This window comes from Burkholderia singularis (genome assembly GCF_900176645.1).
Lineage (GTDB): Bacteria > Pseudomonadota > Gammaproteobacteria > Burkholderiales > Burkholderiaceae > Burkholderia > Burkholderia singularis.
The window spans coordinates 1-40,389 of the sequence record NZ_FXAN01000074.1 but is presented as its reverse complement, the minus strand read 5'-3'; the positions used below and the strand labels follow the sequence as shown (position 1 = coordinate 40,389).

General features: G+C 67.2%; 37 protein-coding genes. 17 read left to right on the top strand and 20 right to left on the bottom strand.

Going from position 1 to position 40,389, the window contains the following annotated elements; genetic code table 11:
- Positions 1-68: 68 nt before the first annotated feature.
- Genes fliH through fliF form a run of 3 tightly spaced genes read right to left on the bottom strand, consistent with a single transcriptional unit; the run spans position 69 to position 3,517 of the window.
- Positions 69-752, bottom strand: a complete 684-nt coding sequence (fliH, locus tag BSIN_RS16815) for a flagellar assembly protein FliH (RefSeq protein WP_089341345.1) — start codon at positions 750-752, stop codon at positions 69-71.
- On the bottom strand, positions 745-1,740 hold the full coding sequence (gene fliG / locus BSIN_RS16810; RefSeq protein WP_059517304.1) for a flagellar motor switch protein FliG: 996 nt from the start codon (positions 1,738-1,740) through the stop codon (positions 745-747). Before fliG ends, fliH begins: the two co-directional genes overlap by 8 nt.
- Positions 1,730-3,517 (bottom strand): flagellar basal-body MS-ring/collar protein FliF, encoded by a 1,788-nt coding sequence (gene fliF / locus BSIN_RS16805; RefSeq protein WP_059517306.1) that lies wholly within the window; start codon positions 3,515-3,517, stop codon positions 1,730-1,732. Before fliF ends, fliG begins: the two co-directional genes overlap by 11 nt.
- Positions 3,518-3,781: 264 nt before the next feature.
- Here fliF and fliE point away from each other — a divergent pair, with 264 nt between their 5' ends.
- The 6 genes from fliE (at position 3,782) to BSIN_RS16775 (ending at position 8,256) form a co-directional block, all read left to right on the top strand.
- On the top strand, positions 3,782-4,114 hold the full coding sequence (gene fliE / locus BSIN_RS16800) for a flagellar hook-basal body complex protein FliE (RefSeq protein ID WP_089341344.1): 333 nt from the start codon (positions 3,782-3,784) through the stop codon (positions 4,112-4,114).
- 186 nt (positions 4,115-4,300) lie between these two features.
- Positions 4,301-4,735 carry a flagellar export chaperone FliS gene (fliS, locus tag BSIN_RS16795; protein ID WP_069233491.1) on the top strand — a complete coding sequence of 145 codons (435 nt, stop codon included), beginning with the start codon at positions 4,301-4,303 and terminating at the stop codon, positions 4,733-4,735.
- The gene (locus tag BSIN_RS16790) at positions 4,732-5,058 is read left to right on the top strand and encodes a flagellar protein FliT (RefSeq protein WP_059517312.1); all 327 of its coding nucleotides are present in this window, start codon (positions 4,732-4,734) and stop codon (positions 5,056-5,058) included. The genes fliS and BSIN_RS16790 overlap by 4 nt, the downstream gene beginning before the upstream one ends.
- A gap of 330 nt (positions 5,059-5,388) precedes the next feature.
- Complete coding sequence (gene fliK / locus BSIN_RS16785; protein ID WP_089341343.1) at positions 5,389-6,978, top strand: flagellar hook-length control protein FliK; 1,590 nt, start codon at positions 5,389-5,391, stop codon at positions 6,976-6,978.
- Complete coding sequence (locus tag BSIN_RS16780) at positions 6,975-7,307, top strand: EscU/YscU/HrcU family type III secretion system export apparatus switch protein (RefSeq protein ID WP_089341342.1); 333 nt, start codon at positions 6,975-6,977, stop codon at positions 7,305-7,307. The genes fliK and BSIN_RS16780 overlap by 4 nt, the downstream gene beginning before the upstream one ends.
- Before the next feature lie 229 nt (positions 7,308-7,536).
- A complete protein-coding gene (locus tag BSIN_RS16775) occupies positions 7,537-8,256 on the top strand; it encodes a PepSY-associated TM helix domain-containing protein (RefSeq protein WP_173678704.1) in 720 nt (239 codons plus the stop codon).
- 57 nt (positions 8,257-8,313) lie between these two features.
- On the opposite strand, the gene BSIN_RS16770 is transcribed toward BSIN_RS16775, so the two are convergent.
- The 5 genes from BSIN_RS16770 to BSIN_RS16750 all read right to left on the bottom strand — a co-directional run bounded on the left by BSIN_RS16770 (position 8,314) and on the right by BSIN_RS16750 (position 14,686).
- Positions 8,314-9,165, bottom strand: a complete 852-nt coding sequence (locus BSIN_RS16770) for a carbohydrate ABC transporter permease (protein ID WP_089341340.1) — start codon at positions 9,163-9,165, stop codon at positions 8,314-8,316.
- Between the two features lie 9 nt (positions 9,166-9,174).
- Positions 9,175-10,050 (bottom strand): carbohydrate ABC transporter permease, encoded by an 876-nt coding sequence (locus tag BSIN_RS16765; protein ID WP_256583838.1) that lies wholly within the window; start codon positions 10,048-10,050, stop codon positions 9,175-9,177.
- 160 nt (positions 10,051-10,210) lie between these two features.
- Entirely contained in the window at positions 10,211-11,470 is a 1,260-nt protein-coding gene (locus tag BSIN_RS16760) for an ABC transporter substrate-binding protein (protein WP_089341339.1), read from the bottom strand.
- Positions 11,471-11,560: 90 nt separating this feature from the next.
- A complete protein-coding gene (locus BSIN_RS16755; RefSeq protein WP_089341338.1) occupies positions 11,561-13,543 on the bottom strand; it encodes a beta-galactosidase in 1,983 nt (660 codons plus the stop codon).
- Between the two features lie 9 nt (positions 13,544-13,552).
- Positions 13,553-14,686 carry an ABC transporter ATP-binding protein gene (locus tag BSIN_RS16750; protein ID WP_089341337.1) on the bottom strand — a complete coding sequence of 378 codons (1,134 nt, stop codon included), beginning with the start codon at positions 14,684-14,686 and terminating at the stop codon, positions 13,553-13,555.
- A gap of 185 nt (positions 14,687-14,871) precedes the next feature.
- Between BSIN_RS16750 and BSIN_RS16745 the strand changes: the two genes are divergently transcribed.
- The gene (locus tag BSIN_RS16745; RefSeq protein ID WP_089341336.1) at positions 14,872-15,915 is read left to right on the top strand and encodes a LacI family DNA-binding transcriptional regulator; all 1,044 of its coding nucleotides are present in this window, start codon (positions 14,872-14,874) and stop codon (positions 15,913-15,915) included.
- 224 nt (positions 15,916-16,139) lie between these two features.
- Here the strand turns inward: BSIN_RS16745 and BSIN_RS16740 are convergent, their stop codons facing one another.
- The 7 genes from BSIN_RS16740 to BSIN_RS16705 all read right to left on the bottom strand — a co-directional run bounded on the left by BSIN_RS16740 (position 16,140) and on the right by BSIN_RS16705 (position 23,367).
- Positions 16,140-17,165 (bottom strand): XdhC family protein, encoded by a 1,026-nt coding sequence (locus BSIN_RS16740; RefSeq protein ID WP_089341335.1) that lies wholly within the window; start codon positions 17,163-17,165, stop codon positions 16,140-16,142.
- Between the two features lie 206 nt (positions 17,166-17,371).
- Positions 17,372-18,775: a branched-chain amino acid transporter BcaP gene (gene bcaP, locus BSIN_RS16730; protein ID WP_089341333.1), complete on the bottom strand. Its 1,404-nt coding sequence runs from the start codon at positions 18,773-18,775 to the stop codon at positions 17,372-17,374.
- A 188-nt stretch (positions 18,776-18,963) separates the two neighbouring features.
- Positions 18,964-19,620, bottom strand: coding sequence for a response regulator transcription factor RqpR (rqpR, locus tag BSIN_RS16725; protein WP_059517334.1), 657 nt, complete (start codon positions 19,618-19,620; stop codon positions 18,964-18,966).
- Positions 19,617-20,459 (bottom strand): sensor histidine kinase, encoded by an 843-nt coding sequence (locus BSIN_RS16720; RefSeq protein WP_089341332.1) that lies wholly within the window; start codon positions 20,457-20,459, stop codon positions 19,617-19,619. Before BSIN_RS16720 ends, rqpR begins: the two co-directional genes overlap by 4 nt.
- Before the next feature lie 412 nt (positions 20,460-20,871).
- Positions 20,872-21,642, bottom strand: a complete 771-nt coding sequence (locus BSIN_RS16715) for a ferredoxin--NADP reductase (protein WP_059517954.1) — start codon at positions 21,640-21,642, stop codon at positions 20,872-20,874.
- Positions 21,643-21,856: 214 nt separating this feature from the next.
- Positions 21,857-22,666, bottom strand: coding sequence for an endonuclease/exonuclease/phosphatase family protein (locus tag BSIN_RS16710; protein WP_059517338.1), 810 nt, complete (start codon positions 22,664-22,666; stop codon positions 21,857-21,859).
- Between the two features lie 5 nt (positions 22,667-22,671).
- On the bottom strand, positions 22,672-23,367 hold the full coding sequence (locus BSIN_RS16705; protein WP_256583837.1) for a hypothetical protein: 696 nt from the start codon (positions 23,365-23,367) through the stop codon (positions 22,672-22,674).
- Positions 23,368-23,709: 342 nt separating this feature from the next.
- On the opposite strand from BSIN_RS16705, the gene BSIN_RS16700 reads away from it, so the two are divergent.
- From BSIN_RS16700 to BSIN_RS16655, 10 genes are all read left to right on the top strand, one after another.
- A complete protein-coding gene (locus BSIN_RS16700) occupies positions 23,710-24,690 on the top strand; it encodes an AAA family ATPase (RefSeq protein WP_059517344.1) in 981 nt (326 codons plus the stop codon).
- Between the two features lie 120 nt (positions 24,691-24,810).
- Positions 24,811-25,923, top strand: coding sequence for an NAD(P)/FAD-dependent oxidoreductase (locus tag BSIN_RS16695; RefSeq protein WP_089341331.1), 1,113 nt, complete (start codon positions 24,811-24,813; stop codon positions 25,921-25,923).
- Between the two features lie 293 nt (positions 25,924-26,216).
- On the top strand, positions 26,217-26,531 hold the full coding sequence (locus BSIN_RS16690; protein ID WP_059517348.1) for a high-potential iron-sulfur protein: 315 nt from the start codon (positions 26,217-26,219) through the stop codon (positions 26,529-26,531).
- 187 nt (positions 26,532-26,718) lie between these two features.
- A complete protein-coding gene (locus BSIN_RS16685; RefSeq protein ID WP_089341330.1) occupies positions 26,719-28,014 on the top strand; it encodes an MFS transporter in 1,296 nt (431 codons plus the stop codon).
- A 160-nt stretch (positions 28,015-28,174) separates the two neighbouring features.
- Positions 28,175-29,803, top strand: a complete 1,629-nt coding sequence (locus BSIN_RS16680; protein WP_089341329.1) for an ABC transporter substrate-binding protein — start codon at positions 28,175-28,177, stop codon at positions 29,801-29,803.
- Between the two features lie 112 nt (positions 29,804-29,915).
- Positions 29,916-30,926, top strand: coding sequence for an ABC transporter permease subunit (locus tag BSIN_RS16675; RefSeq protein ID WP_089341328.1), 1,011 nt, complete (start codon positions 29,916-29,918; stop codon positions 30,924-30,926).
- A gap of 97 nt (positions 30,927-31,023) precedes the next feature.
- Positions 31,024-31,941 carry an ABC transporter permease subunit gene (locus tag BSIN_RS16670; RefSeq protein WP_089341327.1) on the top strand — a complete coding sequence of 306 codons (918 nt, stop codon included), beginning with the start codon at positions 31,024-31,026 and terminating at the stop codon, positions 31,939-31,941.
- 82 nt (positions 31,942-32,023) lie between these two features.
- A complete protein-coding gene (locus BSIN_RS16665; RefSeq protein ID WP_089341326.1) occupies positions 32,024-33,016 on the top strand; it encodes an ABC transporter ATP-binding protein in 993 nt (330 codons plus the stop codon).
- A complete protein-coding gene (locus BSIN_RS16660) occupies positions 33,013-34,029 on the top strand; it encodes a peptide ABC transporter ATP-binding protein (RefSeq protein ID WP_089341325.1) in 1,017 nt (338 codons plus the stop codon). The genes BSIN_RS16665 and BSIN_RS16660 overlap by 4 nt, the downstream gene beginning before the upstream one ends.
- Positions 34,030-34,069: 40 nt before the next feature.
- Complete coding sequence (locus BSIN_RS16655) at positions 34,070-35,170, top strand: TraB/GumN family protein (RefSeq protein WP_369828192.1); 1,101 nt, start codon at positions 34,070-34,072, stop codon at positions 35,168-35,170.
- Positions 35,171-35,371: 201 nt separating this feature from the next.
- On the opposite strand, the gene BSIN_RS16650 is transcribed toward BSIN_RS16655, so the two are convergent.
- The 5 genes from BSIN_RS16650 to pxpB form a co-directional block, all read right to left on the bottom strand.
- Positions 35,372-36,328: a DUF979 domain-containing protein gene (locus BSIN_RS16650; protein ID WP_089341323.1), complete on the bottom strand. Its 957-nt coding sequence runs from the start codon at positions 36,326-36,328 to the stop codon at positions 35,372-35,374.
- A complete protein-coding gene (locus BSIN_RS16645) occupies positions 36,325-37,137 on the bottom strand; it encodes a DUF969 domain-containing protein (RefSeq protein WP_256583836.1) in 813 nt (270 codons plus the stop codon). Before BSIN_RS16645 ends, BSIN_RS16650 begins: the two co-directional genes overlap by 4 nt.
- 303 nt (positions 37,138-37,440) lie before the next feature.
- On the bottom strand, positions 37,441-38,187 hold the full coding sequence (gene pxpA / locus BSIN_RS16640; RefSeq protein ID WP_089341346.1) for a 5-oxoprolinase subunit PxpA: 747 nt from the start codon (positions 38,185-38,187) through the stop codon (positions 37,441-37,443).
- 56 nt (positions 38,188-38,243) lie between these two features.
- The gene (locus tag BSIN_RS16635) at positions 38,244-39,320 is read right to left on the bottom strand and encodes a 5-oxoprolinase subunit C family protein (protein ID WP_089341322.1); all 1,077 of its coding nucleotides are present in this window, start codon (positions 39,318-39,320) and stop codon (positions 38,244-38,246) included.
- Positions 39,317-39,973 carry a 5-oxoprolinase subunit PxpB gene (pxpB, locus tag BSIN_RS16630; protein WP_089341321.1) on the bottom strand — a complete coding sequence of 219 codons (657 nt, stop codon included), beginning with the start codon at positions 39,971-39,973 and terminating at the stop codon, positions 39,317-39,319. Before pxpB ends, BSIN_RS16635 begins: the two co-directional genes overlap by 4 nt.
- Positions 39,974-40,389 lie beyond the last annotated feature (416 nt).

The window sequence follows — 40,389 nt, the reverse complement described above, 5'->3', positions numbered from 1 at the left end:
CGCATGCGGGCGCGCGGGCGGATCAACGTGCCCGCATGCGGACACGGTCGAGCCGGCCGCAGCCGCGCTCACCATAGCCCCGCCTTGCCGAGCGCGGCCGCGACGCGTTCCCAGCGGGTCGGCAGCGTCGCGTCGATTTCGCCCGTCGCTGCATGCGCGCGGCAGCCGCCGCGCGCGATCGCCGGATCGGTGCGGACCTGGTAGCCGAGCGCGTCCAGCTCGTCGCGCAAGTAAGCGTCGACGACCGGCAGATCGGCCGGATTGACGATGAGATGCGGCGCGCCGGCGAGCGCGGGTTCGGCCGCGAGCACTTCGCGCGTGGCCGCGATCAAGGCGGCGGGGTCGTGCTGCACGTGCTGGCGCACCACCTGCTGGGCGATTTCGAGCGCAAGCGTGGCGATATCGTCGGCGAGGTCGCGCCCGATGCCGTCGAGCGCTTCGCGAAACGAAGCGGCGAGCGCGGCGAGCTGCGCGCATTGCTCGCGCGCTTGGACTTGACCTGCTTCGAAACCCTTCGCATGACCCTGCTCGTAGCCGGCGCGATAGCCGAGCGCCTGCCCCTCGACGTGGCCGGCCGCGAGCCCCTCGTCGCGCGCGGCGTCTCGCACGCGCTGCAACTCGGCGGCGAGCGCGGCGGCCGCCGCGGCGCCGCCATCGCCGTCGGGCTCGGGCGGCGGCGGATCGAACGACGCCATCTCCCACCGCTGATACGCGGTGACGGGCGGCGCCGGCGCGTGCGCGGAATCAGACATAGGCGTCTTCCGCCTTGCCGCCGATCACGATCTGACCGCTCTCGGCGAGATTGCGCACGATCTGCAGAATCTTGCGCTGCTGCGTCTCGACCTCGGACACGCGCACTGGCCCGCGCGCGTCCAGATCCTCGGCGAGCAGCTCGGCCGCGCGCTGCGACATGTTCGACAGAAACTTCTGCCGCAGCGCGGGCGGCGCGCCCTTGAGCGCAACGATCAGCGCGTCCGATTCCACTTCCTTCAGCAAAAGCTGGATCGCGCGATCCTCGAGGTCGAGCAGGTTCTCGAACACGAACATCTGGTCGATGATCTTCTGCGCGAGATCGGGATCGTATTGCTTGACGTTTTCGAGCACCGCTTCTTCGTGCGTGCTCGTCATGAAGTTCAGAATTTCGGCTGCCGTGCGGATGCCGCCCATCGGCGAGCGCTTCAGATTGTCGCTGCCGGACAGCAGGCCCGTGAGCACGTCGTCCAGCTCGCGCAGCGCGGCGGGTTGAATGCCGTCGAGCGTCGCGATGCGCAACAGCACGTCGTTGCGCAGCCGCTCGGCGAAGCACGACGCGATCTCGGAGGCCTGGTCGCGGTCCAGATGCACGAGGATCGTCGCGATGATCTGCGGATGCTCGTTCTTGATCAGCTCGGCGACGGCCGCCGAATCCATCCACTTGAGCCCTTCGATGCCGCTCGTGTCGCTGCCTTGAAGAATCCGGTCGATCAGCACGCCGGCCTTATCCTCGCCGAGCGCCTTCGTGAGCACCGAGCGGATGTACTCGCTCGAATCGAGCGACAGCGCGGTGTGCTTCTCCGCCTCCTGCACGAAATCGGCGAGCACGTCCTCGACCTGCTCGCGCGTGACGTTCTTCAGCGCGGCCATCGCCGCGCCGATCTTCTGCACTTCGCGCGGCGCGAGAAACCGGAAAACCTGCGCGGCCTCCTCCTCGCCGATCGACATCAGCAGCAGCGCGCTCTTGTTCAAGCCTTCAGCGTTCATCGGACACCCAATTCTTGACGACGGTGGCGACGATCTTCGGATCCTGCCGCGCGATCGTGCGCGCATAGTCGAGATTGCGTTCGTAGCGGTTCTTCTCGCTTTCGAACGCGAGCAGCGCGGCGTGCTCGTCGTCGGCGGCGAGTTGCGGCGTGTCGGGCGCGGGCAGTCCGTCCAGCACGAGCGCGTCGCCCGGGCCGTCGAGCGCGGGCACGGGGGCGGCGTTTGGCGGCGGCGGTGACGCGCGGCGCAGCGCCGGGCGCACGAACATCAAATACAGCGCAGCGGCGGCCGCCGCGATGCCGAGCCATTTCGCGATTTCCTTGCCCAGCTCGATCATGTCCGGCTGCCGCCACCACGGCAGGTCGGCGAACGGATCGGCGGCTGCCGAGAACGCGCTGTTGACGACGTTGACCGAATCGCCGCGCTTCGCGTCGTAGCCCATCGCGTCCTTCACCAATTGCTCGATCTGCGCGAGTTTGTCGGCTGCGAGCGGCTGCATCGTCACATGGCCTTTCGCATCGGCCTTCGGCTGATAGTTGACGACCACCGCGACCGACAGGCGCTTGATCTTGCCGAGCGACTCCTCGACGTGGCGCACGGTCTTGTCCAGCTCGTAGTTCGTCGTCGCGTCCTTGCGGTCGCTGACAGGCGTGGCCGCGGGGGCGGCGTTCTGGCCGCCGGCGGCGACGATCGGCGCGGAGGCCGGCTGCGGCGGCGTGTTCGACAGCGCGCCCGGCACGCCCGACGCGCCGCCTTGCGCAAGCTCGGTCGAGGTGCTGGTCTGCTGGCTGCGGATCGCGGCCTGCTGCGGCGAGCCGTTCGGGCCGTAGCTTTCCGAGGTTTGCTCGATCCGCGAGAAATCGACGTCGGCGCTCACCTGCGAGCGTGCGTTGCCGGCGCCGAACAGCGGCGTGAGGATCGCGTCGATCCGCTTTTGCGTGTTGCGCTCGATTTGCTGCACGTATTTGAGCTGGCTCGCATCGAGGCCGGACGCCGACGCGGCTTGCGTGAGCAGGTTGCCGTCCTGATCGACGATCGTCACGTTTTGCGCGGGCATATCAGGCACGCTCGACGACACCATACGCGTGATCGCGAGCACCTGGCCTTCATCGAGCACGCGGCCCGGATACAGATCGACGAGCACCGATGCCGACGGCGCCTCGCGCTCGCGCACGAATACCGAAGGCTTCGGAATCGCCAGATGCACGCGCGCCGCGCGCACGGCGTTGACCGCTTCGATCGTGCGCTGCAATTCGCCTTCGAGCGCGCGCTGGTAATTCACCTGCTCGGCGAACTGGCTGATGCCGAATTTCTGGTTGTCCATCAGCTCGAAGCCGACCGAGCCGCCTTTGGGCAAGCCGAGCGCGGCAAGCTTCAGGCGCGTTTCATGAACCTGGCTCGCGGGCACGAGGATCGCGCCGCCGGCTTCGGCGAACTTGTACGGCACGTTCGCCTGCTGGAGCGCGGCGATGATCGCGCCGCCGTCGCGGTCGGACAGATTGCTGTACAGCACCCGGTAGTCGGGCGCGCGGCTCCACAGCACGAGCGCGACGATGGCGGCCACGGCCAGTGCCGCGGCAACCAGCAGCGGCACGCGCGGGTTCGTCCTGATCCGCGCGAAGCCCGGAATGCGCTCGGCGAAGCCGGCCAGGCCGAAGTCCGCGCCGCCCGCCGCCGCGCCCGGCAGCGCGCCCGCGACGCCCGCCGCTTGCGGCGCCGCGCCGCTCACGCTGGTACGGGCGTCGGGATTGATCAGCGAGTTGGCCTGCGAATCCATGCGTCGGGTATCTCCACAGCGGGCTTGGCGCCCGCTCGGCGGAGCAGGCGGACATTGACACGATCCGATTATCCCGAGCGCGCGCGGACGCGATCGGGCGAATAGAGACGGGTTTCGCCCGCACTTTCGCGGCTTTGCCGATGCGTGCGCTGCTATGCTCGTCGACATCCGGCTCGCGCCCGCGCGCTACGCGTCGTTTGCGTGCACGGGCTGGACTTCCCCTGACGCCGGGCCTGCATGGCCCGGCCCTTTCGCGGAGATTCCATGGTTGCCCCCGTCAACGGCATCGCTTCGGCGCTGCAGCAGATGCAGGCGATGGCCACGCAGGCGGCGAGCCCGGCGGCGGCGCTCGCCGGCGCCGGCGTGGCCGGCGCCGGCTCGTTCGCGAGCGCGATGAAGGCGTCGCTCGACAAGATCAGCGGCGATCAAACGCGCGCGCTCGGCGAGGCGCAGGCGTTCGAGCTTGGCGCACGGAACGTGTCGCTCAACGACGTGATGGTCGATATGCAGAAGGCCAATATCGGCTTCCAATTCGGCCTGCAGGTGCGCAACAAACTGGTGAGCGCTTACAACGAAGTCATGCAGATGTCGGTGTGAGCGAAGCGCGCCCGCGCTGTTCGACCCTTCCTGCTGCCGGCGACGCGCGTTCGCCGGCTCGCGATCAGCATGAACAAGCGTTAGGCCGGTTGGCTAAAGCTGGCGCGTCTTTGCGCCGATAACTCGGGAACAGAGCCGCGCGCGGCGCGGCGGTATTGAATCGAACGCACCAAATAGGAGAGCGCCATGTTGACCCCAGGCCACGCTGGAGCCAGTGCTTATGCGCGCGTCGGCGTCGAGACGGGGGTGATGGGCGCGTCCCCTCACCGGCTCATCGCGATGCTGTATCAGGGCGCGCGCCAGGCGATCGCGCACGCGCGAATGCACGTGCAGCAGCACAACGTCGCCGCGCGCGGCGACGCGATAGGCAAGGCCATCCGTATCGTCGAGAGCGGCCTGCAGCAGTCGCTGAATCTCGAAGCCGGCGGCGAGATTGCGGCGCGCCTCGATGCGCTCTATGCGTACATCTGCCGGCGTTTGCTGCAGGCGAACATCGATGCAAGCGAGGCGATGCTCATCGAGGTCGACGGCCTGCTCGCGACGCTCGAGCAAGCATGGACGGGGATCGGCCCCGAAGTCGCGAGAATGACCGAGCAGGCGAGAACGGAACAGCCCAGATGAGCCGGAAGGACGAGTATTTTGCCCGCTATGAGGCGATCGTCGACGTGTCCGGGCGGATGCTCGTTGCGGCACGCGACGCGGCGTGGCATTCGCTGTCCGGATTGCAGGCGGAGTATCTGCGGCTTGTCGACGGGCTTCGGCAGGCGGAGGAGGGCGTGCTGCTCGACGACGCGGAGCGCCGCCGCAAGTTCGAGCTGATCCGGCGCATCCTGGCCGACGACGCGGCGATTCGCGATCTCGCGGCGCCCGAGGTCGCGCGGCTCGCGATGCTGATTCATGCGAGCCGTTCGACGTTGAACGATTTGTATCGAGCACGGGGCTGACGGGCGAGGCGAGCGGAGTGTGCCGCGTGGCCCGTCAGCGCGATTGCCCGGTTGCGTGGCCCGCGGTGCCGGTTCGCGCGAAGCGCTCGTTGTCGAGCGGTTCGTATTGTTTGTATCGGGCGTTGGGCCGATAGCACGCGTATCGCATGCCGGTATCCGATGCGCTTTGCCGGACCGCCGGTTGACGGTTGCGGCCGTTTCTAGTCACGGCCGGCGCGAAGCGTCGGCCACCGGCGCCCTTTCGTTCGATGTGCCCGACGCGTTCGATCGGATTGCGCGGAGCGCCGCGATCGCTCCGGTCGCGGCTCGGCGCGCCATCCAGGATTCACGATGACCGGTATCGATACCGTTGCCGCCGCCATACTGGCGAGTCGCATCGACAGTCTGCTCGACGCCGTCCAGCCTTCGTCGGGCAGTGCGGTCGCGCCGCAGGCCGGTGCGTCCGGTGCGGCGGCGGCAGCCGCATGGCCGGGCGGCGCAACGGGCGGCGGCGCGACCGCCGCGTCCGCGCAGGCCGTGCTATCCGAGCTTGGGCGCGTGCTCGATGCGATTTCCCGCCTGGGCGGCGATGCGACACCGGCCGTCATCGGCACTGCGCCATTGTTGAGTGCCGCGCAAATGGCCGGGCTTGCCGGGCCGGCGCGCGCCGTGCCGGACTCCGGGGCCGGCACGGCGGCGGGACAGATCAGTGCGGGTTCGCCGCAAACTTTGCAAGCTGCACCGGCCGCACCTGCTTCATCGGCCGCTCAGACGTCTCAAGCAGCTCAGACATCCCAAGCGGCGCAGGCGGCATCCCCGGTGGCGGCGTTGAGCGCCGCGCTTGCGCGGGCGGTCGACGAAAGCGGCCTTTTTTACGAATCTCATCTTGTGCAGTGGCTGGCCGGCCAGCGCACGGCGGCCGAACTGGCGCGCGAGCCGCAGGCCCGGCTGGTGAGCGGCTGGCGCCGGGCGGCCGAACTCAATCCGGCGGCCGATGCGCTCGACGATGCGCTCGTCGATTGGTTTGCCGCGCGAATGCCGTTGCCTTCCGGTGCGCGCGGCGGCAACGCACCGCCGGCGGCAGGCGATATGGCCGGCCGCGCCGCCGCACCGGGTAGCGGCGCGCCGAATCCGGCGCCGCCGCCGCGTGCCGTCGACGCTTATGCAACGCTCGCTGGTGCGAACGCGTCACTCGCGCCGCAATCCGCGCCTGCCGCCGGCGTGCGGTTCGCACCGGCATCGCCGCCTGCTTCGCCGTTCGCGTCGCCGCCGGGCGACGCCGATGCACAAGCGGCGGTTGCCGCGGTATTGAATCCGGCTGCGTTGCCGCTCGTGCGTCAGCAGCTCGATCTGCTCGCGACCGGCCAATTCCGTTGGATCGGGGATGCGTGGCCCGGCACGCGGCTCGACTGGACCATCGAGCCCGACGGCGAGCAGCGCGGCCGCGATCGCGCTGCGCTTGGCATCGAGGCGGCGGAGGCGGGCGGGTGGCGCACGCGGCTGACGCTTGCGTTGCCGTCGCTCGGCACGGTTGCCGCGGAACTGGTGCTCAGCGGCGAGCGGCTCACAGCGCGGTTGAGCGCGAGCGGCGCGAGCGCTGCGCGGCTCGCATCGCATGGCGATGCGTTGCGCGCGCGCCTGGAGACGCTTGGCTTGCGGGTGAGCGACATGTCGATTCGTGCCACCGACGGCTCGCTCGCGGATCGCGACGCGACAGCGGCGCGAGCGACGGCGTATGCCATGGCGGCCGCTGACGCGTGCCGCAACGACGACGGCAGCCTGCCGGCGAGCCGCGTTGAGCAACCGGCTGCCGATCCGCTTGCGCCGCGCCTGCCGTGCGCAGCGGCTGGATCGGTTGCAACGGTTGGATCGGCTCCACCGGTTACACCGCCCACCCCGCTTTTACCGAACATCGCCGGCGGCCGGGAGCCGTTGCGATGAGCGGCCTGTCGTCCAAGCGCGCCGCGGTACTCGCCTATGACGCGAAGGGCGGCGATGCCGCGCCGCGCGTCGTCGCAAAGGGCTACGGGCTTGTTGCCGAGCGCATCATCGAACGTGCGCGCGATGCCGGGCTGTATGTGCACACTGCGCCGGAGATGGTGTCGCTGCTGATGCAGGTGGATCTCGACGCGCGCATTCCGCCGCCGCTTTATCGGGCGGTCGCCGAGTTGCTCGCATGGCTGTACGCGCTGGACAGCACGGACAACAGTGCCGGCGATGCGCAAGGAGCCGACGATACCGCGCTTTTCTCCAGGCTGCCGAAGCGTTGAGCGAATTGCCGCACGGCGCCCGTTCAGGCGACGCGCCGCACCAGCCGCACCGGGAAACCTGACGCGCGCCGATACGCGCCAGCCGCCGTGCGTCACCGGCACATCCGCGTTTTCCGGATTGAACCTCGCGTCATTTTATGTAATGATATCCATTCTCATTTAATTCAAACGGGCGGCACGCGATTCGATTGCGCGCCGCCCGCTGTTTTGTGCGAATGGAATCCGAAGCGTGAACGCGCCTGACTCGATCGAAAAAAACGCCCGCGTCGTCGTGCCGTATCCGGGGGCGGCGCGCCGTCTGGACGCCGATGCGCTGGCCGAGCGCCGGCGCCGTTCGCGTCGCGCGACGTTCATCAAATGGTTGCGCAAGGTACACGGCTGGATTGGCCTCTGGGGCGCGGCGCTGGGCCTGCTGTTCGGCATAACGGGCGTGCTGCTCAATCATCGCGCGCCGCCGATGAAAATTTCGACCGGCGAGCCGCAGGTCACGCAATTGCAGCTCGCGCTGCCGTCGCCCGCGCCCGCGACGCCCGCCGCGCTGGCCGATTGGGTGCGGCGCGAACTCAAGGCCGATGGTCAGCTCGGCCGGGTCCGCAAGGAGCCGGCGCAGCCGGTGGCATGGGGCGAGCGGCGCGTCACGCAGCCCGAGCGCTGGCAGTTCGGCTTTTTCGGCCCAAGCGGCAACGTGCAAGCCGAATATTGGGTGGGCAACGGCTACGTGTCGGTGAAGCGCACCGAGAACGGCTTTCTCGCGACGATGAACAACCTGCACCGCGGCACCGGAATGAATCTGTTCTGGATTCTGCTGACGGACACGATCGCCGGATCGATCGTGCTGCTGTCGCTGACGGGCGTGCTGCTGTGGACCGAACTCAATAAGCGCCGCACGATCGGTGTCGTGCTGGTGGCGGGCTCGATCGCGGCGGCGTTGGCGGCGGGGTTCGCGTAAGCGCCGCCGGTTGGGCGGGCACGATGCGCATCGCCCGATGCGGCGCATCCAATCCGCTTATCCTTTCGTTGCGCCGAACGTGATGCCCGCGACGAAATTCTTCTGCATCGCAAAGAACATCGCCACCGACGGCAGCGCGGCGAGAATCGAGCCCGCCGACACCAGGTTCCACGACGTCGTCCATTGCCCCTTGAGCGCCGCGACGCCCGCCGTGATAGGCGCCGCGTCGTCACCCTGCGTCAAGCACAGCGCCCAGAAATAGTCGTTCCAGACGAACGTGAACACCAGGATCGCGAGCGCCGCGAGCGCGGGCCGGATCAGCGGCAGCACGATCCGGTAAAACACGGTCCATTCGCCCGCGCCTTCGACGCGCGCCGCCTCGATCAGCTCGAACGGCAGTTGCTTGATGAAGTTGCGCAGGAACAGCGTGCAAAAGCCGGTCTGGAACGCCACGTGAAACAGAATCAGCGCTTCCACGGTGTTGAAGAGCCCAAGCCTGAGCGACAGATCGCGCACCGGAATCATCAGCACCTGCACCGGCACGAAATTGCCCGCGACGAACGTGCCGAACAGCACCGTGTTGCCGCGAAAACGGTAGGTCGCGAGCGCGTAGCCGGCCATGGCCGCGAGCGCGATCGAGCCGAGCACCGACGGCACGGTGATTTGCACGCTGTTCCAGAAGTAATGCAGCATCGGCGAGGTCGTCAGCGCGTCGCGATAGTTTTCGATCATCGACAAATGTTGCGGCCAGCCCCAGTAATGGCCTTGCACGAGTTCCTCGGTCGAGCGTACCGACGTGACGAACACCGCGAGCATCGGCAGCAGCCACAAGACGAGCGCCACGGGCAGCGACAGCTTGTACAGGCCGCGCGACACGGGCTTCCATTGTTGAACCGGCAGCGGAAACATCGCGGCACCTCACTGTTCGTTGCGCAGCATGCGGCGCAGTTGGAAGACGATATAGACGAGCATGATCGCGAACAGCACGACGGCGATCGACGCGGAATAGCCGAGGCGGTAGTACTTGATCGCCTGGTCGTACATGTAATACGCGAGCACGGTCGAGCTTTCGAACGGCCCGCCGCCCGTCATCACCGAGATCAGATCGAAGCTGCGCAGCGCGCCGATCACGGTGACCACGATCGCCATGAAAGTGGTCGGCCGCAGTTGCGGAAGCACGACGTGCCAAAACAGCGTGAAGCCGCGTGCGCCCTCCATCCGCGCGGCCTCGATCTGCTCGGCGTTGAGCGTGGTGAGGCCTGTCAGGTAGAGGATCATGCAATACGCCGTTTGCGGCCATAGCGCGGCGAGCACGATGCCGAGCGTCGCGTAGCGCGCATCGCCGAGCACGGGCACGCCGTGCCCGACGATCAGCGCGAGCAGGCCGAAGGTCGGATCGTAGAACCACGAGAAGATCAGCCCGACGACCACGCCGGACAGCACGAACGGCGCGAAGCACAGCGATTTCACGAGCCGGATGCCGCCGACCGATTGGTTCAGGTACAGCGCGAACGCGAGGCCCGCCGCCGGCGCGAGCATGAAAAGCGCGAGCCAGATCAGGTTGTTTTTGAGCGCGGTGTAGAACGTCGGCGCGTGCAGCAGCTCGACATAGTTCGCGATGCCGACGAACGTGCGCTCGGTCATGCCATCCCAGTTGTAAAGGCTCAGCCATGTCGTCGACAGGATCGGCCAGATCACATAGACAGCCACCATCGCGCAAGCGGGCGCGAGAAAGAAGCAGGCCGCGCGCCGCTGCGCGCGCGCGGCGCGCGAGGGCCGCCGCCGTGCGGGCACAGCGGCGGCGCCGAAAGCGGCGGGACGCGCCTCGGTTGCGGCGGCGTCCCGGCTCGGTGAGGCGGCTGAATGAGCGTCGGTTTTCGGGGAGGCGATCGATCGGGTCACGGCGGGCTCCTGAGCCGGGGCGCGACGGCGCGTGGCCGCCGCATCGTCACTGTCACTTGTTGTAGATCCGCTTGCGCACCTGCTCGAGCTGCGCGAGCACGGTATCGAGCTGCGCCGGATCGGCGACGAACCGTTGCATCGCCTTCATCCCTTCGTCGGCCATTTCCTTCGTCATGTCGCGATCGTAGAACTGGGCGACGCCGCCCTGGGTGTTCGCGAGGATTCGGAAGCCGATGCGCGAGATCGGGTCCTCGGGCTCCGGCGACTTGCTGTTCGCCGACAGCGAGCCGAGCCCCTGCGCAAGCTTCGCGCCGATCTCCGGCGTTTCGACGAACGCGAGAAATGTGCGCGCGTCGGCCTTGTTCCTGGCCTTGGCCGGAATGTGCAGCGATTCGACGGGGCCATCCTCGGCGCCCGGCACCTTCGGATCGATGGTCGGGAACTGGAAATAGCCGATTTGCTGCTTCATGCCGGACGGAAAGCCCCCCGCGATGAACGTGCCCATCAGCATCATCGCCGCCTTGCCTTGAAACAGGAATGGCTGCGCGCCGTCGAGATCGTAGGACAGCGCGTTGTCGATGAAATAGCCGGCGTCGATCAGCGATTTCCATGTCGTATAGACCTTTTTCACGCGCGCATCGGTGTAAGACACGTCGCCTGCCATCAGCCGCTGATGGAATGCGTTGCCGTTGATGCGCAGGTCCAGATAGTCGAACCAGCCGGCGAGTGTCCACGCGTCGCGCCCGCCGACGGCGATCGGCGCGATGCCGGCCGCCTTCAGCTTCTTGCACGCGTCGATAAACGCGTCCCACGTCTTCGGCTCGTCGGCGACGCCGACTTTGTGCAGCAGATCCTTGCGGTAGAACACGCCCCACGAGTAGTAGACGGTGGGCGCCGCGTATTGCTTGCCCCGATACGACGACGCATCGCGCGTGGACGCGTACATTGTGTTCCAGCCGTGGCTTGCCCAATCGGCGCTGAGATCCTCGAACAGGCCGCGCCGCGCGTAATAGGCCATCCGCTCGCCCGCGTGCCAGTTGACGACGTCCGGCGCGACAGTCGTGAGCCACGCCGGCAGTTGGACCTTGTATGCCTCTTCATCGACGAACGTCGCTTTCACGTCGATATCGGGGTGCGCGCGGTGGAACGCGTCGAACGTCGCCTGCCATACCGCGCGCTGGCTCGCCCCCTTGAACGCGACGTTGATTGCGAGCGTGCCCGCGTGCGCGGGCGGCGCCGCGCCAGGCGCGGTCATCGCGACGGCGGCCGCGGCGGCGAGCCCGGCGGCGAAACGGATGGGGCGATGGGGCATGGATTGTCTCCGATGTCGTTGGTGTGAATGAGCGGCTCGGCGTCTCGGTGGCCGGATGCGTGGGAGCGGGCGTCGATATCGATCCGGGTATCAGTGCCGAAAAACGGCGACGCCGCGCGGCTCGACTTGCGCCGTGCCGAGCACGAACGCGCCTGGTGCGACGGAGTCGAGCGCGTAGGGCGCGTCGCCGTAGTTGAAGACGTAGGTGAGTCCGCCGCGGCGGCTCATGCGCACGCTGTCGCCAAGCGGCACGGGCGCGAGGCCTGCTTCGGCGGCTGCATCGGCGAGCAGGCGCTCGGTGGTCGTATCGTCAAAGAGCGCGGCCCAGTACTGAAGGCGGCCGGATGCGATGCACGCCGGATGGCCGTCGGCGAAGCGCCCGCGCACGTTGGCGCGCGCTTCGTCGCGCAGCTCGACGAGATCGCGCCAGCAGCGCGCAGAGCCGGTGAACGCGGAGCCGTCGCGCGCCTTGCCGGTCACGCGCTCGGCCACGTTCGGCCGCAGCGATTCGACCCGCCACACGCGGACCGGCATCAGCGGCGCGAGCGGGCCGGGCGGCAGCGTCGGCGGGATTTGCAGATCGCGCGTCTTCGAGCCGGTGCGCGGCCCGAGCACGACGTGCGCGCTCGTCGCCGCGAGCCGGACAGCGAAATCGTCGGGCACGATGGGCAGCGGCGGCACCACGACGAGCCGGTAGCCGTCGAGCGGCGCATCGGCTGGGATCACGTCGACGTCCAGGCCGAGCGAGCGCAGCGCCGAGTAATACTCGAACGCGATGCGCGGATAGTGGAAGTCCGCGCCCTGCGGATGCACGTCGAACAGCCACTTCGCTTCGTAGTCGTAGATCAGCGCGACCGGCGCGCGAACCGCGCCGTCGGCGCCGCCGTCGGTGGCGGCGCGCAGCGCGGCTATCTCCTGCGCGACCTGCGCCGCTTCGTGCCCGCCTGCGTCAAGCTGATTGTCTGGCGTATTGAGGCCGGCGTGCATCTGCTCCTGCGCGAACGGCGCTTGTCGCCAGCGGAAATACGACACGCAACCCGCGCCGTGCGCGAACGCCTCCCAGCTCCACAACCGCACCATTCCCGGCAGCGGCGCCGGATTCCAGCTTGCCCAGTTGACGGGGCCCGGCTGCTGCTCCATGACCCAGAACGGCCGCTTCGACATCCCGCGATAGACGTCGTGATTGAACGAAGCGAAATCCGGATGCCCGGTGCGCAGCCAGCGCGCCTTGACCTGCGGCGCGAACCATTGCTCCTCGAGCGCGCCGAGCGGATAGCTGTCCCAGGCGGCGAAGTCCAGATCGCGTGCAACCTGGTAATGATCGAATTCGGTGAACAGTTGCATGAAGTTGTGCGTGACGGCGCGCCCCGGCGAGTGTGCGCGGATCACGTCGACCTGCATCCGGTGATAGCGCGCAAGCTCGTCGGACGCGAATCGCCGGTAATCGAGACGATGCGACGGATGCGCTTCGGTCACCGTGCCGACGGGCGCGTCGATCTCGTCGAAGCTGCGGTATTCCATGCTCCAGAATACCGTGCCCCATGCGCGGTTCAGTGCGTCGATCGTGCCGTAGCGCGCCTTCAGCCATTCGCGAAAGCGCGCCAGCGCCGCGCTCGAGTAGTTGACCACGGTCAGGTGGCAGCCCAGCTCGTTGTCGGTCTGCCAGTAACGCACGGCCGGATGCCGACCGTAGCGCTCGGCGATCGCCATGCAGATGCGTTTCGATTCGTCGTAATACACCGGCGACGAGAAATCGTAATGGCGGCGCGAGCCGAACCCGCGCGGGCGGCCGTCGGCGCCGATCGGCAGGATGTCCGGATGGCGATCGATCAGCCATTTAGGCGGCGTCGCGGTGGGCGTGCACATCACGACGTCGAGCTGTGCAGCGCCGAGCACGTTGATCGCGCGATCGAGCCAATCCCAGTCGTATTCGCCCGGCGACGGTTCGATGCGGCTCCACGCGAACTCGCCGATGCGCACCTGCTCGATGCCGAGCGCTTTCATTCGGCGGGCGTCGTCCGCCCACATCGATTCGGGCCAATGTTCCGGGTAGTAACAAACGCCGATGCGCATGCCGAGTCCTCAAACGTGATGATGATGAGCGTCGGCGCACGCGGGCACCGCGCGGCCGTTTTCGGTGAACAGATGCAGCGCGCTTGCATGAAGCCGCACGCGCTCGCCCGCGTGCAACCGGGCATCGCCGGGCACTTTCGCGACGATCGGCGCGCCGTCGGGCGCGTCGAGATGCACATAGCTCAGCTCGCCGAGCGGCTCGACGAGCGTGACAGTGCGCGTGAGCGTGGCCGGCCGTTCGCCGGCGAGCGACAGATGCTCGGGGCGCACGCCGAGCGTCACGGTTTCGCCGGGGCGCAGCGCTCGGCCGTCGCACGACACCGTCACCGATTCGCCGCCGGCAAGCGTGACGGCCGCGCCGTGCGCATCGCGCGCGGCAACGATGGCCGGCAGGAAGTTCATTTGCGGCGAGCCGAGAAAACCAGCGACGAACCGGCTGCTCGGGTGGTGATAAAGCTCGAGCGGCGTGCCGATCTGCGCGATGCTGCCGTATCGCGTGGCGTCGTCGCCCGCGTGCAACAGCACGATCTTGTCCGCGAGCGTCATCGCTTCGGTCTGGTCGTGCGTGACGTAGACGACACTCGCGTTCGCGAACTGCTGATGCAGCCGGGCGATCTCGATGCGAGTTTGCACGCGCAACGCCGCATCGAGGTTGGACAGCGGCTCGTCGAACAGAAACACGCCGGGCTCGCGCACGATCGCGCGGCCGATCGCGACGCGTTGCCGCTGGCCGCCCGATAGCGCCTTCGGCTTGCGTTCGAGAAGCGCGTCGAGCTGCAGGATGCGTGCGGCGTCGCGCACTCTGCGGTCGATCTCGGGTTTCGGCATGCGCTTGAGCTTCAGGCCGAACGCGATGTTTTCGTAGACCGTCATATGGGGAAACAGCGCGTAGCTCTGGAACACCATCGCGACGCCGCGCTCGGCGGCGGGCACGTCGTCGACGCGCCGGCCGTCGATCCACAGCTCGCCGTCGCTCGGCTCCTCGAGCCCGGCGATCATCCGCAGCAACGTCGATTTACCGCAGCCGGACGGCCCGAGGAATACGCAGAATTCGTGCTCGGCGATGTCCAGGTCGACGTCGCGAATGACGGGCGTATTGTCTCCATAAGCTTTCTGCACGCGTCGCAACGAAATGCTCGCCATTGTCTCCGTCTCCATGCTCTAATATGCGCATGATTAAGCGCTTAATCGTTTATCTCAAAAAAGAGCGCGCCAGAATTTGCGCATGCGTGTTGCCCGTGCTGCGGCGACCCGATGTGCGACGATGTTGGGCCAGTTTCTGACACGAATCAAATATTGGATAGTTTTCCCAAATAATAGGATGTCGAATGACGACATTGAGCGAAGTCGCGCGGCGCGCGGGCGTGACTGCCGCCACCGTGTCGAACGTGCTGCGCGGCCGCGGCCGCGTGGGTGCCGACACGCGCGAGCGCGTGCTGGAAGCCATCCGCGCGCTCGGCTACCGGCCGCATCTTGCCGCCCGTGCATTGGCCGAGGGGCGTGCGCCAACCGTCGCGCTGATGGTATCAAGCATTGCGAACCCGTTCTATCCGGAATTCGCGCTGGCGGCCGAAAAGGCCGTGCGGCGCAACGGGCAGTTCCTGATCGTCTGCAATACGAACAATAATCCGGCGCAAGGGCGGGCGTACCTCGATCAGATCGCCGGCACGATTTCCGAAGGCATGCTCGTGACGAATGCGAACCTGCATCTGCCGGATCTGCTCGACGTGTTCCGGCGCGGCGTGCCGGTGGTCCTGTGCATGTGGGAGCGCCCGGAGGCGCCGCCGCACGCGTTGCCCTGCGTGGCGGTCGATTTCCGGCTGGCGGGGCGGCTGGCGGCGCGGCATCTGATCGCGCTCGGGCATCGCGAGGTGGGCGTGATCGTCGGCGGCGGCTCGCAAACGGGCGTGCATGCCGCGCGATTCGACGGCTTTGTCGACACGATGCGCGAGCACGGCCTGCCGATCGCGGCCGTTGAGTGCGCGCCGGACACGATCGACGGCGGCGCGTGCGCCGCGCATCGTCTGCTCGAGGCGAAGCCGCGTCTGACCGCGCTGTTCGCGACGAACGATCTGCCCGCGATCGGCGCGCTGCATACGGCGGCCGAATGTGGCAGACGGGTGCCGGACGATCTGTCGGTCATCGGCATAACGAACATTCATCTGGCGAGCGACGTGCGCCCCGCGTTGACGACCGTGGCGATTCCGATCGACGAGGCAGCGGATCTGGCGGTTGAACTGCTGAACGAGTTGCGCGAGGAGAGCGGCCGGATTGACGACAGGCCGCGCGGCGGCGCGCGCGTGCGCACGACTCGCGCGCCGCAGTTGCTGGTGAGGGGATCGACGGCGAGGGCGCGGGCGGCGCGTCAATGAAGGCGGCTTATGCGTTGCGCGCCAATACGTGGCACAGCTCCCAGCCGGGGTGACTTCCGTGAAAATCCTGCAAATAAGTCTCGGCCGCGGACGCGCTTGCCGGATGGGGCGCGCGATCGCTCACGGAATTTTCCTCACGCACGCAATCAGCGTAAACGAAGCGGCACGCGCTGCCCGAAGTTTGCAGTTGGACATAGCCGTTGCCCGCCTACGCACCGCGTCGATCAAATTCCACAAACCGCGCCGTTGGCCGCATCGCGCTCGCGTGCCGCTTTTGCCCCTTCGACTTGCAGGATCGTCGGCAGCGACACGCCGTTCTTCGCCGCCGTGACCTCGGCAAGGATCGACACCGCGATCTCCGGCGGCGTGCGGCTGCCGATGTAGATACCCGCCGGTCCATGTAGCCGCGCCAGTTCCGCGGCGCTCAAATCGAACTCCCGCAGCCGCTCGCGCCGTGCCGCGCTGTTGCGCCGCGAGCCGATCGCGCCTACGTAGAACGCCGGCGTTTTCAGCGCTTCCATCAGCGCCAGATCGTCGAGCTTCGGATCGTGCGTGAGCGCGACCACTGCCGAGCGGGCGTCGAGCCGCATGTCGAGCACCGCGTCGTCCGGCATCGTGCGCACGAGCTGCGTGCCCGCCACATCCCATGCGTGCGTGTATTCGTCGCGCGGATCGCACACCGTCACCTGGTAGTCGAGCCCCACCGCGATCTGGCACAGATACCGCGACAGTTGCCCCGCGCCGATCACGAGCATCCGGTAGCGCGGGCCATGCACCGTCACGAGGCGCGCGCCGTCGAATGCAAGCCCATCGCTCGCGCGCGCGGGCGCGAGCGTTGTCGCACCCGTGGCCAGTTCGAGTGTGCGCGTGACAAGCCCGCCGCGCGCAAGCGCGTCGCACACCGCCGCAATGCCGGATGCATCCGACAGCGGCTCGAGCACCAGCTCGATCGTGCCGCCGCACGGCAGGCCGAAACGGTGCGCCTCCTCGGCCGTCACGCCGTACTTGATCGCCTCGGGCCGCACGAACGACGCAATCCCCGATGCCTGCACGCGCGCGATCAGATCGTCCTCGATGCAGCCGCCCGACACCGAGCCGACGACGAGGCCGTCGTCGCGCACCGCGAGCATCGCGCCTTCGGGGCGCGGCGACGAGCCCCAGGTCCGCACCACCGTCACCAGCAACGCGCGGCGGCCGTCGGCGAGCCAGCGCGCGCTCGTGCGCAGTACGTCGAGATCCATGCTTTCCATGATCCGGTTCCTTCGATGGCGCGGCCGCCGGCAGGCGGCCGCTCGATGGCGCGATTATGGCGCGTCCGGAAAAAGCGTGCAGATGCCGGCGCGCATGCCAAAAAACAAACCCCTCGTTTCGAAAAACGAGGGGTTTGCCGGCGATCGCCGGAAGCGGCGGGGCCGCTGCGCGGAGGCATCGCGAAGCGGCGGCGGGCGCTGACGTTTCAGTCCGTCTGCACGCCTTGCCCGAGCTTCGAATGGCGGCGCGAGTACGCGAAGTACACCGCCAGACCGATCACGAGCCACACGACGAATGCAATCCACGTCGTCGGTTGCAGATTGAGCATCAGGAACAGGCACGCGGCCACGCCGAGCAGCGGCACGACGGGCACGCCCGGGCAGCGGAACGCGCGCGGCAGGTGCGGGTGCGTGCGGCGCAGCACGAGCACCGCGACCGATACCATCGAGAACGCAGCGAGCGTGCCGATGTTGATCAATTCGGCGAGCACGTTGAGCGGGATCAGCGCGGCGATCAGGCCGAAGAACAGGCCGACGAGCCAGGTTGTGAGAAACGGCGTCGCGAAGCGCGGATGCACGCGCGACAACGCGCCGGGCAGCAAGCCGTCGCGCGACATCGCATAGACGATCCGCGTCTGGCCGTAGCTCATCACGAGAATGACGGTCAGCATCCCGACCACCGCGCCAAGATCGATGAAGCCCGCAACCCATTTCTGGCCCGCCACCTGCAGCGCGTAGGAGATCGGATGCGAGACGTTCGCGTAGTTCGACCACGGCACGATGCCCGTTGCGATCGCCGCGACCGATACGTACAGGAACGCGCACACGGCGAGCGATGCGATGATGCCGATCGGCAGATCGCGCTTCGGATTCTTGACTTCCTCGGCCGCCGACGACACCGCGTCGAAGCCGATGAACGCGAAGAACATCACCGCTGCCGCGCCGAATACGCCCGACAGACCGTGCGGCATGAACGGCTTCCAGTTCGCGGGCGTCACATGGAACGCGCCCACCACGATCACGAGCAGCACGACCGCGACCTTGACGAACACCATCAGGTTGTTCACGCGCGTCGATTCACGAATGCCGATCGACAACAGCGTCGTGATGACGAGCATCACGGCGAACGCGGGCAGGTTGAACCACGTGACGACGCCCGGCAGCGCGCCCGGCGCGGCGGTGAGCGCGGTCGGCAGCGAGAGGCCGAAGCCTTGCAGCAGCGACTGCAGATAGCCGGACCAGCCCACCGACACCGCGGACGCGGCAAGCCCGTATTCGAGCATCAGATCCCAGCCGATGATCCACGCGGCGAGTTCGCCGAGGGTGGCATACGAATAGGTATAGATCGAGCCGGCGACGGGGATCGTCGACGAGAATTCGGCATAGGACAGCGCGGACAGCCCGCACGCGATCGCCGCGATCACGAACGACAGCATCAGTGCGGGGCCGGCCTGCACGGCGCCCGTGCCGGTCAGCACGAAAATGCCGGTGCCGATGATCGCGCCGATGCCGAGGAAGGTGAGGTCGACTGCGCCGAGGGCTTTTTTCAGGCCGGCTGCCTGTGCGCCGGCAATCATCCGGTCGACGTTTTTCTTGCGAAAGAGGGACATTACGGGAAAAAGTGCCTGCGGCGCGCGGGGGCACCGGACGAGTGGAAAACCCGCTATCTTAACGGATACGGCGCGTCTGCCGATGCATCGCGTTACGCGTGCGCGTTGCGGGAAGAAAATGAATCGCTCAATGAAAACAACCGGTTGCGCATGGCGGTGCGCGCGACGTGGTGCGCGGCGGGCGCGCGCTATGCGCCGATCGCGGGATTCATGTCGACGAGCCGGTTGCTCATCACGTAGAACGTCAGCTCCGCGTTGTTCGACAGCTTCATCTTTTCCAGCAGCCGGGTGCGGTACACGCTGACCGTCTTCACCGATAGCGACAGCGTATGCGCGATATCGGTCAGGCGCTTGCCCGATGCGATCATGCAAAGCGTCTGATACTCGCGGTCGGACAGCTTTTCGTGCGGCAGCGGCTCGTTCTCGAATGACACATATTCGGCAAGCGCCTCGGCCATCGCCGGGCTCACGTATTTGCGGCCCGACGCGACCTGGCCGATCGCCGACACCATCTGCGACGCATTGGCCGTCTTCGACAGATAGCCCGCCGCGCCTGCCTTCAGCGCGCGCACCGCATACTGATCCTCGCGGTACATCGAAAACATCAGCACTGGCGTGCGCGGCAGCTTGCGCTTGAGGCGCTTGAGCACCTCGAGTCCATTGATATCGGGCAGCGAGATATCGAGGAGGATCACGTCGAAGCCGGTCTTCTCGACTGCGGCGAGCGCGTCGGCGCCGTTTTCCGCCTCGACCACGTCGCGCGCGATGCCGCGGTCGATCAGCAGCTGGCGCACGCCCTGGCGGACGATCGCGTGATCGTCGATGAGCAGAATGTTCAGACTCATCGTGCCTCCTGCCACGGACTTTCGGCCGGCGCGGCAACGAGTGCCGCCCACGCGAAGCGCGCGCGCAGCGCGGTGCCGCCGGTGTTCGGTACGCCGAGCGTGAGCGTGCCGCCCGCCGCTTCGCAGCGCGCGCGCATGCTGCCGATTCCGTAGCCGGGCCGGCATGCGAGCGGGATGCCCGTGCCGTCGTCGGCGACGGTGAGGCTCAGATGCGTGGCGTCGGCGTCGATGCGCACGTCGACCGCCGAGGCGCGCGCGTGCTTTGCAACGTTTGCGAGCGCTTCCTGCGCGACGCGAAAGACGGTGAGCGCGCCGTCGGCGCTCAATCGCGCGATGCGCGCGTCGGCGGCGCAGACGAAGCGGGTGCGCAAGCCGGTGCGCTCGCCGTGCGCGCCGATCCATGCGGCGAGCGTGCGGGCAAGCCCGAGATCGAGTACTGGCGTGCGCAGCGTGTCGATCAGGCGGCGGTTCGTCGCCGTTGCTGCATCGAGCGCCTGCTGCGCGAGCGCGAGCGCGCGGCGGCACGCGTCAGGCGAATCGGCGGGCAGCCAGGTCTCGACGTTTGCGAGCGCGAAGCGCGCGGCGGTGAGTTCGGCGCCAAGCCCGTCGTGCAGTTCGCCGGCGAAGTGGCGGCGCATGGATTCGTCGTCGGCGGCGTGCTCCGCGGCCGCGCGTTCGGCATGCGTGCGGGCGCCGCGCGCGCTCGCGCGGCGGCGCGCAACCGGCACGGCGTGATGCTTGGCGGGACGGGAAACGAAGGGAAAGGCGGCATCGGCCGACGCATCGATCGACGGCGCGGCGGCGTGGGCCTGGGATGGCGCAAGAGACGGCGTATCCATGACTCTCCCTTTCGGTCAGAAAGCTAATCAGACACACAATGGGACGGCTGCCGACCCAGTCAACCGGCGCGGCCTTACCGGATCGAATCAGCGATGCGCCCTGAAATATTATTTACAACTAGTAACATTTGGTCTGGCACTGTAACAGTGCATGGGACCGTTTTCACGCGCCGCGCATGATATCTCAAAATTACCGCTTCGGTCATGCCAGACGGACGTTTCCAGTCGGATAACGTGACTCGCCGGCATTTCCGGTGTAGGAATAATACCGACAAGCGGTTTCCTGAAACGACGCGCAAACTTGTAACTATTTTGAGATGCAAATATGACGTTTTGTAACTATGTTGCCAAGAGCTGACATAAAAAAACCGGAGACTGAGGCTCCGGTTCTTGACGTGGGTCGAAAAAAAGATCAGTCGACGAACGCGCGTTCGATCACGTAATGGCCAGGGGCGCTGTTCTTGCCCTCGACCAGGCCCGCTTGCTTCAGCAGCTCGGTCGTGTCGCGCAGCATGGCGGTGCTGCCGCACAGCATCACGCGGTCATGCTCGGGCGAGAACGGTGCGACACCCAGATCGGAGAACAGTTTGCCCGTCGCGATCAGATCGGTGATCCGGCCTTCGTTCTCGAATTCCTCGCGCGTGACGGTCGGGTAGTAAACGAGCTTCTCCTTGATCACGTCGCCGAGGTATTCGTGGCCCGGCAGATCGTGCTTGATGAAGTCCATGTAAGCGAGCTCGCCTTTCAGCCGGCAGGTGTGCGTGAGAATCACCTTGTCGAAGCGCTCGTAGATATCCGGATCGCGAATGATCGACATGAACGGCGCGAGGCCCGTGCCCGTTGACAGCAGCCACAGCGTCTTGCCGGGCAGCAGGTTGTCGGCGACGAGCGTGCCGGTCGGCTTTTTGCCGATCAGCACGCTGTCGCCTACCTTCAGGTGCTGCAGGCGCGACGTGAGCGGGCCGTTCTGCACCTTGATGCTGAAGAACTCGAGATGCTCCTCGTAGTTCGGGCTGACGATGCTGTACGCGCGCGCGAGCGGCTTGCCGTCGACTTCGAGGCCGACCATCGTGAATTCGCCGTTGTTGAACCGCAGCCCTTGATCGCGGGTGCAGGTGAAGCTGAACAGCGTATCGGTCCAGTGATGGACGGACAGGACGGTAGCGATGTCGTATTTGCTCATGGATTCGAAAACGGCGAAAAACGAGAGCACCGGCGCGTGATCCGCAGACCGCGGCCGACAGGCGGGCGCGAAGCGCGCGCCTACTCGATATAACTGACGATTGGAAGACCGGCTATTTTACCTTGCTTGCGCGAATCGCGGGTCCGATTGCCGGGACGGCGTCAAGGCTTTGGGCGCGCGCGGCCGCGCCCGCGCGCGCCGGGGAGCGGCGCGCCTAGTCGAAGCGCAGCCGCGCAACATACGGCAGATGGTCGGACAGCCACGCCGCCTCGTCGGCCGGCGCGCGCCATTCGAGCGGCGTGAGCCCGCGCACGAACATCTTGTCGAGCGCGAGCGCGGGCGAGAATGCGGGGAACGTGCGTCCCGATTCGCCGAGCAGCGTCGCGACTTCGGATAAGCCGATCTCGTTGAAAAGGGGGATCGAATCGTTGCGCCAGTCGTTGAAGTCGCCCGCGAGGACGAGCGGCCCCGTGTTCGCGTTGCGCTCGATCCAATGCGCGATCCAGTTCATCTGCCGCAGGCGTGCGGCGCGCGTGAGCGCGAGGTGCGCGCACATCAGCGTGACGGGCTCTGCCGCGCCCACCAGCGTCGCGCGCGCGACGAGCAGGCCGCGGCGCTCGAAACGGTGCGCGGAGATGTCCCAGCGGCCGCCGAGATCGAGCGGATGCGGCGACAGGATCGCGTTGCCGTGCCGCCACGACGGTTTGAAAACGTTCAGTCCGAGCGCGATCTGCCAGTCGAGCGAGCGCGCGATCTCGGTGGCCTGGCAATGCCAGACATCGTCGACCGGCTCCTCCATCTGCGCGCCGAAGCCCGGCGCGAGCACGGGCCGCGGCATGCGCCGCGCCATCGCTTCCTGCAGGAAATAGACGTCGGCGTGCGTTGCCTGCACCCAACTGCGCATCGCATGCCATGCGGTGAAGCCGAGCGGCGAGCGGCCCTTGTGCAGGTTCCAGCTTACCGCGGTGATTTCGTTGGCGACAGGCCGCGGTTCGGCGAGCGCGAGCGGTTCGGGCACGTGCATATCGGTCAATTCTCGACGACGCGGGCGCGCACGCGGTAGACGAGTCGCGGATCGCGCTCGGCGAGCGTCCAGTCGGTCCACTGGGCGGCGCGCGCGTTCAGGCCCGGATGGCTCGCGACAATGCGTCGCGGCGAAGCGGAGCACGGCGCGCTGCTCGCCGTGCGCGCGGCGTCGCTGTCGGGGAACGTTTCCTGCACGTCGATCGCGAGCGAGACCGCATCGTTTTCGACGTAGAGCGGCGCGACCGTGATCGTTCGTGAAGGCACGGCGGCGGGGCGGGCGGACGATGTGTCCTCGGTTGCGGCCGGCGCCGATGCGGATGCCGCATCGGCGCTCGCTGCATTCGACAGGCTGGCGGATGCGCCCGGTGCCGCCGCCCCGTCCGATGTTCCCCGTGCGCGCGCCGTGTCCGCTGCCGTGCCCGCCGTGCCGCAATCGCCGCCGGATGCAGCGGCAAAGCGGTGCGTATCCGAGCGCGCTTGGCCGACCGTGGTTTTCTGCTTGAACGTGTCGACCGTTTGACCGTCGCGCACGACTTGAATCTCCCAATCGACGACGGGCTGCGAGCCGGGCTGAGACGTGGGCGATGAATCCGGCTGTGAAGCGCTCTGCGCATACGCGCCACCGGCCGCGCCGACGAGCGCGGCCGCCGCGCCGGCGTTGAGCAGCAATTTTCTGGCGAGGGCGAGGCAGGCAGGCATCTTGCGTCTAAACGAATGAACCAACTTCAGACCGTGCGGGTTCGGGCGCGGTTCATCTTTTTTCCGCGCCGCCGCGATCGGCAGCTTTAACGGGATTGAGTGCCCCGCGCGGCGTTCCAGGCGCGCGTGCGCGGCAAACCAACGAATGGACGCACCGCGAACGCACGGGACGGGATGTGCGGCACGATATCGGCGTGAACTGACGATGATACGCGTGCCGCGCGGCGCTTGCATGTTAGCAGCACCCCGCAGCGGCTGCTCGCTTGCGTGTGTTCTTCGGCTGGATACACTGAAGTCGTAAAGGTTAAGGGCCGCATGGCGGTAAGCAAGACGAGGTGGGCAATGACGACGGCGATGGTGAAACAGGAACTGGCGGTGGCGTCGTTCAGCACGGTCTACGATATGGAGCGCGTCGAGACGGCGTTGAACGACTTGAACGAAGGCGCGAGCGACGCATTGCGCGCGACCTACGAGAAAATGCTGAAATCGGGGAATTTGCGTTTTTGCGTGAAGCCGACGCGGATGCCCGCGTTCGATTCGCTTGCCGAGGCGCTGCCGAATTTCGCCGAACCGCTCGACGACGTGCGCAAGCAGGTTGCGCTCTGTTTGGAAACCGACGACCGCCTCGAATTGATGCCGATTCTGCTGCTCGGCGCGCCGGGCATCGGCAAAACGCATTTCGCGAAGGCGCTCGCGAAAATGCTCGGGACCGCTTACCACTACGTGCCGATGAGTTCGCTGACGGCGGGCTGGGTTTTGTCGGGCGCTTCGTCGCAGTGGAAAAACGCGAAACCGGGCAAGGTGTTCGATGCGCTCGTCAACGGCTGCTATGCGAACCCGGTGATCGCGATCGACGAAATCGACAAGGCGGGCAGCGACGCGCAATACGATCCGCTCGGCGCGCTTTACGCGCTGCTCGAGCACGACACCGCGCGCGCGTTCGTCGACGAGTTCGCCGAGGTGCCGATCGACGCGGGCAACGTGATCTGGATCGCGACCGCGAACGATGCGCATGCGATTCCCGAGCCGCTGCTGAACCGGATGAACGTCTACGAGATCGAGCCGCCCGATCCGGCAGGCGCGCGCCGGATCGCGCAGACCATTTACATGGAGATCCGTAATGCGCACGCGTGGGGGCGGCGTTTTCCCGAGACGCTCGGCGACGATGCGCTCGACGTGCTCGCCGCGATGCCGCCGCGCACGATGCGCCGCACGCTGCTGCACGCGTTCGGCGCGGCGCGGCTCGATGGGCGCGACACCATCGCGCCGTGCGACATCGACGTCGACGAAAGCGCGGGGCGGCGCCGGCCGATCGGGTTTTAGCGCGGCGCGCCGGCGGGCGTGCTTGCGCTGGCGCCCGGTATGGCGCGTCGCGCGTCGCGCATCCATCGCGGGCGCGACGTACAATCGAAAATCCTGCTTTCAAGCGCGTGAGCGACGCGAATGACGATGGAGCGGATAGATTGTGTGGTGATCGGCGCGGGGGTGGTGGGTCTCGCGATCGCGCGCGAGTTGGCCGCGCGCGGGCGCGAGACGCTGATCGTCGAGGCGGCCGATGCGATCGGCACTGGAATGAGCGCGCGCAACAGCGAAGTCATACACGCGGGAATCTACTATCCGCGCGGTTCGTTGAAGGCGTCGCTGTGCGTGCATGGGCGCGATCTGCTGTACGATTTTTGCGAAACCCACAACATTCCTCATAAGCGTTGCGGAAAGCTGATCGTCGCGACATCGGCGGGACAGGCCAAGCAGTTGAAGGCGATTGCCGCGCGCGCCGAGGAAAACGGCGTGCTCGATCTGCTGACGCTGTCGCGCGACGAAGTGCAGGCGCTGGAGCCCGCGCTCGAATGCGTCGAGGCGCTGTTCTCGCCGGGCACGGGCATTGTCGACAGCCATCAACTGATGCTTGCGCTGCTGGGCGATGCCGAGCGCGGCGGCGCCGTATGCGTGCTGCGCTCGCCGGTCGAATCGGTCGACGCGGCGGGCGGGCGCTTCGTGGTGCGCGTCGGCGCAAGCGCGCCCGCCGAGATCGACGCCGCGTGTGTGATCAACAGCGCGGGGCTCGGCGCGCAAGGGCTCGCGCGGCGCATCGGCGGGCTCGATCCGCGCTGGGTGCCGCCGCTTTATTTGGCGCGCGGCAATTATTTCAGTCTGTCGGGGCGCGCGCCGTTCAATCATCTCGTCTACCCGGTGCCGGACCGGGCCGGGCTCGGCGTGCACCTGACGCTCGACCTGGCGGGGCACGCGCGTTTCGGGCCCGACGTCGAATGGATCGATACGTTGCGCTACGACGTCGATCCGCGCCGCGCCGACGCGTTCTACGCGGCAATCCGCACTTACTGGCCCGGCCTGCCCGACGGCGCGCTGCAACCGGCATACGCGGGCGTGCGCTCGAAGGTGGCGGGGCCCGGCGAGCCGGCCGCCGATTTCGTGATCCAGGGCGCTGCGCAGCATGGCGTGCGCGGGCTCGTGAACCTGTTCGGCATCGAATCGCCGGGGCTGACGGCGTCGCTCGCGATCGCGCAGCGCGTCGGCGAGATGATCGCGCGCGCTTGAGCGCGGCGCGCGCGGCCGGTGCGGCGCGTGGGCGCCGGCTGTTGGCGAATCCTTTATCTCCGGCATCACTCGCGCCACAGCCACGCGCATGAAGCGTATGCTTACTTGTGCTGACGAGGGTCCGTTCACGCTAAACACGAGCGGGCAGGCGAGCGCGTCTGGCCGCATAGAGGGCCGCCGCGCGCGTTGCCGCGGCTTTGAAACGTCGAGGCGGCGGGCGCGCAGCCCGCGATTGGCGTGAGCAGCCTCCGGAAGCGACAACCCCACAATATATATAGTTGGAGCGAATTCCCATGAAGACGTCTCGCAGGGTTTTCCTGATGACGAGTGTCGGCGCGCTGTCGGCACTCGCGTTGACGCGCGAAGCGTTCGCCGCCGATCTGCCGATGCTGGCCGAAACCGATCCGACCGCCGGCGCACTCGGCTACAAGTCCGATGCGACCAAGGTCGACAAGGCGAAGTACCCGAAATACGCGGCCGGCGAGACATGCTCGGGCTGCATGCTGTATCAGGGCAAGAAAGGCTCGGCGTCAGGGCCGTGCGGCGCGTTCCCCGGCAAGCAGGTCTCGGCGAAGGGCTGGTGCAGCGCGTTCACCAAGATGGCTTGACGATCGCGCGTCGCGGCGCGCGGCAACCCCGCGGCGGCGCCTTTCGGCCGTGCAAACGCCCGTTGTCCGTCGACACCGGGCGTTTTTTTATCGCTTGAAATCGGTTCCGCCGCTTTCTACACTCGCTGACGGCGGCATGCATCGCAGGCGCGCGTTGGTCCGGCGCACGACGACAACGAGGGGCGGAATGGCAACGGTTGCGGCTTCGACGAAATCGGCAGGGCGCGCGTTGAGTCGGCGTGCGGTGGCGGCGGCCGTGATCGGCAACGCGCTCGAATGGTACGACTTCACCGTGTTCAGCTTCATGGCGGTCGTGATCGCCGAGCTGTTCTTTCCGACGTCGAACGAATATTCGGCGTTGCTGCTCACGACCGCGACGTTCGGCGTCGCGTTCTTCATGCGGCCGATCGGCGGCATTGTGCTCGGGCTCTACGCGGATCGCGCGGGGCGCAAGGCGGCGCTGTCGCTCGTGATCCTGCTGATGACGGCGGGTATCTTCCTGCTCGCGTTCGCGCCGACTTATGCAGCGATCGGCGTCGGCGGGCCGTTGCTGATCGTGCTTGGGCGTCTGTTGCAAGGATTTTCCGCCGGAGGCGAATTCGGCAGCGCGACCGCGTTGCTGATCGAGGCGGCGCCGCTGTCGCAGCGCGGCTTCTACGGCGGCTGGCAAATGTCGAGCCAGGCTGCGGCGCTGCTCGTCGGCGCGCTCGCCGGCGCGGCGGTGACGCGCGGGCTGTCGGCCGATGCGCTGCACGCATGGGGCTGGCGCGTGCCGTTTCTGCTCGGGCTGCTGATCGGGCCGATCGGGTTTTATCTGCGCCGGCATCTGGTCGATTCGGAGGCGTTCGTGCACGCGCGCGATCGCGCGCCGCGCGTGACGCTGCGCGAAGTGTTCGTGCGCCACGGGCGCGCGCTCGCGTGCGGGCTTGGCTCGGTGATCGCGCTCACGGTGACGATCTACGTGCTGATCAGCTATCTGCCGACGTTTGCGGTGAAGCAACTGAAGCTGCCATACGCGCAGTCTTTCTATGCGGTGATCGCCGGCAACCTGCTGTTGACGGTGCTCTCGCCGCTCGCGGGCGCGTGGTCCGATCGGATCGGGCGCAAGGGCTTGTCGCTGTGGGCGCTCGGGCTTACGCTCGTGCTGATCTATCCGCTTTTCGTCTGGCTCGACGCGCAGCCGAGCATCGCGCGGCTCGTACTCGTTCAGGCGATTCTGTCCATTACGCTGGCGGGCTATTACGGGCCGTTCGGCGCGATGATCGCCGAGTTGTTTCCGACCAATGCCCGCTCGACCGGGTTGTCGATCGCGTATAACGTCGCCGTGATGCTGTTCGGCGGCTTCGGGCAGTTCATCGTCACCTGGCTCATCAAGGCGACGGGTACGCCGCTTGCACCCACTTATTATGTGATGACGGGGCTTGCGTTATCGTTCGTCGCAATCGCGTGCGTGCCCGCCAAACGCGCCGATCAGGGCAGGTAGCGCGCATGCACCGGGGCGCCGCCCGGCGCGCCGGGCGATGCGGCGAGGGCGTTTTGCCGCCGCACCGGTATTTTTCTCCAGCTTGTTGCCGTTACGAAAGCTCAAGTAATATCCGGCTACGCCGGCCCAGCCGGCCCCGAACTGGAGACTGGAGGAAATAATGGAACATAAACGACTGCTGCGCGCCCTGCGTGTTACCGCCACGGCGGGCGTCGCAGCGGCATCGCTCGGCATCGCGGGCTCTGCATTCGCGCAGATCCCGAACAAAACGCTCGTCTACTGCTCAGAAGGCAGCCCGGCGGGCTTCGATTCCGCGCAATTCACCACCGGCGTCGATTTCACCGCGGCGACGTTCCCGATCTACAACCGCCTCGTCGAGTTCGAGCGCGGCGGCACCAAGGTCGAGCCCGGCCTCGCCGAGAAATGGGATATCTCCGCCGACGGCAAGGTTTATACGTTCCATCTGCGCCACGGCGTGAAGTTCCACACGACCGAGTTCTTCAAGCCGACGCGCGAATTCAATGCGGACGACGTGGTGTTCACGTTCGAGCGCATGCTCGATTCGAGCCAGCCGTTCGCGAAGGCGTATCCGGTGTCGTTCCCGTACTTCACCGACATGGGGCTCGACAAGCTGATCGCGAAGATCGACAAGGTCGATCCGTACACGGTGCGCTTCACGCTGAAGGAGCCGAACGCGCCGTTCATCCAGAACATGGCGATGGAGTTCGCGTCGATTTTGTCGGCTGAATATGCGGACCAGTTGCTCAAGGCCGGCAAGGCCGCCGACATCAATCAGAAGCCGGTCGGCACGGGCCCGTTCATCTTCCGCAGCTACACGAAGGACGCGACGATCCGTTTCGATGGCAATCCTGACTATTGGAAGAAGGGCACGGTGAAGATCTCGAAGCTGATCTTCTCGATTACGCCGGACCCCGGCGTGCGCGTGCAGAAGCTCAAGCGCAACGAATGCCAGGTGATGAGCTATCCGCGCCCGGCCGACATCGCCACGCTCAAGAGCGATCCGAACATCGACATGCCGTCGCAGGCGGGCTTCAATCTCGGCTATCTCGCCTACAACGTCGAGCACAAGCCGCTCGACAAGCTCGAAGTGCGCGAGGCGCTCGACATGGCGATCAACAAGAAGGCGATTCTCGAGTCGGTCTATCAAGGCGCGGGTCAGGCCGCATCGGCGCCGATGCCGCCCACGCAGTGGTCGTATGACAAGAATTTGAAGACCGCCGCCTACGATCCGGCGAAGGCGAAGGCGCTGCTCGCGAAGGCGGGCTTCCCGAACGGTTTTTCGATCACGCTGTGGGCAATGCCCGTGCAGCGCCCGTACAACCCGAACGGCAAGCTGATGGGCGAGATGATCCAGGCCGACTGGGCGAAGATCGGCGTGCAGGCGAAGATCGTCACCTACGAATGGGGCGAATACATCAAGCGCGCGCACGCGGGCGAGCAGGACACGATGCTGATCGGCTGGACGGGCGACAACGGCGATCCGGACAACTGGCTCGGCACGCTGCTCGGCTGCGACGCGATCAAGGGCAACAACTTCTCGCGCTGGTGCTACAAGCCGTTCGACGAGCTGGTGCAAAAGGGCCGCGTGACGTCGGGACAAGACGCTCGAACGAAGATCTACACGCAGGCGCAGCAGATCTTCGCGCAGCAGGTGCCTTTTACGTCGATCGCGAACTCGACCGTCTATCAGCCGGTGCGCAAGAACGTCGTCGATATGCGCATCGATCCGCTCGGCTATGCGCGCTTTGACGGCGTGAGCGTGAAATAACGGCTAAAACGCGCCGGCGGCAGGCCGATGCACGATAATGACCGGCGACGAGGGGCCATGAGCCTCTCGTCGCCGGTCGCACATTTCCCACAAGAAAATATCGAGAAGCGTCATGTTCCGATTCGTTCTGCGCCGCGTGGGCATGGTGATTCCGACTTTCGTCGGCATTACGGTGCTCGCGTTCGCGCTGATTCACCTGATACCGGGCGACCCCATCGAAGTGATGATGGGCGAGCGCGGCGTCGATCCCGCGATGCACGCGCAGGCAATGCATCGCCTCGGGCTCGACGAGCCGCTGCCCATCCAGTACCTGCATTACGTCGGCCGTGCGCTCAAGGGCGATCTCGGCACGTCGATCATCACCAACACCAGCGTGATGAGCGAATTTCTGGCGCGCTTTCCCGCCACCGTCGAGCTGTCGATCTGCGCACTTGTCTTCGCGCTCGTCGTCGGGCTGCCCGCCGGCGTGTTCGCGGCGCTCAGGCGCGGCACGCTCGTCGATCACGGCGTGATGGGCACCGCGCTTGCCGGCTATTCGATGCCGATCTTCTGGTGGGGCTTGATCCTCATCATGGTGTTTTCCGCGTATCTCGGCTGGACGCCCGTGTCGGGGCGCATCGCAGTCGAGTACGAGATTCCTCATACGACAGGCTTCATGCTGATCGACACGCTGATTTCCGGCGAGGAAGGCGCGTTCGCGTCGGCGGTGAGCCATCTGATCCTGCCCGCGATCGTGCTCGGCACGATTCCGCTCGCGGTGATCGCGCGGATGACCCGCTCGTCGATGCTCGAGGTGCTGCGCGAGGATTACATCCGCACCGCGCGCGCGAAGGGCTTGTCGCCCGCGCGCGTCGTCGTCGTGCACGCGCTGCGCAACGCGCTGATTCCGGTCGTCACCGTGATCGGCTTACAGATCGGCACGCTGCTCGCGGGCGCGGTGCTGACCGAGACGTTGTTCTCGTGGCCGGGCGTCGGCAAATGGCTGATCGACGCGATCGGCCGGCGCGATTACCCGGTCGTGCAAGGCGGGATTTTGATGATCGCGACGCTCGTGATCGTCGTGAACCTGGCTGTCGATTTGCTGTACGGCGTGCTCAATCCGCGCATTCGCCATACGAGGTAATCGACATGCATTTTCCTACTCGTATCCGTTCGTTGCCCCAGCCGCCGGCTGGGGCGGCGGCACTCGGCCGCGCATGCGCGGCATCGCGGGAGGCGTAATGAGCGATATTCAAAACGCGATGCCGCCGCAGGCGGCCGCAGTCGGCGCTCGCGCGCTCGCGCTGCGCGAATTCTGGGCGAACTTCTCGCGCAATCGCGGCGCGGTCGGCGCGGGCGTCATCGTGCTCGTGCTCATTGTCGTCGCGCTGTTCGCGCCGCTGATCGCACCGCACAGCCCAATCGAGCAATACCGCGACTACGTGAAGATTCCGCCCGCATGGCTTGCGGGCGGCAACTGGCAATTCGTGCTCGGCACCGACGAAGCCGGCCGCGATATTCTGTCGCGGCTGATGTACGGCGCGCGGATGTCGTTCTGGATCGGCTTCGTGTCGGTCGTGCTCGCGCTGATTCCGGGCATCGTGCTTGGCCTCGTCGCCGCGTTTTTCCAGAAATGGGCCGATACGCCCGTGATGCGCGTGATGGACGTGCTGCTCGCGCTGCCGTCGCTGCTGCTCGCGGTGGCGGTCGTCGCGATCATCGGGCCGGGGCTTACCAATACGATGTTTGCGATCGCGATCGTCGCGCTGCCCGCATACGTGCGCCTCACGCGCGCATCGGCGCTGGGCGAGCTGCAGAAGGAGTATGTGACGGCGTCGCGCGTCGCGGGGGCGGGCACGCTGCGGCTGATGTTCTCGCAGGTGCTGCCGAACTGCACGGCGCCGCTGATCGTGCAGGCGACGCTCGGCTTCTCGTCGGCGATTCTCGACGCGGCCGCGCTCGGCTTTCTCGGCCTCGGCGTTCAGCCGCCAACGGCCGAATGGGGCGCGATGCTCGCGTCCGCGCGCGACTATATCGACAACGCGTGGTGGATCGTCACGATGCCCGGCCTGTCGATCCTGATTTCGGTGCTGGCGATCAATCTGCTCGGCGACGGGCTGCGCGATGCGCTCGACCCCAAACTCAAACGGATGGCCTGAATGAAGCGATTTCCACGTTTTCGTCGTTCGCCGCGCGGCGAACGGGCGGTCAGCACTTTGGTAGCCGCCGGCGAGCATTGATATGAGCAATCTATTGACGATCCGCAATCTGGCGGTGAATTTCAACGGGCTGCCGGCCGTGGCCGGCGTCGATTTGTCGATCGCGCGCGGCGAGGTGGTCGGCGTCGTCGGCGAATCGGGCTCGGGCAAGAGCGTGACGATGATGGCGCTGATGGGCCTCATCGACGCGCCCGGCATTGTCAGCGCCGACGAGGTCACGTTCGACGGCATCGATCTGCTGAACGCGAGCCCGAAGGCGCGCCGCAAGATCATCGGCAAGGACGTTGCGATGGTGTTCCAGGATGCGCTGACGAGCCTGAACCCGAGCTATACGGTCGGCTATCAGATCAGGGAAGTGCTGAAGCTGCACGAGGGCCTGCGCGGCGATGCGCTGAACAAGCGCGCGCTCGAACTGCTCGACCAGGTCGGGATTCCCGATGCGAAGAACCGCATCGATACATTTCCGCACCAGATGTCGGGCGGCATGAATCAGCGCGTGATGATCGCGATGGCAGTCGCGTGCAATCCGAAGCTGCTGATCGCCGACGAGCCGACAACCGCGCTCGACGTGACGATCCAGGCGCAGATCATGGATCTGCTCGTCACCCTGCAGAAGGAGCGTGGCATGGCACTCGTGCTGATTTCGCACGATCTCGCGGTGGTGTCGGAAGTCGCGCAGCGCGTCGCGGTGATGTACGCGGGCGAGATCATCGAGACGAACCGCGTGCCGGATATCTTCGCGCATCCGCATCATCCGTACACCGAAGCGTTGCTCGCGGCCATTCCCGAGCACAACGCGGGGGCGAAGCGGCTGGCCGCGCTCGCCGGCATGGTGCCGGGCCGCGACGACCGGCCAAGCGGCTGCTTGTTCGCGCCGCGCTGCAAGTACGCTGCCGACGATTGCGCGAAAGCGCATCCGGCGCTCGCCGAGCTGGCGCCCGGCGCCGCGATGCGCGCGCGCTGCATCCGGCCGCTGAATCTGCGGGCGGCCCACACTGAAGGAGGCGCGCAATGAACGCCATTCTCGACGCGCGCGAGCCTGCCGTGCGCGACGACGTCGTGCTTATCGCCGATCGGCTCGCGAAGCACTACACAGTCAAAAAAGGGATGTTCGGGCAAGGCACCGTGAAGGCGCTGAACGGCGTGTCGTTCACGCTCGCGCGCGGCAAGACGCTTGCGGTCGTCGGCGAATCGGGCTGCGGCAAATCCACGCTTGCGCGGCAGCTCACGATGATCGAGCCGCCGAGTTCCGGCCATCTGTCGATCGACGGCTGCGATGTGGCGGGCGCGGGCCCGGCGACGATCGCCGAGCTGCGCCGCCGTGTGCAGATGGTGTTCCAGAATCCGTTCGCTTCGCTGAACCCGCGCAAGACCGTCGAGCAGACGCTTGCCGAGCCGCTTGCGATCAATACCCGGCTCACCGTGGCCGAGCGCACGCAACGGGTCGCGCAGATCATGCGCACGGTCGGCCTGCGGCCCGAGCACGCGAAGCGCTATCCGCACATGTTTTCGGGCGGCCAGCGCCAGCGCGTCGCGATTGCGCGCGCGATGATCCTCGAGCCGCAGATCGTCGTCGCCGACGAGCCGGTGTCCGCGCTCGACGTATCGATCCAGGCGCAGATCCTGAATCTCTTCATGGATCTGCAGGATCAGTTCAAGACGAGCTACGTGTTCATCTCGCACAACCTCGCCGTGGTCGAGCATATCGCCGACGACGTGATGGTGATGTACTTCGGCAGCGTCGCCGAGCTTGGCGACAAGAAGACGATCTATGCGCGGCCGCGCCATCCGTACACGCGCGCGCTGATGTCGGCGACGCCCGCGATCTTCGAGGCGGATCGCAAGATCCAGATCAAGCTGCAAGGCGAATTGCCGTCGCCGCTCAATCCGCCGTCGGGCTGCGCGTTTCATCAGCGTTGCCCGTATGCGGTCGAGCGCTGCCGCGCTGACGAGCCGAAGCTGCGCGACGTCGACGGCCGGCTCGTTGCGTGCCACCGCGCCGAGGAGGTGGGGGACGTGCATGCCTGAAGCGGTTGCGGCGCGCAGTGCCGTGCGCCGTCCGCGCCGGATGGGCCGGCGTGCAGCGCCGCCCGCCGGTTTGCCGATTCGATGCTGGCGCGCGCGGGCGCTCGTGGGCGCCGCGCTCGTCGGCGCATGCGTGACGGGCGGTATCGCGTGGCCGCCCGGCGATGCGCGCGCGGCGGCCGCGGCCGCGACAGCGCCCGTGCCGCAATCGACGATTCCGTCGCCGGGCTTGTCGTTGCCGGGGTTTCACGTGCCGCCGCCCGTGTCGTCGAACGGCACCGTCGCGAGCGGCTCGGTGCGCACGCAGCCCGCGCGGATGCCGTTCTATGTCGCGACGAAGGGCAAGGTCACGCTCTATCTGCTCGGCACGCTGCATGTCGGCGATCCGGCCGACTATCCGAGCACGCAGCCGTTTCGTCAGCCGATTCTGGCGGCGCTCGCTGCGTCGCCCACGCTGGCGCTCGAATTGTCGCCGGACGATCTGCTCGAATCGCAGGACGACGTGTCGAAGTACGGCATCTGCAATTACGCGTGCCTGCCGAGGCTGCTGCCTGCGCCGCTATGGCAGCGGCTCGCGGGCCGGCTGCGCGGCAATGCGGCCGCGCTTGCCGGCATTCGCAACATGCGGCCGTGGCTGGCGGCGCTCGTCGTCGAAACCTACGATTCGCTGTCCGCGGGGCTGCAAACCGAATACGGCACCGAGGCGCAGCTGCAGAATATCTTTTTGCGCAAGAAGGGCGGCAAGGTCGTCGGGCTCGAGACGCTTGCCGAGCAGATGCGCGCGTTCACCGGACTCACGCTCGCGCAGCAGCGCGAGATGCTGGCGCAGGATCTCGTGCAGACGCCCGCGCAAAATGCCGATGACGTGCGTGCCTTGCATCGCCTCTGGCGCATCGGCGATGCAGACGCGATCGCGGCGTGGGCGGTGGCGAAGACCGAGCGGCTCGCGCGCGCGAAGCCGATTGCCGAGTCGATCGACAACAAGATCGTCTACGAGCGCAACCGCCGCTTCGTTGCGAGGATGACGGCGATCGCCGGGCCGAACAGGCCGCTGTTCGTCGCGATCGGCGCGCTGCATCTGGGCGGGCCGAAGGGCGTGCTTGAACTGCTGAGGGCGCAGGGGTATCGGGTGGACGCGGGCTGAGGGGCGGCAGCGCGCTCAACGGTGTGCCGGTGCGTACCGCCGGCTGCTGCCCGCGGCGTGGTCCATGCCGTGAAGGAAACCGATTTGTGCCGGTTCGCGCCGATCCTCCGGCCGGTTGCGGCAGGCGATTCGGACGATGCGGCCCCCCGAGCCCATCGCAACATCATGAGCGCGCGCTTTGCGCGTAGCACGCGCCTTCGCTCATCGAAACATCAACGCATTCAGCAACACGATATTCGTCGCGAGCAACGCCAGCGCGGTCGGAATTTGCACGCGGATCACGCCGTTCTTGTCCGGCAGCTCGAGCAGCGCGGCAGGCACCATGTTGAAGTTGGCCGCCATCGGCGTCATCAACGTGCCGCAGTAGCCGCTGAACATGCCGATCGCGGCCATGACGGCCGGATCGCCGTGGAATCCGCCGACGAGAATCGGCACGCCGATTCCGCCCGTCATCACCGGAAACGCGGCGAAGCCGTTGCCCATCACCATCGTGAACAGCGCCATGCCGATGCAGTAGACGGCAACCGCGATGAGCCGGTAGTCGAGATTCACGTAGGCGATCGTCAGATGCGTGACCGCGCGGCCCACGCCCGCCTCTGCGAAGACGAGCCCGAGCATGCCGAGCATCTGCGGCAGCGCGGCCGCCCACGACAGCGCGTCGACGAGGCGCCGCGCCTCGTGCAGCGACTGGCCGACGGTGCCGCGCGTGATTCGGCACGCGATGCCGAGCGCGATCACGCAGCCGATCCCGAAACCGATCAGCGTGACGTTTTTCGGCTCGACGAGTGGTGCGCCACCGATGTGCAGATGGCTCGCCGCAAGCGTGATCGCCACGGTGACGAACGGGATGGCGAGCGCCGGCACGAACAACCGGTTGCCGATGCGCGCCGCGCTGGCGCGGCGCTCGCTGTCGGACGGCAGCCCGGCTTTACCTGCCGTCACGCCGCCGCAGCCGGCAATCAGGGCCATCACGATGGCGATCGCGCCGACCCATTCGACGGGCAGCCGGTCGCCGGCGACGAAGACGAGCGCATACAGCAGCCAGAAGCCGCTCGCCATGAAACGGCGCGGATGCGAGCGATCGGCGATGATCGTCGCGCTGACCGCGAGCAGCACCGCGCCGGCGAGCCAGTAGAGCGCATGGATGGTGAGCGTCATGCGCGATCCGCCCGGCGGGGAGTGGCTTTCGCGTCCGCTTCGGGCGCGCCGCGCCCGGCTTGACCCGCGTGCTGCGCGCCATCGGCCGCGGGCGGCCCGTCTGCGTGTCGAGCGGCGGCGAGGCCGCCCAGTTCGCGTTCGAGTTGCCGGTCGAGGCGCCAGAGCCTGAAGCCGTGGATCGCGAGTGCGGCGAGCGCGGTCGGGATGCCCCACAACGCGACGTGCATCGGCTCGACGCTCACGCCCGCCTCCTTGAGGAACGTCACCATCAGCACGATCGCGCCGAACGCAACGAAGATATCCTCGCCGAAAAACAGGCCGACGTTGTCGGTCGCGGCCGCGTAGGCGCGCAGCCGATGACGGGTCGCGTCGGGCAGCGGGCCGAAGCGGTTTTCGGCGGCGCCTTCGGCCATCGGCGCGATCAGCGGGCGCACCATCTGCGGATGGCCGCCGAGGCCGGTGAGGCCGACGGCCGCGCTCAGCTCGCGCACGATCAGATAGATGATGAGCAGACGTCCGGCGGTGGCCGCGCGAATCCCCGCGATCCAGGTTTGCGCGCGCTCGCGCAGCCCGTGCCGCTCGAGCAGCCCGATCACGGCGAGCGGCAGCAGAATGATGAGCGGGATGTTGCGGGTTTTCAGAAAGCCCGCGCCGATGGCGGCAAGGATCCGCGCGGGCGGGAAGTGTGCGCTCGCGGCCGTCGCGATCGCGGCGAGCGCGACGATCAGCATCGGATTGAAGCGCAGCGCGAAACCGGCGACGATCACGGCGACGCCGACGAGCGGCCATAGGCTGACGGTGTTCGACATGGGCATATTTCCTGACATGGGTGGTCGAGCACCGTCTTTGCGCGACGGTGGGGAAGCCGGGGACCGGGATTGGATGCCGGAGCGTGCGCTTCATCGGCGTGGGTACGCGCGGTGTGCAAGCCCGTCGAGATCCTCGTCTGGACGGGTATTGTGGCAAAGTCGCGCGGGATTTCCCAGCGCGGCCACATGCGGCGTGCGATGCGCTAACTCGCGCTCGGGCCAAAGGCGGGCACGCGCATCGCGGAGGCGCCAATCAGCGCGCTCGGACGTGCGGACGTGGGCGCGCGCGAAAGGCGGTTGCGTCTACGCCGCGCCGGGCGCCTGCACGCTGATGCCGGCCGCGTCGAGCGCTGTACGGATCCGGCGCGCGAATGCGAGCGCGTGCGGCCCGTCGCCGTGCAGGCAGACCGTTTGCGCGTCGAGCGGCACCCATTCGCCCGTCACCGCACGCACGCGTCGTCCGCGAATCATCTCCAACGTGCGGGCGAGCATCTCGGCTTCGTCGTCGACGAGCGCGCCGGGTTCGGTGCGCGGCACGAGCGAGCCGTCGGCGCGGTAGCCCCGATCGGCGAATACCTCCTCGATGGCGGCGAGCCCCACGCGTCGCGCGGCGGCAATGAAGCCGCTTTTCGCGAGCCCGAACACCGCGAGCGACGGATCGAAATCGCGGACTGCCGAGATGACCGCGTCGGCGATCGCCGGATCGCGCGCGGCCTGGTTGTACAGCGCGCCATGCGGCTTCACGTGCGCAAGATGTCCGCCTTCGGCCAGCGCGATCGCCGACAGCGCGCCCAGCTGATAGAGCACGCCCGCGTAGATTTCGCACGCGGGCAGGTTCATTTCCGTGCGGCCGAAGTTCTCGGGATCGTGAAAGCTCGGATGCGCGCCGATCGCGACGCCCTTGTCGAGCGCCCAGCGCACGCAATCACGCATCGCTTGCGCGCTGCCCGCGTGCCAGCCGCATGCGATGTTCGCCGACGTGACGAGATCGAGGAGTGCCTCGTCGGAGCCGCAGCCTTCGCCGAGGTCGGCGTTCAAATCGATATGCATGGCGTTCGCATTCCCAGGTTCGGCGCCGGCGCGCGTGCGTTCTCGCCGCCGGCTCATCAAGCGGCTGCGCCGCGTGCGGCAAGCGCACGCTCGCGCGCCTCGTCGCGCATTTCGATGGCGACATCGATTTGGCGCAAATACGCGCGCTCGGCGTCGAGCGCCGCGCGCGCGGCGTCTGCCGTCACGCGGACAAAGCGGATCGGCAGGTTCAGCCGCGCCTGCGCGAGTTTCCACAGATCCGCGCGGATCACCGAGCCGATCCGCGGATAGCCGCCCGTCGTTTGCGCATCGTTCATCAGCACGATCGGCTGGCCGTTGCCGGGCACCTGGATCGTGCCGGGCAGCACCGCGTGCGACAGCAGATCGTCGCACCCGTCACGCGCGAGCGCCGTGCCCGCGAGCCGGTAACCCATCCGGTTGCTGCTCGGCGTGACGATCCATTCGTCGTTCCAGAACGCCTGCTGTGCGGCCGGCGTGAAGCTCGCGTACTGCGGGCCGGGCAGCACGCGCACGGGCATCGCCCACGACGCATGCGTGTGTTTGTGGCGGCGTGCCGTGTCGACGCGCGCGAACGAACACCAGGCGGGCGCTTTCAGGCCGAATTCGGGCGCGCCGGGCGCGACGCACCCGGGCGCGTCCGGCGGCGGCGCGCCGGTCGGCAGCCGGTCGCCGTCGCGTAACACGCGCCCGCCGAGTCCGCCGAAATGCGATGCCAGATCGGTGCTGCGCGAACCGAGCATCGGCAGCACGTCGATGCCGCCCATCACGCATAGATAACCGCGCATCCCGCGCTTCGCGGCAGGCAGCGTGAGCGTCTGCCCGGCCGCGACGGGCACGCTCCACCATGAATAGACCGGCTTGCCGTCGAGCGTCGCGCCGAATTCGGTGCCGGTGATCGCAATGCGCGTGGCGCGCGGGAAGCGGAACGACGCGGGCCCGAGCGTGATTTCGATCGCCGCGGCCTCGGGCCGGTTGCCGACGAGGCGATTGCCGACTTCGAGCGCGAGCGTGTCGAGCGCGCCGCTCTGCGCGACGCCGAGATGGCGGTAGCCGTGGCGTCCGAGATCCTGGACGCTCGAAAGCGGCCCGGCGCGCAACACTTCAATGCCGCCCGTGGCGTGGCTCGATGTCATCCGGTATGTACTCCCGCAACGGTGAAGCGCACGCGATCGCCCGGTTGCAGCAGCGTGGGCGGCGTGCGCGCCGGGTCGAACAGCGTGAGCGGCGTGCGGCCGATCAGTTGCCAGCCGCCGGGCGCCGCGGCCGGATAGATGCCGGTCTGCTCGCCGCCAATGCCCACCGAGCCGGCGGGCACTTCGACGCGCGGCATCGCGCGTCGCGGCGTATGCAGCGCGCTTTCGAGGCCACCCATGTAGGCGAAGCCCGGTTGGAAGCCGAGGAAGAACACGATATAGCTGCCGCCCGCATGACGCCGCACGATTTCGTCGGCGGCAAGCCCGGTGTGTTTGGCGACCGCGTCGAGGTCGGGGCCGAATTCGCCGCCGTAGTCGACCGGAATCTCGATTTCGCGGCTGCTCTCGGCAACGCCGTCGGCGTCGCGCCACGCGGCTTTCATTAGCGGTGTAAGTGCGTCGGCGGTGGTCGCGAGCGGATCGAACACGATGGTCAGATTATTCATGCCGGGTACGACGTCGACAACGTGCTGCCAGCCCGTCGCCGCGTGCGCGACCGCCCAGACGCGGCGCTGGCATTCCAGCGTCGCGGGAGGCGGCGTCTCGCAGACGATGGCGGTATCGCCGAGCGGGTAGATGCGTGGAGTGATCATCGATGGGAGGCTGGCGGCATTGGGCCGTGTCACGAATAGATTACCAACAAAATGTTGACGGCTTGCCGCCGAAGGCGACCGGAGGATTCCGGCACGGAATTGTACGGCGCGCATGCCCATGCGAACTTCCGGCGCCGGGCGCACGCTTGTCGAACCTCGTTCGAGGGCATGTTTATAACACGCTCCCCCGCCCGTTCGGGCGGCAGGCGCCGCCGTGCATGCCGGGCATTTCGCCGGCGCGCGACGCGGCGCACGCGCGCGCCGCGTCGCTGGCGTGTCGCGAGGCCGTTGGAGACGGGCGAAGGCGAAGGCGAAGGCGAAGGCGAAGGCGAAGGCGAAGGCGAAGGCGAAGGCGAAGGCGAAGGCGAAGGCGAAGGCGAAGGCGAAGGCGAAGGCGAAGGCGAAGGCGAAGGCGA

What these genes read in the sequence shown, in the direction of transcription:
- BSIN_RS16790 (WP_059517312.1), top strand. Translation starts at nt 4,732, where the DNA reads ATGAGCCGGAAGGACGAGTATTTTGCCCGCTATGAGGCGATCGTCGAC.
- BSIN_RS16680 (WP_089341329.1), top strand. Translation starts at nt 28,175, where the DNA reads ATGGAACATAAACGACTGCTGCGCGCCCTGCGTGTTACCGCCACGGCG.
- BSIN_RS16655 (WP_369828192.1), top strand. Translation starts at nt 34,070, where the DNA reads ATGGGCCGGCGTGCAGCGCCGCCCGCCGGTTTGCCGATTCGATGCTGG.
- fliG (WP_059517304.1), bottom strand. Translation starts at nt 1,740, where the DNA reads ATGAACGCTGAAGGCTTGAACAAGAGCGCGCTGCTGCTGATGTCGATC.
- BSIN_RS16720 (WP_089341332.1), bottom strand. Translation starts at nt 20,459, where the DNA reads ATGGATACGCCGTCTCTTGCGCCATCCCAGGCCCACGCCGCCGCGCCG.
- BSIN_RS16665 (WP_089341326.1), top strand. Translation starts at nt 32,024, where the DNA reads ATGAGCAATCTATTGACGATCCGCAATCTGGCGGTGAATTTCAACGGG.
- BSIN_RS16705 (WP_256583837.1), bottom strand. Translation starts at nt 23,367, where the DNA reads ATGCCTGCCTGCCTCGCCCTCGCCAGAAAATTGCTGCTCAACGCCGGC.
- BSIN_RS16770 (WP_089341340.1), bottom strand. Translation starts at nt 9,165, where the DNA reads ATGTTTCCGCTGCCGGTTCAACAATGGAAGCCCGTGTCGCGCGGCCTG.
- BSIN_RS16650 (WP_089341323.1), bottom strand. Translation starts at nt 36,328, where the DNA reads ATGACGCTCACCATCCATGCGCTCTACTGGCTCGCCGGCGCGGTGCTG.
- BSIN_RS16740 (WP_089341335.1), bottom strand. Translation starts at nt 17,165, where the DNA reads ATGGAAAGCATGGATCTCGACGTACTGCGCACGAGCGCGCGCTGGCTC.
- BSIN_RS16690 (WP_059517348.1), top strand. Translation starts at nt 26,217, where the DNA reads ATGAAGACGTCTCGCAGGGTTTTCCTGATGACGAGTGTCGGCGCGCTG.
- rqpR (WP_059517334.1), bottom strand. Translation starts at nt 19,620, where the DNA reads ATGAGTCTGAACATTCTGCTCATCGACGATCACGCGATCGTCCGCCAG.
- BSIN_RS16645 (WP_256583836.1), bottom strand. Translation starts at nt 37,137, where the DNA reads ATGTCGAACACCGTCAGCCTATGGCCGCTCGTCGGCGTCGCCGTGATC.
- fliS (WP_069233491.1), top strand. Translation starts at nt 4,301, where the DNA reads ATGTTGACCCCAGGCCACGCTGGAGCCAGTGCTTATGCGCGCGTCGGC.
- pxpB (WP_089341321.1), bottom strand. Translation starts at nt 39,973, where the DNA reads ATGATCACTCCACGCATCTACCCGCTCGGCGATACCGCCATCGTCTGC.
- fliE (WP_089341344.1), top strand. Translation starts at nt 3,782, where the DNA reads ATGGTTGCCCCCGTCAACGGCATCGCTTCGGCGCTGCAGCAGATGCAG.
- BSIN_RS16700 (WP_059517344.1), top strand. Translation starts at nt 23,710, where the DNA reads ATGACGACGGCGATGGTGAAACAGGAACTGGCGGTGGCGTCGTTCAGC.
- BSIN_RS16635 (WP_089341322.1), bottom strand. Translation starts at nt 39,320, where the DNA reads ATGACATCGAGCCACGCCACGGGCGGCATTGAAGTGTTGCGCGCCGGG.
- BSIN_RS16780 (WP_089341342.1), top strand. Translation starts at nt 6,975, where the DNA reads ATGAGCGGCCTGTCGTCCAAGCGCGCCGCGGTACTCGCCTATGACGCG.
- BSIN_RS16675 (WP_089341328.1), top strand. Translation starts at nt 29,916, where the DNA reads ATGTTCCGATTCGTTCTGCGCCGCGTGGGCATGGTGATTCCGACTTTC.
- BSIN_RS16745 (WP_089341336.1), top strand. Translation starts at nt 14,872, where the DNA reads ATGACGACATTGAGCGAAGTCGCGCGGCGCGCGGGCGTGACTGCCGCC.
- BSIN_RS16695 (WP_089341331.1), top strand. Translation starts at nt 24,811, where the DNA reads ATGACGATGGAGCGGATAGATTGTGTGGTGATCGGCGCGGGGGTGGTG.
- fliK (WP_089341343.1), top strand. Translation starts at nt 5,389, where the DNA reads ATGACCGGTATCGATACCGTTGCCGCCGCCATACTGGCGAGTCGCATC.
- fliH (WP_089341345.1), bottom strand. Translation starts at nt 752, where the DNA reads ATGTCTGATTCCGCGCACGCGCCGGCGCCGCCCGTCACCGCGTATCAG.
- BSIN_RS16670 (WP_089341327.1), top strand. Translation starts at nt 31,024, where the DNA reads ATGAGCGATATTCAAAACGCGATGCCGCCGCAGGCGGCCGCAGTCGGC.
- BSIN_RS16685 (WP_089341330.1), top strand. Translation starts at nt 26,719, where the DNA reads ATGGCAACGGTTGCGGCTTCGACGAAATCGGCAGGGCGCGCGTTGAGT.
- BSIN_RS16660 (WP_089341325.1), top strand. Translation starts at nt 33,013, where the DNA reads ATGAACGCCATTCTCGACGCGCGCGAGCCTGCCGTGCGCGACGACGTC.
- BSIN_RS16750 (WP_089341337.1), bottom strand. Translation starts at nt 14,686, where the DNA reads ATGGCGAGCATTTCGTTGCGACGCGTGCAGAAAGCTTATGGAGACAAT.
- BSIN_RS16760 (WP_089341339.1), bottom strand. Translation starts at nt 11,470, where the DNA reads ATGCCCCATCGCCCCATCCGTTTCGCCGCCGGGCTCGCCGCCGCGGCC.
- BSIN_RS16710 (WP_059517338.1), bottom strand. Translation starts at nt 22,666, where the DNA reads ATGCACGTGCCCGAACCGCTCGCGCTCGCCGAACCGCGGCCTGTCGCC.
- bcaP (WP_089341333.1), bottom strand. Translation starts at nt 18,775, where the DNA reads ATGTCCCTCTTTCGCAAGAAAAACGTCGACCGGATGATTGCCGGCGCA.
- BSIN_RS16755 (WP_089341338.1), bottom strand. Translation starts at nt 13,543, where the DNA reads ATGCGCATCGGCGTTTGTTACTACCCGGAACATTGGCCCGAATCGATG.
- BSIN_RS16715 (WP_059517954.1), bottom strand. Translation starts at nt 21,642, where the DNA reads ATGAGCAAATACGACATCGCTACCGTCCTGTCCGTCCATCACTGGACC.
- pxpA (WP_089341346.1), bottom strand. Translation starts at nt 38,187, where the DNA reads ATGCATATCGATTTGAACGCCGACCTCGGCGAAGGCTGCGGCTCCGAC.
- fliF (WP_059517306.1), bottom strand. Translation starts at nt 3,517, where the DNA reads ATGGATTCGCAGGCCAACTCGCTGATCAATCCCGACGCCCGTACCAGC.